This is a genomic window from Paenibacillus sp. J5C2022 (assembly GCF_025567625.1).
Lineage (GTDB): Bacteria > Bacillota > Bacilli > Paenibacillales > Paenibacillaceae > Pristimantibacillus.
The window spans coordinates 1-57,671 of record NZ_JAOQJC010000022.1 but is presented as its reverse complement, the minus strand read 5'-3'; the positions used below and the strand labels follow the sequence as shown (position 1 = coordinate 57,671).

Annotated in this window: 46 protein-coding genes (1 of these 46 running past the window's edge); 34 read left to right on the top strand and 12 right to left on the bottom strand. The window is 54.6% G+C overall.

Features of this window, described 5'->3' with window-relative positions; all coding sequences use genetic code 11:
- From M6D81_RS18100 to M6D81_RS18085, 4 genes are all read left to right on the top strand, one after another.
- On the top strand, window positions 1–363 hold the 3' portion of the coding sequence (locus M6D81_RS18100; RefSeq protein ID WP_262678319.1) for a chemotaxis protein CheW. 2,211 nt of this gene lie to the left of the window's left edge; only the last 363 of its 2,574 coding nucleotides appear in the window; its start codon lies off the left edge, out of view; its stop codon occupies window positions 361–363.
- 36 nt (window positions 364–399) lie between these two features.
- The gene (locus M6D81_RS18095; protein WP_262678318.1) at window positions 400–813 is read left to right on the top strand and encodes an STAS domain-containing protein; all 414 of its coding nucleotides are present in this window, start codon (window positions 400–402) and stop codon (window positions 811–813) included.
- Window positions 758–1,822 (top strand): hypothetical protein, encoded by a 1,065-nt coding sequence (locus tag M6D81_RS18090; protein ID WP_262678374.1) that lies wholly within the window; start codon window positions 758–760, stop codon window positions 1,820–1,822. Before M6D81_RS18095 ends, M6D81_RS18090 begins: the two co-directional genes overlap by 56 nt.
- A gap of 1,302 nt (window positions 1,823–3,124) precedes the next feature.
- On the top strand, window positions 3,125–3,721 hold the full coding sequence (locus M6D81_RS18085; protein ID WP_262678317.1) for an AAA family ATPase: 597 nt from the start codon (window positions 3,125–3,127) through the stop codon (window positions 3,719–3,721).
- Window positions 3,722–4,016: 295 nt separating this feature from the next.
- Here M6D81_RS18085 and M6D81_RS18080 read toward each other — a convergent pair whose 3' ends face one another.
- Both M6D81_RS18080 and M6D81_RS18075 read right to left on the bottom strand, forming a co-directional pair.
- A complete protein-coding gene (locus M6D81_RS18080; RefSeq protein WP_262678372.1) occupies window positions 4,017–5,012 on the bottom strand; it encodes an electron transfer flavoprotein subunit alpha/FixB family protein in 996 nt (331 codons plus the stop codon).
- Window positions 5,013–5,076: 64 nt separating this feature from the next.
- Window positions 5,077–5,883 (bottom strand): electron transfer flavoprotein subunit beta/FixA family protein, encoded by an 807-nt coding sequence (locus tag M6D81_RS18075; RefSeq protein ID WP_262678371.1) that lies wholly within the window; start codon window positions 5,881–5,883, stop codon window positions 5,077–5,079.
- A 580-nt stretch (window positions 5,884–6,463) separates the two neighbouring features.
- Between M6D81_RS18075 and M6D81_RS18070 the strand changes: the two genes are divergently transcribed.
- The 8 genes from M6D81_RS18070 (at window position 6,464) to M6D81_RS18035 (ending at window position 17,590) form a co-directional block, all read left to right on the top strand.
- Complete coding sequence (locus M6D81_RS18070; RefSeq protein WP_410795755.1) at window positions 6,464–8,737, top strand: (Fe-S)-binding protein; 2,274 nt, start codon at window positions 6,464–6,466, stop codon at window positions 8,735–8,737.
- Window positions 8,734–11,190 (top strand): 3-hydroxyacyl-CoA dehydrogenase/enoyl-CoA hydratase family protein, encoded by a 2,457-nt coding sequence (locus M6D81_RS18065; protein WP_262678316.1) that lies wholly within the window; start codon window positions 8,734–8,736, stop codon window positions 11,188–11,190. The genes M6D81_RS18070 and M6D81_RS18065 overlap by 4 nt, the downstream gene beginning before the upstream one ends.
- 74 nt (window positions 11,191–11,264) lie before the next feature.
- Window positions 11,265–12,482: an acetyl-CoA C-acyltransferase gene (locus tag M6D81_RS18060; protein WP_262678315.1), complete on the top strand. Its 1,218-nt coding sequence runs from the start codon at window positions 11,265–11,267 to the stop codon at window positions 12,480–12,482.
- A 41-nt stretch (window positions 12,483–12,523) separates the two neighbouring features.
- The gene (locus M6D81_RS18055; RefSeq protein ID WP_262678314.1) at window positions 12,524–14,326 is read left to right on the top strand and encodes an acyl-CoA dehydrogenase family protein; all 1,803 of its coding nucleotides are present in this window, start codon (window positions 12,524–12,526) and stop codon (window positions 14,324–14,326) included.
- Window positions 14,327–14,341: 15 nt separating this feature from the next.
- Window positions 14,342–16,342, top strand: coding sequence for a long-chain-fatty-acid--CoA ligase (locus tag M6D81_RS18050; RefSeq protein ID WP_262678313.1), 2,001 nt, complete (start codon window positions 14,342–14,344; stop codon window positions 16,340–16,342).
- 5 nt (window positions 16,343–16,347) lie between these two features.
- Entirely contained in the window at window positions 16,348–16,779 is a 432-nt protein-coding gene (locus tag M6D81_RS18045; protein ID WP_262678312.1) for a PaaI family thioesterase, read from the top strand.
- A 228-nt stretch (window positions 16,780–17,007) separates the two neighbouring features.
- Window positions 17,008–17,220: a hypothetical protein gene (locus M6D81_RS18040; protein WP_262678311.1), complete on the top strand. Its 213-nt coding sequence runs from the start codon at window positions 17,008–17,010 to the stop codon at window positions 17,218–17,220.
- Window positions 17,221–17,401: 181 nt separating this feature from the next.
- Window positions 17,402–17,590 carry a hypothetical protein gene (locus M6D81_RS18035; RefSeq protein WP_068687297.1) on the top strand — a complete coding sequence of 63 codons (189 nt, stop codon included), beginning with the start codon at window positions 17,402–17,404 and terminating at the stop codon, window positions 17,588–17,590.
- An 86-nt stretch (window positions 17,591–17,676) separates the two neighbouring features.
- On the opposite strand, the gene M6D81_RS18030 is transcribed toward M6D81_RS18035, so the two are convergent.
- From M6D81_RS18030 to M6D81_RS18020, 3 genes are all read right to left on the bottom strand, one after another.
- Window positions 17,677–18,507, bottom strand: coding sequence for a phosphoenolpyruvate hydrolase family protein (locus tag M6D81_RS18030; RefSeq protein WP_262678310.1), 831 nt, complete (start codon window positions 18,505–18,507; stop codon window positions 17,677–17,679).
- On the bottom strand, window positions 18,504–19,745 hold the full coding sequence (locus tag M6D81_RS18025) for a Tm-1-like ATP-binding domain-containing protein (protein WP_262678309.1): 1,242 nt from the start codon (window positions 19,743–19,745) through the stop codon (window positions 18,504–18,506). The genes M6D81_RS18030 and M6D81_RS18025 overlap by 4 nt, the downstream gene beginning before the upstream one ends.
- A gap of 112 nt (window positions 19,746–19,857) precedes the next feature.
- Entirely contained in the window at window positions 19,858–21,063 is a 1,206-nt protein-coding gene (locus M6D81_RS18020; protein ID WP_262678308.1) for a phosphoenolpyruvate hydrolase family protein, read from the bottom strand.
- A 253-nt stretch (window positions 21,064–21,316) separates the two neighbouring features.
- On the opposite strand from M6D81_RS18020, the gene map reads away from it, so the two are divergent.
- The 6 genes from map to M6D81_RS17990 all read left to right on the top strand — a co-directional run bounded on the left by map (window position 21,317) and on the right by M6D81_RS17990 (window position 26,073).
- Window positions 21,317–22,072, top strand: a complete 756-nt coding sequence (gene map / locus M6D81_RS18015; RefSeq protein WP_262678307.1) for a type I methionyl aminopeptidase — start codon at window positions 21,317–21,319, stop codon at window positions 22,070–22,072.
- Window positions 22,073–22,833: 761 nt separating this feature from the next.
- Window positions 22,834–23,052: a hypothetical protein gene (locus M6D81_RS18010; protein ID WP_262678306.1), complete on the top strand. Its 219-nt coding sequence runs from the start codon at window positions 22,834–22,836 to the stop codon at window positions 23,050–23,052.
- 26 nt (window positions 23,053–23,078) lie between these two features.
- On the top strand, window positions 23,079–23,813 hold the full coding sequence (locus tag M6D81_RS18005) for a hypothetical protein (protein ID WP_262678305.1): 735 nt from the start codon (window positions 23,079–23,081) through the stop codon (window positions 23,811–23,813).
- Entirely contained in the window at window positions 23,810–25,006 is a 1,197-nt protein-coding gene (locus M6D81_RS18000) for a glutathionylspermidine synthase family protein (RefSeq protein WP_262678304.1), read from the top strand. Before M6D81_RS18005 ends, M6D81_RS18000 begins: the two co-directional genes overlap by 4 nt.
- Before the next feature lie 6 nt (window positions 25,007–25,012).
- A complete protein-coding gene (locus M6D81_RS17995; protein WP_262678303.1) occupies window positions 25,013–25,684 on the top strand; it encodes a hypothetical protein in 672 nt (223 codons plus the stop codon).
- On the top strand, window positions 25,681–26,073 hold the full coding sequence (locus M6D81_RS17990; protein WP_262678302.1) for a DUF350 domain-containing protein: 393 nt from the start codon (window positions 25,681–25,683) through the stop codon (window positions 26,071–26,073). Before M6D81_RS17995 ends, M6D81_RS17990 begins: the two co-directional genes overlap by 4 nt.
- Before the next feature lie 57 nt (window positions 26,074–26,130).
- Here the strand turns inward: M6D81_RS17990 and M6D81_RS17985 are convergent, their stop codons facing one another.
- Together M6D81_RS17985 and M6D81_RS17980 are read right to left on the bottom strand one after the other, a co-directional pair.
- The gene (locus tag M6D81_RS17985) at window positions 26,131–26,643 is read right to left on the bottom strand and encodes a DUF4178 domain-containing protein (protein ID WP_262678301.1); all 513 of its coding nucleotides are present in this window, start codon (window positions 26,641–26,643) and stop codon (window positions 26,131–26,133) included.
- A gap of 8 nt (window positions 26,644–26,651) precedes the next feature.
- Entirely contained in the window at window positions 26,652–27,320 is a 669-nt protein-coding gene (locus tag M6D81_RS17980; protein ID WP_262678300.1) for a PspA/IM30 family protein, read from the bottom strand.
- Window positions 27,321–27,410: 90 nt separating this feature from the next.
- Between M6D81_RS17980 and M6D81_RS17975 the strand changes: the two genes are divergently transcribed.
- Together M6D81_RS17975 and M6D81_RS17970 are read left to right on the top strand one after the other, a co-directional pair.
- Complete coding sequence (locus tag M6D81_RS17975; protein ID WP_262678299.1) at window positions 27,411–28,424, top strand: potassium channel family protein; 1,014 nt, start codon at window positions 27,411–27,413, stop codon at window positions 28,422–28,424.
- A 761-nt stretch (window positions 28,425–29,185) separates the two neighbouring features.
- On the top strand, window positions 29,186–30,058 hold the full coding sequence (locus M6D81_RS17970; protein WP_262678298.1) for an SDR family oxidoreductase: 873 nt from the start codon (window positions 29,186–29,188) through the stop codon (window positions 30,056–30,058).
- A 33-nt stretch (window positions 30,059–30,091) separates the two neighbouring features.
- On the opposite strand, the gene M6D81_RS17965 is transcribed toward M6D81_RS17970, so the two are convergent.
- Window positions 30,092–30,982: an SDR family oxidoreductase gene (locus tag M6D81_RS17965; RefSeq protein ID WP_262678297.1), complete on the bottom strand. Its 891-nt coding sequence runs from the start codon at window positions 30,980–30,982 to the stop codon at window positions 30,092–30,094.
- A gap of 161 nt (window positions 30,983–31,143) precedes the next feature.
- On the opposite strand from M6D81_RS17965, the gene M6D81_RS17960 reads away from it, so the two are divergent.
- Entirely contained in the window at window positions 31,144–32,148 is a 1,005-nt protein-coding gene (locus tag M6D81_RS17960; RefSeq protein WP_262678296.1) for a helix-turn-helix transcriptional regulator, read from the top strand.
- Here M6D81_RS17960 and M6D81_RS17955 read toward each other — a convergent pair.
- Window positions 32,145–32,678, bottom strand: coding sequence for an MgtC/SapB family protein (locus M6D81_RS17955; RefSeq protein WP_262678295.1), 534 nt, complete (start codon window positions 32,676–32,678; stop codon window positions 32,145–32,147). The genes M6D81_RS17960 and M6D81_RS17955 overlap by 4 nt on opposite strands.
- Window positions 32,679–32,871: 193 nt before the next feature.
- On the opposite strand from M6D81_RS17955, the gene M6D81_RS17950 reads away from it, so the two are divergent.
- The 13 genes from M6D81_RS17950 to M6D81_RS17885 all read left to right on the top strand — a co-directional run bounded on the left by M6D81_RS17950 (window position 32,872) and on the right by M6D81_RS17885 (window position 54,094).
- A complete protein-coding gene (locus M6D81_RS17950) occupies window positions 32,872–34,107 on the top strand; it encodes an aminopeptidase (RefSeq protein ID WP_262678294.1) in 1,236 nt (411 codons plus the stop codon).
- Window positions 34,108–34,521: 414 nt separating this feature from the next.
- The gene (locus M6D81_RS17945) at window positions 34,522–36,591 is read left to right on the top strand and encodes a dihydroorotate dehydrogenase (protein ID WP_262678293.1); all 2,070 of its coding nucleotides are present in this window, start codon (window positions 34,522–34,524) and stop codon (window positions 36,589–36,591) included.
- A gap of 189 nt (window positions 36,592–36,780) precedes the next feature.
- On the top strand, window positions 36,781–37,827 hold the full coding sequence (desA, locus tag M6D81_RS17940; RefSeq protein WP_317259143.1) for a Delta(5) desaturase DesA: 1,047 nt from the start codon (window positions 36,781–36,783) through the stop codon (window positions 37,825–37,827).
- A gap of 191 nt (window positions 37,828–38,018) precedes the next feature.
- On the top strand, window positions 38,019–39,155 hold the full coding sequence (locus M6D81_RS17935) for a sensor histidine kinase (RefSeq protein WP_262678368.1): 1,137 nt from the start codon (window positions 38,019–38,021) through the stop codon (window positions 39,153–39,155).
- Window positions 39,152–39,757, top strand: coding sequence for a response regulator transcription factor (locus tag M6D81_RS17930; protein WP_262678292.1), 606 nt, complete (start codon window positions 39,152–39,154; stop codon window positions 39,755–39,757). Before M6D81_RS17935 ends, M6D81_RS17930 begins: the two co-directional genes overlap by 4 nt.
- Window positions 39,758–39,885: 128 nt before the next feature.
- A complete protein-coding gene (locus M6D81_RS17925) occupies window positions 39,886–42,123 on the top strand; it encodes a helix-turn-helix domain-containing protein (RefSeq protein WP_262678291.1) in 2,238 nt (745 codons plus the stop codon).
- 214 nt (window positions 42,124–42,337) lie between these two features.
- A complete protein-coding gene (locus M6D81_RS17920; protein WP_262678367.1) occupies window positions 42,338–43,795 on the top strand; it encodes an extracellular solute-binding protein in 1,458 nt (485 codons plus the stop codon).
- A gap of 60 nt (window positions 43,796–43,855) precedes the next feature.
- Window positions 43,856–44,800 carry a carbohydrate ABC transporter permease gene (locus M6D81_RS17915; protein WP_262678290.1) on the top strand — a complete coding sequence of 315 codons (945 nt, stop codon included), beginning with the start codon at window positions 43,856–43,858 and terminating at the stop codon, window positions 44,798–44,800.
- Window positions 44,801–44,831: 31 nt separating this feature from the next.
- Window positions 44,832–45,668, top strand: coding sequence for a carbohydrate ABC transporter permease (locus tag M6D81_RS17910; RefSeq protein WP_262678289.1), 837 nt, complete (start codon window positions 44,832–44,834; stop codon window positions 45,666–45,668).
- Between the two features lie 40 nt (window positions 45,669–45,708).
- Window positions 45,709–49,059, top strand: a complete 3,351-nt coding sequence (locus tag M6D81_RS17905) for a DUF4838 domain-containing protein (protein WP_262678288.1) — start codon at window positions 45,709–45,711, stop codon at window positions 49,057–49,059.
- 75 nt (window positions 49,060–49,134) lie between these two features.
- On the top strand, window positions 49,135–50,088 hold the full coding sequence (locus M6D81_RS17900) for a carbon-nitrogen hydrolase family protein (protein WP_262678287.1): 954 nt from the start codon (window positions 49,135–49,137) through the stop codon (window positions 50,086–50,088).
- An 806-nt stretch (window positions 50,089–50,894) separates the two neighbouring features.
- Entirely contained in the window at window positions 50,895–53,180 is a 2,286-nt protein-coding gene (gene rocD / locus M6D81_RS31850; protein ID WP_410795754.1) for an ornithine--oxo-acid transaminase, read from the top strand.
- A complete protein-coding gene (locus M6D81_RS17885) occupies window positions 53,177–54,094 on the top strand; it encodes a proline dehydrogenase family protein (protein ID WP_317259142.1) in 918 nt (305 codons plus the stop codon). The genes rocD and M6D81_RS17885 overlap by 4 nt, the downstream gene beginning before the upstream one ends.
- 46 nt (window positions 54,095–54,140) lie before the next feature.
- Here M6D81_RS17885 and M6D81_RS17880 read toward each other — a convergent pair whose 3' ends face one another.
- The 3 genes from M6D81_RS17880 to M6D81_RS17870 all read right to left on the bottom strand — a co-directional run bounded on the left by M6D81_RS17880 (window position 54,141) and on the right by M6D81_RS17870 (window position 57,340).
- A complete protein-coding gene (locus tag M6D81_RS17880; RefSeq protein WP_262678286.1) occupies window positions 54,141–54,992 on the bottom strand; it encodes a carbohydrate ABC transporter permease in 852 nt (283 codons plus the stop codon).
- 12 nt (window positions 54,993–55,004) lie between these two features.
- A complete protein-coding gene (locus M6D81_RS17875) occupies window positions 55,005–55,907 on the bottom strand; it encodes a carbohydrate ABC transporter permease (protein WP_262678285.1) in 903 nt (300 codons plus the stop codon).
- Between the two features lie 77 nt (window positions 55,908–55,984).
- Entirely contained in the window at window positions 55,985–57,340 is a 1,356-nt protein-coding gene (locus tag M6D81_RS17870; RefSeq protein ID WP_262678284.1) for an extracellular solute-binding protein, read from the bottom strand.
- Window positions 57,341–57,671 lie beyond the last annotated feature (331 nt).

Sequence of the window (57,671 nt, the reverse complement as noted above, 5' to 3'; positions counted from 1 at the left end):
CCTGTACCGCCGGTAACGCAGGCCGTCCATGCCCCTCCGCATATGCTGGGTCTCGTTCATTTGCGGGAGGCTGTACTGCCCGTCTTCGATCTTCGCAGCTACTTTGGCTTGCCGGATCATGCTCACGCGCAGGATAGAGCGCGAATTATCGTCGTCGAGACGAACCGGCGGGATGTAGGCATTCGTATCGATGAAGTGACGGAAGTGCTGAAGGTGCCGGAGGCGGACATGGAGGACTTGCCGCATACAGCGGACGGCCGGGGAAGAAGCGGAGGTGCTGTGAAGAGCCTTTATCGACATGGGGAGAAGCTTGTTATGCTAATCGATATCGATTGTTTCTTGCGGGAGTGCGAGCGTCCCTGACTCCTTCTGTCTGCACATGAGGGGAGGGGCTATGTGTTGATCATATGTGAAAAAAATATCGCGATCCTCTGCTGGAGCTGCAATGTGACGCTGCATAATATGGATGATTTCCGTCATGCCTTATGGAAGCTGATGCATCGCCGGGAGCAGAGGCTGATGCTTGACCTGCAAGGCGTTATGTATATGAACAGCGCTGCGATAACCTGGCTGATGGAGGCTTGCCGTCAGGGTGTCGGTCACCAGCGCAGAATTGTGGCCGCCGGCATCCAATCGTCGCTGGAGGTTATCTTGAACCTCGCTGGAGCAGGAGCGGCCATACAGTTGTTCCGTTATCGATCGGCAGCCATCGATGATTTAAGGTCCTGGAGCGTGCGGGAGGAATGGAGGGCATGGGATGATGGCGGGCAGCGCTTCAGTCGTGCAAGGCTTGGAAGTCCGCAGCAATCATGATGTGATGGCGGCAGTGCATATGACCAAGTCGCTGGCGGAGCGGCTCGGCTTCAATGCGGCGGAGAGCGCTTATGTGCAGCTTGCTACGGAAGAGGCGTGTATGGTGATGCGGCGGTGCAGTCATGGGCGGGCTGCGGAGGTTAGGGGGCGTACGACTAGTGGACGTACGACTAGGGATGCACACCGCGCTCTTCCTTCAGGGTATGTGGACATATTGTGGTCAATAGACCAATTTAATTTGCAGCTTGGGGTCAGCTTGACGGCGGGCGGCAATTGGGGCAGGCTTGGCGAGCTTGCAGCTGATGTCGACACGGATGAAGATGAAGGCGAGGCCGCAGGTCATCGCTGTAAGGAGCGGCACTCCGTGCTTGATGAATTGCAAGGCGGAGTCATGCTTCTCGCACAACGTTGGAAGCGGCTTGCTGAATCGGTGTCTTCGGGAGACGAAGCGGCAACAAGGGAAAGAGAAGCCGTGCAGTCGGCACACCGTCGGAAGCGGCTTGCTGAATCGGTGTCTTCGGGAGACGAAGCGGCAACAGGGGAAGGAGAACCCGTGCAGTCGGCACACCGTCGGAAGCGGCTTGCTGAATCGGTGTCTTCGGGAGACGAAGCGGCAACAAGGGAAAGAGAACCCGTGCAGTCGGCACACCGTCGGAAGCGCCAAGTCGAATCGGCAACAGCGAAGGACGAGGCCTCCCTTCATCGATACGGAGGGTGCTGGCAGGATGGTTTGCAAGCAATCGGATTTACGCTCATTGGGGGCTTGATGAAGGATCTATTTGTCTCTTATGATGGAGCATATATCTCTTTTCATTTCCAATTAGCGGGAGGGAACAATATGCTGGAGCAGGTGGGCCAATGTTACAAGTGTCGGACTACAATCGTATGCAGGGACGGCTTTCTGGACGGAATTGTGCTTGAGGATCAGAGGTTGATATGCTTTCCTTGCTCTGAGGCGGGCGGGGTTGATGCAGATGAGAATGAGGGGCTTGGGGGAGCGGAACGCTAGAGTACCAATAAAATGCTCTGTAAGTAATCGAACGTGTTTATGCTTAATGCGTGCAGTACGCAAGCAATTCGCTGACGCCGGGTGATCGCGATCACTCGGCGTTAATGCGTTATTGCGTTATTATACATCAGCTACTAGTCCGGGAAATTACATGAGGAAGCGTACAAAAAGGTGGGCTGGAGTGCTGGGCAGTGGCACATGTATGAAAAAGCGTACAAAGTGGTGCAAATAAGGCCCGAGACGCCGAAGTTTGTATGAAAAATCGTACAAGTTGCTGGGTTAGCTGAGTAAATGCGCGGTATTTGTGTGAAAAATCGTACAAAAGGGTGAGCCGGAGTGCTGGGCAGTGGCACATTGTACGAAATATCGTACAAAGTGGTGTAAATAAGGCCCGAGACGCCGAAGTTTGTATGAAAAAGCGTACAAGTTGCTGGGTTAGCTGAGTAAATGCGCGGTATTTGTGTGAAAAATCGTACAAAAGGGTGAGCCGGAGTGTTGGGCAGTGGCACATTGTATGAAAAATCGTACAAAGTGGTGTAAATAATGCCCGAGACGCCGAAGTTTGTATGAAAAAGCGTACAAGTTGCTGGGTTAGCTGAGTAAATGCGCGGTATTTGTGTGAAAAATCGTACAAAAGGGTGAGCCGGAGTGCTGGGCAGTGGCACATTGTACGAAATATCGTACAAAGTGGTGCAAATATGGCCCGAGACGCCGAAGTTTGTATGAAAAAGCGTACAAGTTGCTGGGTTAGCTGAGTAAATGCGCGGTATTTGTGTGAAAAATCGTTACTACTTAGGTCCATTCGGTACGAGGCAAGCTTGGCGGGGCTATGTGAGCAAAATGAGCGATAGCGCACAATTCCCACTACTTTTCCGCTTCTATGTGACCATTTTGAGCGATAGCTCCTACTTTTCGGCGGTACGAGGCACGCTTAATGGAGCTATGTGAGCAAAATGAGCGATAGCGCACAATTCCCACTACTTTTCCGCTTCTATGTGACCATTTTGAGCGATAGCTCCTACTTTTCGGCGGTACGAGGCACGCTTGATGGAGCTATGTGAGCAAAATGAGCGATAGCGCACACTTTCCTCTATTTTTCCGCTTCTATGTGACCATTTTGAGCGATAAGCTCCTACTTGCTTAGTAGCTAAGTAGTAACGAAAAATCGTACAAAAAGGTGAGCCGGAGTGTTGGGCAGTGGCACATTGTACGAAATATCGTGACTCGTTATATGTAATTGATGCGTACGGAAACAAATGAGCAGCAAGTTTCGTCTATAACCAATTAGAGGGAGGATTTGGCATGATCATTTGGATTAACGGCGCGTTTGGCGCGGGAAAAACGACTTCGGCCTATGAGTTGCATAGGCGAACACCAGGCACATTTCTCTATGACCCCGAAAATGTAGGCTATTTCATACGAAAAAATGCCCCGAAGCCAATATTGCTCGATGATTTCCAAGACCATCCCGAGTGGCGAGAGATGAATTACTCCATGCTCAGAATGATGGCGAATGACTATGCAGGCCCTATTATTGTGCCTATGACAATCGTTAACGTCGTCTATTTCGACGAGATTATTGGGAAGTTGCGCAATGAGGGCATTAAGGTGCACCATTATGCATTGCTCGCAACGCGCGAAACTTTGCTGAAACGGCTGAAAAGCAGGGGAGAAGGAAGCCATTCTTGGGCGGCCGCGCAGATTGATCGATGTCTCGACAGCTTATCCCGCGAGAAGTTCGGGCAGCATATTGTGACGGACCGTTTGACAACGGATGAAATCATCGGGCAAATTGCAGCTGACACTGGGTTGGAGCTCGAACCGGATAAGCGGGGGAAGTTGAAAAAGAAGATGGACCGACTAAAGGTGAAAGTGAAGCACATTCGCTTCTTCTCCTGACGGAATGGGAACACAGCCCAATAAGTTGTATGCCTGTCGATGAAAGATGGACTCGTTGAGCTGTGAAATACCCCTGTTCTTACTAAATGGATTTTGTACAGTTTAACTCGTTAAAATATTGATCACTCGAGACGCTAACTGGAAAATATACATTTGTATTAAGAGAAACGGTGCGATATGGCACTTTAAGTTCAAATTAGTTACACGAAATCCATTTATCATGCGTAAATAGGTAGAATGTGGAAATTTAATGGCGGTGAGTCCAGTTAGTGAATGTAAATGAAAAGCAAAGCAATCAGCCAGACTGGCGACTCCTAAGCACTTCCTCCGTGAGCAAGGGAAGCACCTCGAACAAGTCCCCGACGATGCCATAGTCGGCAACGCCGAAGATGGGCGCGTCGGGGTCTTTGTTGATCGCAATAATCGTCCGGGATTGGCTCATGCCAGCCAGATGCTGGATGGCGCCGCTTATGCCGCAGGCAATGTAGAGCTGCGGCGTGACGACTTTGCCCGTCTGCCCGATCTGAAGGGCATAGTCGCAGTAGCCTGCGTCGCAAGCCGCGCGCGAGGCGCCGACCGCACCGCCGAGCGCAGCGGCGAGCTGGCGCAGCGGCTCGAAGCCCGCCGCGCTGCGCACGCCTCTGCCGCCCGAGACGACGATGTCGGCCTCGGACAGGTCAAGCTGTCCGCCGGCGCGGATGACAATGCCGCGGACGGCGGTGTAGAGGGGCGGCACTGTGAAGGGAAGCTCCTTCACGATGCCGCCCCTGTCCGCGGCGTCCAGCGGTTCCGCCGCGGGCAGATTGTTCGGGCGTACCGTGGCGATCCACGGTACGCCCGTGAGGAACTGACGCCGTTCGAACGCCTTGCCGGCGTAGAGCGGGCGGATGAAGCCGACGTCGCCGCCATCGCCGATCTCGATGGCGGTGACGTCGGCAATGTGGCCGGCGCCATGGGCAGCGGCCACTCGGGGCGCGAGCTCGCGCCCCGCAGCGGTATGGCCGAGCAGCAGCGCGTCCGGCCCCACCGCAGCCATGGCTGCGCCCAGGACGGCGATGTACGCCTCGGGCGCAAAGTCGCGCAGCGCGGGATCGTCGGCGACGTGCACGACGTCCGCGCCCCGCGCGATGAGTGCGGCGGCGTCCTCCGCCGCACCACCGGCGCAGGCGATGACGGCGTGGACATGGCCGTCATCGCCTGCAAGGCGCCTTGCCGCGCCTAGCGCTTCCAGCGCGACGCGGCGCAGTGCGCCGTTCCTGCGCTCTGCGAACAGTAGAATCGTTCTGGTCATCATGCAGCAGCTCCTTTTCCTTCGTATTTCTCCGGCAGACGCTTGCCATTCTTCCCTGATCCCGCTACAGCAGCTTGGCTTCCGTCTGCAGCAGGAGGACAAGCTCGCGCGTCTGTTCCTCCGCGGTGCCGCCCAGCCGCTTGCCGGCAGCCCGTTGAGGAGGCGGAGTCAGCTCCGTCCTGGCCGTGCGGGCCTCTGCCCCATCGGCCGATATCGTCAGGTCGGCAAGCGTGACTACCCTCAGCGGCTTGCGCTTGGCCTTCATAATGCCCGGCAGGGAAGGGTACCGTGGCTCGTTCAGCCCTTGCTGGGCGGTAATGAGCGCGGGAAGCGGTATGCATACCGTCTCCATATCCCCCTCGACATCCCGATCGACAAGCGCGTAGCGTGCCGCACCAGGCACATGTGCCGCGCCCAGTTGCTCGCCGGAGTCGATCGTCAGCTTCAACGCTGCCGATGCATGGGGCAAGTCGAGATGCTGGGCGACCTGCAGCGCCACGCTGCCGGAGCCCGTATCGACAGCGAACAAGCCGGCCAGTACAAGCTCCGGCGACAGTGGGGCTATGACGGCGGCAAGTGCGGCGGCGAGCTGGCTGCTGTCGTCCGTCAACGATTCATCGTCCAGCAGTATCGCTTCATCGGCGCCTATCGCCAGCGCGGTTCGCAGCGCTTCCTTTGCCCTGTCAGGGCCACAGCCTGCGACGATCACCTCTCCGCCATGCTTCTCCTTCAGCCGAATGGCTTCTTCCAAGGCGTACTCATCATAAGGATTAATCACATATTTGGCGTCACGTTCATCCACCGCGCCATCGATGATTTTAATTTTCTCCTCCGTATCGAAGGTCTGCTTCAGCAATACGACTATTTTCAGCACGGCAATCATCACCTCCAACCGCGAATTGACGTTCTTCCAACTCCGGCAGCAATCGCTCTTCCATCAGTGCTACCTTATGTCGGGATACCGGGGAATAGACCGCCGACCGGCACGTATTGCTCAGCATGTTCGTTGCGGGCAATTCATATATATGTAAGACCGTCAGCCTAAAATGAAAGCGCTTTAAAGCTTGTCCGGCGAAGCTGGCACGAGAAAGATGAGAACCGTGAAGCGCGGCAGCGGACATGAAAGGAGCTTCGAACGAAACGGAGCATCAAGTGGAATGGAGCATCAAGTGGAATGGAGCATCAAGTGGAATGGAACGTCAAGCGAATGGGTCTACAGACGAAAAAGAATCTTAAGCGAATAAGCGTGCACATATCCTCATGCGGAGGAGGGATCGAAGATGGCGTTGATAGGGATGCTTGACACAGCCATGTCCGCAGCCCTGAAGCTGGCGGATCAGATGTCAGGCGCCTGGTGGAGCATCCGGCATCGGCCAGACGGAATTGCCGGCGCTACTGCGTGGACGGGACAGGAACAGGCATTGACAGCGCAGCTCCAGCTGATGGGAGGGATGCAAGGCATTGGCGCATGGATACGGTGGGGCTTGTTTGCCGTTGTGGTCGCAGGCATGGTATGGATGTTCGCGGCAGTCGTATGGCGGAGGGTAGGCCATATCCGGCTTGGCGTGCCCGTTACATTCAAGCGCTACAAGTCGCAGGGCAAAGGGAACGGAACGGCGGGCGAGGTGCTCGGCCATCGCCGGCTGCTGAAGGATGCGCGCAGCGGAGCGATGCATCTTGTCTACTTCTACGGCTTTATTGTGTTGCAATTCGGGGCGCTTGATCTGCTCTGGAAAGGGCTGAGCGGGGGCGACGCTCTGCCGCTGCCCTACTATCCGGAGTTCGCCTGGATGCAGGAGACCACCGTTGCCCTGGTGCTGGCGGCGGTCTGCTACGGCGGCTACAGGCGCTACATAGAGAGGCTTCCCCGCTTGAAGAGGGGATGGAAGCCTTCCATTGTCTTGTGGTTTATCGGCACTCTTATGATGACCGTACTCTTGTCGCTTGCCTTCGAGCGGTTGGCAGCGGCAGGCGGGAATCATCTCCCGTCCACAGCCCATGCCCCTGTTAGCGGTCCGATATCCGAAGCGCTGGCGGCGACTGGCATTGGCGAAGGCAGCGCCGCTGCTCATGTGGGCTTCGAGCTGTTCTGGTGGCTTCACCTGCTGGTATTGCTCGGGTTTCTCGTGTACGTGCCGCAATCCAAGCACTTTCATCTGCTGACCGCTCCTGTCAATTTATGGTTCCGGCGCAGCGATCCCCCCGGCAGGCTGGCTCCGTTGGATCTGGAGGACGAGGAAGCGGAGAGCTTCGGGGCGGGAGACATTCAGCATTTTACGCAGAAGCAGCTGCTGGATCTGTATGCATGCGTGGAATGCGGCCGCTGTACGAATGTGTGTCCGGCTTCCAATACCGGGAAGCTGCTGTCGCCGATGCATCTGATCGTGAAGCTGAGAGATCACCTGACCGAGAGGGGGGCGGCGATCACATCCCGCTCGCCTTGGATGCCCGCAGGCCTGTGGCAGCGAGGCGGGACAGAGGCCGCGCATGCAATGGGAGCGGTTATTCCGGCAACGGATGACTCTCGCGTCCATGAGTCGACGCGGGGCGAAGAGGGAGTGCGGAAGCTTGCGATCGGCATCGGTTCCACGATGGCGGCCCAGAAGGCTGCCTGGAGCGTGCAGGAGGGCAGGCGGGCGGAGGAGGTTGCTCTGATCGGCGGCGTGATGACGGAGGAGGAGTTGTGGTCGTGCACGACTTGCCGCAATTGCGAGGAGCAGTGCCCGGTCGGCAACGAGCATGTAGACAAAATTATCGACATGCGGCGGCATCTGGTCCTCATGGAGGGCAAGCTTCCCGCCGACGGACAGCGCGCGCTGCAACATATCGAACGGCAGAGCAATCCATGGGGCTTGCCGCGCGCTGAACGGGCGGAATGGATTGACGATTGCGAGCGAAAAACGGGAATACGCGTGGACACGATGGGGGAGAGGCTGAGAAGCGGCGGCAAGCCGCCGGAAATTCTGCTGTGGGCGGGATCTATGGGAGCCTATGACACCAGGAGCAGGCGTGTTCTATACGATTTGGTGAAGCTGATGACATGCGCGGGATTGCGCTTTGCCACACTTGGAGGAGAAGAACGGAGCTCAGGCGATACTGCAAGGCGCATAGGCAATGAGCTGTTGTTCCAGCAATTGTGCCGGGACAACATCGACACGTTGCGGAAGTATGAGATTCGTCATATTGTCACGGCATGCCCGCATACCTTTAACACATTCAAGAATGAATACCCCGACTTCGGCATGCCCCGGGACATTGCAGTAGAGCATCATACGGAGCTGCTGAGGCGGCTTGTGGAGGAAGGGAGGCTGAAGCCGGAATATCCGGTAGAGGAAGAAGTGACCATCCATGATTCCTGCTATCTGGGACGCTATAACGATCAATATGAGGCTCCCCGAAGCTTGCTGAGAGCCATTCCCGGCGTCGTCGTCAGGGAGATGGAGCGGTCCCGGAGCAACGGGATGTGCTGCGGCGCAGGCGGAGGATTAATGTGGATGGAGGAGCATGCGGGAACGCGGGTCAATTATGCCAGAACGGCGCAAGCGTTGGAAGTACAGCCGACCGTCATCAGCTCGGCGTGTCCTTATTGCCTCACGATGATGGAGGATGGGCTGAAGGCGCTGGCCAAGAACGAGCAAGTGGCAGCCAGAGATGTGGCGGAGCTGTTGGCAGAGAGCATATTCGGCACGCCGGGAGACAAATTGGGGCGAGGTGAACAGGGATGATGCCATCGCATGGGCGAATGAGGCAGGCGGACAGAGTAAGCAGGGGCGTCGTGATCGGTTCGGGTGTAATGGGGGCGGGAATTGCCGCTCACTTGGCCAATGCCGGCATGCAAGTGAAGCTATTGGACATCGTGCCGGGTTCGCTGACGCCGGAGGAACGCAGCAAGGGATTGTCACAGGAGGATGCCGTAGTACGGAACCGGCTGGCGGACGAGGCCGTCAAGCGAATACAAGCCGCCAAGCCGCCCGTGCTCTATGATCCATCATGGATTGGCCGAATTCAGAGCGGCAATCTGAGCGACCATCTCTCCGCTGTGGGAGAAGCGGATTGGGTTATCGAAGCTGTCGTGGAGCGTCTTGATATCAAGCGCAAGGTATTGGAAAGCATTGATGCGGCCAGACGGCCTGGGTCGCTTGTGACGACGAATACGTCCGGTCTGTCCGTTGGAGAGATGGCCGAAGGAAGAAGCGATGATTTCAGGCGGCACTTCGCCGCCACGCACTTCTTCAATCCGCCAAGGTACATGAAGCTGGTAGAGATCGTTCCAGCCGCAGAGACATCTCCCGAGACGGTTGCGCTCTTAACGGAGCTTTGCGAGGAAAGACTGGGCAAGGGGGTGGTGCTCGCACGGGATACGCCGAATTTCATTGCCAATCGGATTGGCGCCTACGGCATGCTGGTGACACTGGAGGAGGCGGTCCGATACGGATTGACGGTAGAGGAGACGGATGCGCTGACGGGAACTGCGATGGGCAGGCCGAAGACGGCGACGTTCCGGATGATGGATATGGTCGGGCTGGATACGCTGCTTCATGTCGTGGACAATGTCCGGGAGAGAAGCGCCGATGCCGAGGAGAAGGCGATATTCGCCAGACCCGAACTGCTGGTGAAGCTTGTGGAGTCAGGCAGGCTGGGGGGCAAGTCGGGGGCCGGGTTCTATCGCAAAACATCCGGAGGTGGGGGACGCAGCGTCATCCAGTCGCTGCAGCTTGCTACGCTGGATTACGGACCGAAACTGCGCGTTTCTTCTCCCGTTCTCGAGGCGGTGAAGTCCGCAGGAGGGGCCGCCGCCAAGGTGAGGACTCTGCTGTCGGCCGCGCCGAAGCATGCTCACGCCCGATTCGCCTGGGCTTGCCTGAAGCGCACGCTCCTCTATGCCGCCGGCCTGAACGGGATTATCGCGGACCATCTGTCGGATATCGACAAAGCGATGCGTTGGGGATTCAATTGGGACCTTGGCCCGTTCCAGCTGTGGGATGCGATCGGTCTGGAGCAGTCTGTCCGGCGTATGGAGCAGGAAGGAGATGCCGTTCCGGCATGGGTGAAGGAGTGGATTGCCGGAGGCCGCACCAGCTTCTACCGGAGCGAAGGGGCGAGACGCTTCTATGCCCATGCCGGGGGAGAACGGGAAGAGAGCATCGAACGCGATTGCATCTCTCTGGCGGCCTTGAAGGAAGCGGGCAGAACTGTTCTCTCTACGCCGGGAGCCAGCCTGATCGATATCGGAGACGATGTGGTCTGCCTGGAGTTCCACTCTCAGAACAATGCTATCGGCGGCGATATACTGTCGGCGATCACATTGTCAGCCGAGGAAGTATCGCGCAATTGGCGGGGACTCGTAATCGCGAACGAAGGGCGCAATTTCTGTGTAGGGGCCAATCTGGCCTTGCTGCTTATGGAGGCCCAGAGCGGCGAATGGGATGAGGTGGAGGACATTATCCGGTACTTCCAGCGGAGTATGGGGCTGCTCGCTGCGCTGGACAGACCGGTCGTCGCCGCGCCGCATCGGATGACGCTGGGCGGCGGCGTGGAAGCTTGTCTTCCGGCGGACCGAATCGTCTACTCGCCTGAGACGTACTTCGGGCTGGTCGAGACAGGTGTCGGGCTTATTCCAGCGGGCGGGGGCTGCATGGCGGCGGCCATGCTGGCGGCCGACCGGGCGCAGGCGGCGTCCGGCGGCCGGTCGGAAGCAAGCGCCATGCTGCTCCAGCCGCAGCTGAACCAGCTATTCGAGACGATCGCGATGGCGAAGCATTCCTCGAGCGGCTTCGGTGTGCGTGCTCTCGGCTTCCATCGTCCCGGCGACCGCGTCATTATGAGGCAGGATGCACGCATTGGGGAAGCGAAGCGCGAATGTCTGGAGCTTGACAGGCAAGGCTACGTGCCGCCGCCGCAGCGCCGCAGCGCCGTAGCGGGAAGAGAGGGCAAGGCTGTGCTCGCGATGGCCATTCAGTCCATGAAGCTTAGCGGCTATATCAGCCCGCATGACGAACGGATTGCAGGGAAGCTGGCGCATGTGCTGACTGGAGGGCATGTTGCGTCCGGCACGGAAGTAAGCGGGCAGTATTTGCTGGATTTGGAATGCGAAGCGTTCCTGAGCCTATGCGGCGAGCCGAAGACGCAGCAGCGGATGAGCCATATGCTGGAGACGGGCAAGCCGCTTCGCAACTGAACGCGCAGCAGTCAATGAGCATCACACGCTCGCATGTATCAGGCTCGCACCAGCGAGCCGAAGGGAGGAAGTGCATGACACCGAAATCACTGTTCGACAACCATGATCGCGACGCCGTTATCGTTGCCGCTGCACGAACGGCGGTTGGCAAGGCGAAGAAGGGGAGTCTGGCGGAGACGAGGGCGGAGGATATGGGCAAGGCTGTCATCCAGGGACTGCTGAGCAGAGTGCCGGATCTATCCGCCGGGAAGATCGAGGATGTCCTTCTCGGTTGCGCTATGCCGGAAGGCGAGCAAGGACTCAATGTCGCCCGGATCATCTCCCTGTACGCAGGGCTTCCCGATTCGACGCCGGCCGTCACGATCAATCGCTTCTGCGCATCCGGGCTGCAGGCCATTGCGTATGCGGCGGAACGGATTCGTCTCGGGGAGGCGGAGTGCATACTGGCCGGAGGCGTAGAGAGCATGAGCCATGTGCCGATGACAGGCTTTCACCTGTCTCCGCATCCCGATATCGCGGAGAGCATGCCGGAAGTGTACATGGGGATGGGCCACACGGCCGAGGAGGTGGCCCGCCGCTACGGCGTTACCCGTCAGGATCAGGACGAGTTCGCCGCCTCCAGCCATCAGAAGGCTGCTTCGGCGATTGCCGCGAACAGCTTCCGGGCGGAGATCGTGCCCATGACCGTAAGGAGGTCGGGTAGCGATGATGCGGGCAGGCCTTGGGAGCGAGTCTTCACGTTCGATACGGATGAAGGGGTCAGGCCGGAGACGACCGTGCAGAGACTGGCTCCGTTGAAGCCTTCATTCGCAAGGGAAGGCACCGTTACCGCGGGCAATTCCTCTCAGATGAGCGATGGAGCGGCTGCCGTTATCGTCACGAGCCGCGCAGCCGCGAAGCGGCATGGCCTGCGGCCGCTGGCCGCATTCCGAAGCTTCGGCCTGGCCGGCGTCGCTCCGGAGATTATGGGCATCGGCCCGATCGAAGCCGTACCGAGGGCGCTGCATCGCGCTGGCATTACGAAGGAGCAAGTGGATCTGTTCGAGCTGAATGAAGCGTTCGCGGCGCAGTGCGTGCCCATTATCCGGGAGCTCGGGCTGAATGCGGAGCGGGTCAATGTGAACGGCGGAGCGATTGCGCTTGGCCATCCGCTGGGCTGTACGGGCGCCAAGCTGTCGGTATCGCTCATTCATGAGCTGGGCCGCCGCGGTGGCGGCATCGGCGTGGTGACGATGTGCGTAGGCGGCGGAATGGGCGCAGCCGGCGTGCTTGAAGTATATGCGGGCTATTAAGCGCGAAGTGACGTGTTATTCGGAAAGGGGGATGGCCGCATATGGCGGACAAAGTGCGATTCGGCGGGCGGTTTATGATCGAGGACAGCTTGCCGGGGGCGGTGGTGACGCCTGAGGACTTTACCGAGGAGCAGCGAATGATGTCGCAGGCGGCAGAGCAATTTCTGGCCGCGGAAGTAACGCCGCGCGATGCGGAGATCGAAGCGCTCAATTACGAGCTGACGGTGGAGCTGATGCGCAAGGCGGGAGAGCTTGGCTTATTGGGGGCGGATGTGCCGGAGCCTTACGGGGGGCTGGGACTGGATAAGGTAAGCACGACATTGCTGGCCGAGACGATGGCCAGATCTTCTTCCTTCGCCTTGTCGGTAGGCGCCCATACCGGAATCGGCACACTGCCCATCGTCTTCTTCGGAACGGCGAAGCAGAAGGAGACGTATTTGCCGGATCTCGCCGCCGGCACGAGAATTGCCGCTTACTGCCTGACAGAGCCGGCTTCCGGCTCCGATGCGCTTGGAGCGCGCACGACAGCGAAGCTTTCAGCAGACGGACAGCATTATATATTGAACGGATCGAAGCTGTACATTACGAATGCCGGATTCGCGGATATTTTCATTGTGTATGCCAAGGTAGATGGAGAGCATTTTACGGCTTTTATTGTGGAGAGGAGCTATCCAGGGTTCAGCGTCGGACCCGAGGAGCATAAGATGGGGATAAAAGGATCGTCGACTTGCCCTCTCTTCCTGGAGGATGTGCCGGTGCCGGTTGACAATGTGCTCGGTCAAGTGGGCAAGGGACATCAGATTGCCTTCAACATATTGAATATCGGGCGCTTCAAGCTTGGTGCAGCCTGCCTCGGATCGTCCAAGGAGACGATCGCGCTCTCCAGCGGTTACGCCAACACCCGCAAGCAGTTCGGCCGCGCCATCTCCTCCTATCCGCTCATCGGAGCGAAGCTGGCGGATATGAATATCCGCACGTTCGCGCTGGAGAGCATGGTATACCGGACGGCGGGCTGGATCGACAGCATGCTGGGAAGTTCCGAAGAAGCCGCTGGAGACGGCCTCGGCAATGGAGGAATGATGGCTGCGGAGGCGATTGGCGAATATGCGCTGGAATGCTCCATTGTGAAGGTATTTGCATCAGAAGCGCTGGACCACATTATCGACGAGGGGGTGCAAATACACGGCGGATACGGTTATATCCGCGAATACAAAGTAGAGCGCATCTATCGCGATTCCAGAATCAACCGCATATTCGAAGGAACGAACGAAATCAACCGGATGCTCATTCCCGGCACGCTGCTGAAGCGAGCGATGAAAGGGGAAATCCCGCTGCTGCAAAAGGTGCAGGCGCTGCAGGCGGAGCTGATGCAGCCTATGCCGCTGCCGGTATTCCAGGAGCCGCTAAGTCAGGAGACATACCGGGTCGCGCAAGCGAAACGGATCTGTCTGGCGGCACTCGGTCTCGCGGTGCAGACTCATGGAACATCACTAGAGCAGGAGCAGGAGGTGCTATGCGTATTAGCCGATCTCATGATTGGAATATTTGCGATGGAGAGCGTCCTGTTGCGTACACAGAAGCTGCTGATGCAAGGAACGGCTTCAGCGGCAGCGAAGGAAAGCGGCGAGACGGCCGTCATGATGGCGGAGGTGTTCGTTCAGGAGACGATGGAGGAGGTGGATTCTCTTGCCAAGCGTGCCCTCTCTGCCCTTCAGCAGGGAGATGCGCTTCAAGTGCAGCTGTCCGTCTTGAAGAAGCTCATGCGCGCTCCGCTCAAGGATACGATCGGGCGGAAGAGGACGATCGCGGCCAAAGTGATTCGAAGTGAGCATTATGTGGTATAAAGGGGGAGATCAGTCATGTCGAGGATTGGACCGGAGGACTCGCCTATACCCAATTATTCTGATCCGGAGGAGAGTGGAGAGGAGACTGCACAAGCGAAAAAGGAAGTATCGGGGCAGGGAGAAGAGTGTGGTACAGCGGAAGAGGCAACTGCTGATGCAGCCGCAATAGAAGGAACTGCAAGAGAAGAAGTCGCCATGGAAGAAGCTCTCCGTGCACCGTCAGAGGCAGAAGCAGCAGAACCGGAACAGGCTGAAGCGGCAGAGACTGCCTCTGAAGCAGCCCCGTACGAAGAGCCGCCGCTTACCCGTCCCTGGCTTAAGCATTACCCCGGCGAAGTGGAGCCGACGCTTGCTTATCCGAACGGGAGCATTGCCCAATTTTTGCTGGACGCCGTTAATCGCTATCCGAATCATCCCGCCGTACACTTTATGGGCAAGACGCTGACTTATCGGGACATTCATACGGATGCCGTGCGGCTTGCCTCCAATCTGGCCGCGTTAGGCTTGCAGAAGGGGGACCGCGTGGCCATCATGCTTCCCAATTGTCCGCAAGCGGTTATCTCCTATTATGGGGTCCTGCTGGCCGGAGCGGTGGTCGTGCAGACGAATCCGCTATACGTGGAGCGGGAGCTGCTCCATCAATTGAAGGACTGCGGAGCATCGGCGATCATTGCGCTGGATTTGCTGTATGATCGGCTTTCCCGCGTGAGGGGCGATGATCCGGACAACGGGCCCGTGCCGGACTTGAAGCATGTTATTATTACGTCGATCAAGGACGGCCTGCCCTTTCCCAAGAGCATGCTCTACCCCATTAAGCAACGGAAGGAAGGATTCCGTTCCCGTATCCCGTACGGCCGGCTAGGCGTCCGATCTTACCGCAAGCTGATGAGCGGGCGCATTCCTTCCATTGAGCTTCCGCCGCTTGCGCAAGGCGATGAGCTGGCGGCGCTGCAGTATACGGGAGGTACGACGGGGACGCCGAAGGGCGTCATGCTGAGCCATCGCAATTTTGTCGCGAACACCTGTCAGATTGCGGCCTGGTGCTACAAGGCGGAGGAGGCCAAGGAGAAGTTTCTCGCTGCGCTCCCCTTGTTCCATGTGTTCGGCTTGACGGTTCTGATGAATTTATCCGTCATGCGAGCAGGCATGTTGATCCTGCTTCCGCGCTTCGAGACGGATACGGTGCTTCGGACGATTCGGGAGCAGAGGCCGACCGTCTTCCCTGGCGCTCCGACGATGTATGTCGCGCTAATCAATCATGCCCGCTCCGCCGAGATGGACCTGACCTCCATCAATATTTGCATTAGCGGCTCCGCCGCTCTGCCGCTGGAGGTGCAGGAGCAGTTCGAAGCGATGACCGGCGGACGGTTGATCGAAGGCTACGGTCTGTCGGAGGCGGCGCCGGTTACGCATGCCAATCCAATCTGGGGACATCGCAAGATCGGTACAATCGGCGTGCCGCTTCCCGATACGGACGCTTCCGTTATCGATCCGGCCACGGGGAAGAGACTGCCGCAAGGCGAGCTCGGCGAACTGGTCGTACGCGGTCCGCAGGTCATGCAGGGCTATTGGAATCGACCCGAAGAGACTGCGCAGACGCTGCAAGGCGGATGGCTGAGAACAGGCGATCTGGCGACGATGGATGAAGACGGGTATTTTATCATTATGGATCGCATCAAGGACGTCATTATCGCCGGCGGGTTCAATGTGTATCCTAGGGAAGTGGAGGAAGTACTGTATGAGCATCCCGCTGTGCGGGAGGCTGCCGTTATCGGCGTGAAGGATGATTATCGGGGGGAGACGGTGAAGGCATGTATCGTGCTGAAGGAGGGCTGGCAGGTGTCAAGAAGTCAACTGGACAAATGGTGCAGGACCAGACTTGCAGCATATAAGGTGCCCCATCACTATACATTCAGGGAAACGCTTCCAAAGACGATGGTCGGAAAGGTGCTGCGACGCAAGCTAGTCGAAGAGGAAACCTCCGCAGAAGCTGGCGCAGTCCGGCAGAAGGAGTGACAGGCATGGGAGACGAGAAGTGGATTCAGCAGCAAGCGGATGACGCCGGGCAAATAACCCGCCTTGCGGAGCGGGCGAAATCCACCTTCTGGGGGCTGCTTGGCTGCGAGGTGGTGCATGCCGATGAGAAGAGAGCGACAATATGCCTTGAAGTTGCTCCTTCTCATCTGAACCTGCTAGGCATCGTGCACGGCGGGGTGATGATGTCCATGATGGACAGCGCGATGGGCATTGTCGTCATGCTGGCGGAGACGAACGATAGCGCATTGACGGCGAATATGAACACCCATTTCCTGGCCAACATCGGCAGCGGACAGCTGCTGTGCGAATCCGAGCTGCTCCATCGCTCGGGACGTACGCTCACCTTGCTGGCGGAAGTGAAGGATGAAGCGGGCAAGCTGTTGGCCTGGGGCAGCGGAACTTATCGCATCTTGTAACGTATGAACCTGTTAAGCATATGATGTGCATCATGTGGGTCATGACATACGGTATTGAAGGTAACGGAATAAACTGGCACGGAAGCTCAAAGCCGCAAGGTTGTATGCGCTTCTTCAATTTGTTATAATTACAGCAAATATATGGAAGATGAAGCGTATCTCGGAAGCGCTATACACAACCGGTGCCGGAAATCCGATGTATATTAGTAGAAGAAAGGAGGCGAGGACTTGGTTCAAGGCTGGGTAACGACGCTTGTGCTTGCGTTCGGAATAGCGGTTGCCATCATTGGAGTAGTCGCCTACTTAAGGCTGTTCCGCAAGGAGAAGGCGTCGGCTCATACAAGCACTGAGCCCTTGTCTTCCGCTCCGGCTTCAGAAGCTGCGGCATCCAAGGATTCCGGCATGGATGATATTTCCTGTGACGATAACAGGCGGGATTAGGAATAGTTCACTTTTCTATTGCTGAGCGAACTGTTATAATAGTAAGAAAAATGAAAACATTGTGACTCGAATGGCCATGGAGTTGCCTGCACCGAAGGGGGGTTCTTGCGGTGTAAGAGCCGCATACGTTCTCGATTATTACTGTTTAGGACGACCATCCAGTGTATAAGGAGGAGATTTCATGGCGAAGCATAGCCAGAATGAAGTCAAGGAAAGCCTGAAGGAACTAACGAGAATTTTTCAACCCAAGGACCCAAGGAAGTTTGTGAAGGACTATATTCGCAAGTATCGCATTACGGGCGGATATGAGGACGAACTGACCTCACTGGTAGAGGACGAACTAGGCAGGCTGAACTCCTCGGTAGGATAACAATTCGTAGCGATGATCATTCCATAAGCCCTGTTGCCGGCGAAGCCGGACAACAAGGCTTTTTTCTTGTCCATGAAGGAGGTGCGCTAGACCAGCTTGACGTTCTTGAATGCCTCCGCCTGCTGACGGATACCTGTCTCGGCGGCGAACCGTTCGATGCTTGATGCGCCGAAGAAGCCGTCAATTCCTGTTGTATGGCGGAATATATATTCGGCATCCTGCGGCTCGGCAATCGGCCCGCCGTGACAGAGGACCAGAATGTCCGGATTGACGGATCTGCCCGCCTCGGCGATCGCCTGAACCCGCTGGGCGCATTGCTCCAGCGTTAGGGAGGTTTTGGCCCCGATCGTTCCTTTCGTCGTCAAGCCCATGTGCGCTACTAATATATCGGCGCCGGCCCCTGCCATCTTGGCCGCTTGGGCTTCATCGAATACGTATGGCGTCGTCAGCAGATCCAGTTCGTGGGCAATGCGAATCATCTCCACTTCCAGATCGTAGCCCATGCCGGTCTCTTCCAGATTGGCGCGGAAGACGCCGTCGATCAGGCCCACTGTCGGGAAGTTCTGCACGCCGGCGAAGCCTTGTTCCTTCAGTTGCTTCAGGAATACGTCCATTAACCGGAACGGGTCAGTGCCGCATACGCCCGCCAGTACTGGCGCCTCCTTCACGACCGGCAGTACTTCTCTGCCCATATCGACGACGATGCCGTTGGCGTCGCCATACGGCAGCAGCCCAGCCAGCGAGCCGCGTCCGGCCATACGGTATCGTCCGGAATTGTAGATAATGATCAGATCGACTCCGCCCGCTTCGCCGCTCTTGGCGGAGATGCCCGTACCCGCTCCTGCTCCTAGAATCATCTCGCCGCGCTTGACCTGCGCTTTCAATCGATTGACGATCGCTTGTCGTGTTGCTCTCATGATGCTTCCTCCTCTTTGTTGTCATTCTTCTCGATCAGTTCGATCAGCTTGCAGGCTGCTGCATGTGCGAATTGCTCGTCGTTAATGTCAGTATTCATGACGATCAGCTCGACTGCTTGGCGGTTGATACGCTGCCTTAAGGTATCGAATAGGGCCAGATCTTCCTGCTCGCCATAGAAAGGCTGTCCTTCCACATCCAGTGCGGACACGCCCCGGAGCGGCAGCATTAAGGCGGTGGGAGATGCGGCCTTGTTCAGCTTATTCGCGATTATCTCGCCCAGCTTGATATTCTCCTCAACGGTTGTCCTCATCAGCGTAACCGTCGGATTGTGCTTATAGAAGATCCGATCGCGGAACTGCTCAGGTATCGTATCGGCCGGACCGAAGTTGACCATATCCAATGCGCCTGTGGAGACGACCTGGGGCACTCCGGCACGAACCGCGGCTTCCAGCCGATTCGGTCCGGCGCTGAGCACTCCTCCGACGAGTTCGTCGCACCATTCTGTTGTCGTCATGTCGAGCACCCCAGCGAAATATCCGGATTCAATCAGTTGTTCCATCGTCCTGCCCCCGGTTCCCGTTGCATGGAAGACGAGGACTTCATACCCTTTCGCTTCCAAGTGCGCTCTGGCTGCATTCACGCAAGGTGTCGTTACGCCGAACATCGTCGCGGCGATGAGCGGCTTTCGCTCCAGTTGATGCTCTGTCTGGAATGTCAGCATGCCGGCAATGGCTTTGACCGCATTGGTGAATATACGAATCGAGATGGAATTCAGTCCCGATACGTCAACGATCGAAGGGAGCATCATCACATCGCTCGTTCCGACATACTGCGAGACGTTGCCAGATGCTACGGTCGACACCATCAATTTCGGCACGCCGATCGGCAGCGCTCTCATGCCTGGGGTGGCGATCGAGGTGCCGCCTGTGCCGCCGAACGACAGAATGCCGTCGAACTTGCACTGCGCATACAGCTTGGGAATCAACTGCTCCATGCCGCGAGCCAATACGTCTGTGGCCAGGGAGCGGTCTTGCTTGGCGGCGATATCCTCGATATCCTCTCCTGCGGCTCCCGCGATTTCCGCATTGGATACGTCCGGTTCGAACTTCGGAGCGAAGACCCCGCAATGGATCATGCAGGTGTTCAAGCCAAGCTCATGAAGCAAATCTCTTACGAAGGCGAACTCGTCCCCTTTGGAATCGAATGTGCCCACTACCGCTACAGTTTTCTGATTCATGCAACTAACCTCCTCCTGTTGGTTGAAGTCTGACAGAGGCTGCAATAGCTTACGGCTTACGATTTCAGTATAGGCGTTCATAAGAGTCAATTCATGTGCATATGTATGTTATTTATGTGTTTTTGTACGAATGTTGCGTTTTATATTGCCGGGGCGACATGCCTGTTAGCGCTTTGAACGTTTTGCTGAAGTGCGCATAATCATTGAACCCGCTTAAGGTGCTTATTTCCGACAGCTTGATATGCTTCTGCTTCATCATCTCCTTCGCTTTATTGATTCTGAATTTGGCCAGATACTCGGGGAAGGTGCAGCCGACCTCCTTCTTGAAGAGATAGCTGAGATGTGTTCTGGACAGATGGGCGACCATCGCAAGCTCCGAGAAGGAGACGGATTCCATGTAGTTGGCGGCGACATACTCTTTCACGAACTGAACGTAGTCGTAATGCTTGCTGATTCCCTCCAGCATGCGATTCACAAGCTTGTCCTGCTCCGTCATTCCTGCTTCCTTGAACAGCAACGCGGTCTGCGTAATCGCCTCTTCCGACGGTATCCGCTCGAAAGACGAGCCGCCCAAGTAGCCGTGGGCGCCTGTATTGCTATACATATAGGAGACGTCGGAAGGCGATACGACAGGACCTCCGTAGATCATTTTGACGGCATCGGGATTAACCCGGTCGCTCGCGTGGAAGATATCACTTGCCAATTGGGCTGCCGCTTTCAGAGACAGCACTTTCTTGGCCCCCATAATACCTCCCTTCGTAAAACCCAGATGTGCGCAGATGACGTCCGCTCCTGCCGAAGCCATTCGCATCGCCTGTACCTCATCGAAGACGAATGCGATCGTGAACATTCCCTTTCGGCTCGCGATCGCGATGGCCTCAATTTCCTGATCATAGCTGATCCCCTGCTCCTGGAGCGCTTCACCGAATTGTCCGCCCATTAGCCCGACGGAAGGGTAATTGTTAATGCCCGAGAAGCCATGTTTTTGAATGCTGTCGATGTAGGCTTCCAGTTGAATGGTGGGATCTGTAGCGCATAGTCCGAAGATTACGGGCACATCTCTTACGATGGGAAGAATCTCTCTGGCGCCGAACTCCATGACGAGCGCATTGCTGTTGGAGAAGGGAAGCAGGCCTCCGAATGAGCTTAATCCCATCTGTCGGAAGCGGCCGGAATTAAGCGCAAGGATGAAGTCGGCGCCTCCTTTGACCGCATATTTGGCCGTAATGCCTGCTCCTGCGGCTACGCCGATAATATGGGTGCCGGCTTTCATTTGGGCGTGAAGCTTGTCCATAATCTTTTCCCGAGCAATGCTCATCGTTATCCTTGCCCCCAGTAATCGATTCTTGATTCTTGATAAAAATTAGCCGTGCGATTAGTACTTGCCGATCATGATACCATTTACTTCCTAAAGGGTCTACGCGAGGCCTGCGTTCCCGGGTATTCCGGATGGATTCCGTGACAATTCGATGAAATTCCATCGCAATAGTTATGATCCCCCGGATATCGGAATAGGGTAAGCGTATACGCCCAATTTCCGTTATTCCCAACTCTATGAGGAGGTATCGTACATGGCATTGGAATTGAAGACAAGGGAGAACATTCGCGGCATCCGCAAGGCGGGCCGAATCGTGGCTGCATGTCACAGAGCGCTGTCAAGACGTCTGGCGCCGGGGGTGACGACGCAGGAGATCGACCGGTTCGTGGAGCGCTTCATGCTGGACCGCGGAGCGATTCCCGCCCAGAAAGGCTACAAGGGTTATCCTTATGCCACGTGCGCATCCGTTAACGACGTTGTCTGTCACGGATTTCCAGATACGGAGCCGTTGGAATCGGGAGATATCGTCACGATAGACATGGTGGCGGATCTGGACGGCTGGAAGGCGGACTCCGCCTGGACTTATGCGATCGGCAAGACGACAAGCGCGACCGACAAGCTGATACGGGCGGCCAAGGCCTCCATGCTGGCGGGCATCAAGCAAGCTGTCCCCGGCAATTGCATCGGTGATATCGGGCATGCGGTGCAGTCCCGTGCGGAACGAGAAGGCTATAGCGTCGTGAAGATGTTCGTCGGCCACGGCATCGGACGGGGACTGCATGAATATCCGCAGGTCGACCATTTCGGAGTGAAGGGCGATGGGGTGAGGCTGGAGGAGGGCATGGTCATTACGATCGAGCCTATTATAACGAAAGGGAGCGCAGACATCTTCATCATGCCGGACGGCTGGACGGCCAAGACGGTGGACGGAGCATGGGCGGCCCAATTCGAGCATACGGTGGCGATTACGAAGAACGGACCGGTCATATTGACGCGTTGGGAGGAGTAGGGCAGACAAGCGGATGGTTATGATTGAAGCGGAGCAGCGATGCTCCGCTTTTTCTTATGCTACAGCATGAGGTCCAGTTGAATACCAGAAGCCAGAGGAACGACTCGTGAGAGGCGTCCCAGTGTATGAATCCTACACTGGAGCTCCGAAAGAGGCATGCGAGCCGGTCTAGTGTATGAATCCTACACTGGAGCACCAAAAAGGGGCGTGCGAGCTGGACTAGTGTATGAATCCTACACTGGAGCGCCGAAAAGGGGCGTGCGAGCTGGACTAGTGTATGAATCCTACACTGGAGCACCAAAAAGCGGCGTGCGAGCCGGACTAGTGTATGAATCCTACACTGGAGCACCAAAAAGGGGCGTGCGAGCCGGTCTAGTGTATGAATCCTACACTGGAGCGCCGAAAAGGGGCGTGCGAGCCGGGCTAGTGTATGAATCCTACACTGGAGCACCAAAAAGGGGCGTGCGAGCTGGACTAGTGTATGAATCCTACACTGGAGCACCAAAAAGGGGCGTGCGAGTCGGGCTAGTGTGTGACCTCGGTTGGAGGTAGGAAAGTGGGCGAATGGCGGTCTGCAGGCGATGTGACCTCGGTTGGAGCGGTGCCCCCGCAAAGCCCCAGTAAGCTTCGTAGCAAAGTCTCACATTGTGGGATTATTTGTTTCCCCTTCTTTTTCCAATTACATGGAACATATGCCGCATCGGACCGTATTAAGGTATAATCTAAAAATATGAATGTGCTCGGAGAGGAGGTAGACTGCAATGGATCAAGGCTTGAATGTTGTACTGATTGAGAAGCTCCCCGGGGGCGAGCTGAAGGAGATAGAAACGCGCCGTTGGAGCATGAATATGGTGTCTTCTCTGGAGCATGTCAATTATCTGGTTGTGGGCAATCAAGAATATGAGACAATTGAAGGCAGGCTGAATGTCGACCTGGAGAGGCTCGAGCTTCTGCTTGTGAAGATGAAGCATGATGGCTAGTTGTACAAGAGAGGGAGGAATGCAGCTTGACTCAAGAGCAGAGAAAGAATAAACCGGCTTCGCCCAAGCTGTTCGCTGAAGACGGCAAGCCGCTGAAAGTGTTGTCTACATCGCTCGGCATCGCCTTGCTGGCCAATGCGGTGTTCAGCACTGGCGCCATGGCGACAAGCGGTACCGCCGGCAGCTCCGATGAGCAGCCGAAGCTGGTGTCCTGGTCGACGGAAGATGTGAAGAAGTACTACGATGCCAAAGTGGATTGGAGCCTGCCGATCACGCCCGAAAGCCTTGCAGTAAAGCAAGAAGAGGGAGAAGGGGCCGGTTCCGGGTCCGGAGATACAACAGTAATCCATCATTACGAATCCGGCTTCGGCTGGGATGATCTGCTTCTGTATCACCTGTTGTTCAACGCCGGGTCCAGCTACTCGTCCAAGGGCTGGTACAGCAAGCGTCCGGCTTACTATACGAAGTCGTATTATTCGAAGTCGAAGCAGTCGTATCAACCGAAGACCTATACGAGCGATATGTTCCAGAACAAGCAAGTCGCCGGTACCTCCGTGCGGCCGAAGACGTCCACGACGACAGGCTCGGTGACGAGAAGATCGACTTCGTCTCAGCCGGGCGGCATTGGCGGCAAATCGAGCGGGATAAGCTCCTCCGGCACATCCGGCACATCCGGCAGCAAGAGCAGCAGCGTTAGCTCATCCGGTTCCAGCAAAAGCAGCTCGACCAGCTCCGGCAGAAGCAGCGGGTTCGGAGGATGAGCGGAGATGTATTCCGTATCCTGACCGAACCGCAGCCGGACCGGGAGGAGCGGGTTGAAGCGCTGGCCGGAATGGGCTTCACATGGGCCAATCTGGAGGAAGAAGAATACTGGATTGATGCCGTCGTGGGAATGGACAGAGCGTGCTACGAAGAGCTTCGGCTGGCTTCCGCAATGCTGTGGAAGGTATTTCACCGTGCAGCCCGGTATGTTCATCGCAATCACGGGCTATATGATCTGATTGGCATACCGGAGATTCTATGGCCGATGGTCGACGATATGGAGCTGCCGGAAGAGGACTGCATTAGCCGTTACGCCCGGTTCGACTTCGCGGTATCCGGCGATGGCGTCATCAAGCTGCTTGAGCTGAATGCGGACACGCCGACAGGCTATGTGGAGTCTGCGATCGCTACGCCTTGGCTGTGCGAGGAAGCGGGAATTGACTCGCCTAATGTGGCCATGAAGGAGCATATAGCCGCGGCATGGGGCGAAGAGCGGCCGCAGGTCGCTGCCTGCGTCGCCTACGGCGAGCATATGGAGGACTCCGGAACGATTGAAGCGCTGGTGCGGCATAGCGGCCTGGATATTCTGTGCAGGGACTGCCTGGAGCTGTACGTCGATGAAGGGATATTGCGGGATGGGCAAGGCGAAGCGATTCACAGCATGTTCGCGCTCTACCCGAAGGAGTGGATGGCGGTTGACGACGGCGGCGATGCGCTGGCCTACGCTGTGGAGTCGGGCAATCTGAAGCTGTTCAATCCGCCAGCCAGCATATTGCTGCAGTCCAAGGGGCTGATGGCAGTCATATGGGGGCTGTACGAGCTTGGCCAGCTGTATACGGAAGAAGAGCGCGAAGCGATTGTCAAGTATATGCTTCCCGCTTACAACAAGCCGGTATTCCAGGGCAGCTTCGTGTCGAAGTCGATGTTCGGACGCGAGGGCGGTTCGGTCCGCCTGTACGACGCCTCCGGAGAGCTGGAGCTGGAAGACCGCGACGGATTCGATACGAGCACGCTGTTCCCGACCGTCTATCAGAAGCGTGCAGAGCTCGCGAGGATTGTTACGCCAGTGGGAGAGCTTCGTCTGCTCACCGGCATGTTCGTCATTAACGGGCAGCCGTGCGGCCTGCTGGGCCGTGCAGGAGGCTTGATTACCGGGAACACAAGCCACTTTATAGCGATAGGAGTGAATTAATTGCGAATGACGAGACGATGGGGATTAAGCCGGAAGCGGAGCAGAGCCGTGTGGCTGGCTGGCGCGATCAGCTTGATGCTGGTGCTTGCGGGCTGCGGCAGCAATTATCCTTCCGTATTTGAAGGCTCCAGTGCGTATACCACCGACACTGTATCTTCCAAGCCGGTCAATGAGGCGGTACGGGTGCCTTGGGATTACCGTATCATGGAGGGGACGGTGGGCGACCTGATCGGAAGCGATATGACACTGCTGCCGAACAACGAGCTAATGCCCAATGACGGGAATTATGCGACGGGAGATAAAGTGTGGATATTGCAATTTATGGATGCGGAGCTGGTAACCGGTGCCGATAATCGCAATGAGATCAGACTGTCGGCATGGCGCTCCCTCAAATCCTTCAAGGACGAGACGGCCGCCAAGGGAGATTTGGAGCAATTGAAGGTAGCGGTAACGACGCAAGTCGATCTGGTTGGCGTATACAAGACGGAGTACAAGGGCGAGACGCGCAACTTCGCGGTTGTGGAGCTTCCTTCCGGCAACCAGATCAAGCAGCCGATCGACGATGCCAGATATACGGATTTTGAGAAGAAAAAAACGGTAGATGTGCATTTGGAGGAAGTACACGATTTTGCCGATTATGACTTGGCGTATGCGAAATTTCGGGGGTGGGCGAATTGACGGTAGTCGTTAATATTATAGTCAGTGTGGCAGTCATTATTTTGCTTCAATTGCTCGGCATGATCATATTCAATCTCATTACGCCGTTCAAGGACATGGAAGAGCTGAAGAAGGGCAATGTCGCTGTGGGGCTGGCGCTTGGCGGCAAGTTTATGTCTACCGCCATTATATTGGGCGTGGCGGCTTATACGAATTCATCCATCTGGTTTATGATGCTCTGGTTCGCCATCGGCTACGTATGCTTGCTGGCGGCCTACTTCATCTTTGATCTGGTGACGCCGGGCTTCAAAATATCGGATCAGCTCATTAAAGGCAACACTGCTGTAGGAATGATGCTGTTCGCTGTCTATGTCGGCTTCGCATTTGCGATCAGCAGCCTCATTATTTAACCAAATGAAAAAGGCTGAAGCTTGATTGCTCAAGCTCAGCCTTTTTGCGCGGGCGAATTAACTTGTTCCGCCCCGGAGCACATGAACGTCGGCCGGAATGATGCTGTCGCCTTCATAGAGCATGAAGCGGCCATCCAGCCATTCGATGCGCAGCAGCTTCCGATCGTCGGATTGATACTGCCAGACGGACTGCTCGCCGCCTTGCATGAACGGCGTATTGCCCGTCGTGGCGATATGTCCGGCATATTGCTCTTCCATATGGTACATGCGCCCGTCCAGCTCCAGCTGAACAGGCACCTCATGGATAGAATCGAGCCGTCCGTCTATTGCGGCATACAGAGCATATTGCGTGCTCGCCCGGTTCTCAATGAGCAGATAGCGGGTTGCGGCGCCGTCCTGCAACGTAAGCATGATGGTGCCGCGACGCGTGTTAACAGTCCGGCCGGATACGGTATAGAGCGTTAAGGACACTTCGCATATGTCTCCGGGTCCGATGGTGAAGATGCTCTTCTCTTCCGGTGGAGGCTCAGGCTTCTTCATGATATTGCGAATGCGTTTAAACAGACTCATCGCTGTCCCTACTTCTCATATTGTTTCATCAGTGCGGCAAGCTCGTCTTCAACGGCCTTATTGCCGCTTCTGGATGCGAACTCCTCGTCGATGGATTTGCCTTTGGAAGCGGCAAGATCGTTGCTGGCTTCCGCCATCGCTTCGGCCTGGCGCATTTTATCCTCCATCCGCTTCATGCCGGCGGCCGCTGTGCCGGAGCCGAAGCCGGACATCGTTTTATTGATCTGCGTCTGCGTCTTGGCGGCTTGATAGCGTGCGACGAGCGTGTCGCGCTTGTTCTTCATCTCTTCCAGCTGCTTGCGCATCTCGTCCAGTTTGGCCCGAAGATTATTCGCCAGCAATTGATTCTCGGAATAGGCTTCCTTGTATTCAATCATCTTCTTCTCTACTGCCTGCTTGTCTTCCAGGACGCGGCGGGCAAGATCGATATTCTGTTCCTGGGCAGCGATTTGCGCTTGCTCCGCACGCTTCTGGAATAACGCTTCCTGCTCTTCATAGAGCGCCTTGAATTTCTTCTCCAGCGCGATTTGCTGCGCTACAGCTTTCTCGGCATCCTCCAGGTCTTCGGTCATATCCCGGATATACTGGTCCGTGAGCTTAATGGGATCTTCCGCTTTCTCGATCAAGGCGTATACATTGGACAGGGTCAGATCTCTCAAACGTTTAAATAGTGACATTCAGAAATTACCTCCTGTAACATAGGGATGTTATACTTTACGTAGTTATCGTGATTTGGTTTCGGTGAGCGATAGAAAGGAGAAGCGATCATGCATTTTATTCGATTGATCTCGACCAGGCTGATGAGGATGAGCAGGCTGTCTATCGCCGTCATCATCGTGCTGGTCGTGCTTTCGAGCGCCACAATCTCTTACGCGCTGGAGCCGGATACGTTCGGCAGCTGGTTCAACGCGCTATACTGGGTGCTTACGACGATGGCGACAGTGGGCTACGGCGACTTCTATCCCGCTACAGTGGCGGGCAAAGTATGGACGATGCTGCTCTATATATTCGGTATCGGCATGCTTAGTTTGGTAATCGGCAAAATTATTGATTCCATAGCGTTAATTCAGAAGAAGAGAGGTGCGGGCAAGTTGAGCTATTCCGGCAGCGACCATATTGTCATTATTAACTGGAGCAAAAAAGCGCAGACCGCAGTGGAGGAAATTTTGTCCTGCCAGCCGAAACGTGAAATTGTCATCGTGGATGAAGGCAACCGCCACCCGCAGGAGCATCTGCCTACGGTACATTTCGTAAGCGGCGATCCCGCCGAGGACGATGTGCTGGCCAAGGCTGGGATTGAGCGGGCCAAGTCGGCTATTATTTTCTCGGACATCCGTATTGACGAATCGGCGCTTATCGACGGCAAGTCGCTGCTGATCGCTTCAAGCGTGGAACGGATTGCACCGCAGGTGCACACGACGGTTGAAATTATGCAGGAGAAGCATATCCGCAACTTCCATCATGTGCAGGTGAACGAATTCGTGCTCTCACATGATGCGATATCGCGGCTTGCCGTCCGCTCGGCGCTGCATGAGGGCAATTCGGAGGTGCTTAGGCAGCTTCTGAGCAGACAGTACGGCGACGACATCTACGAAGTTCCGGTCAATCGCGCTTGGAAAACGTACGGCGATGCGTTCCGTGGGCTGTTGGAGCAAGGGGCGACGCTTATCTCCGACCGAGGCGATCTGAGCATTAACCGGAAGCTTGGCGAGAGTATTCCGTCCGGAGCGCGGCTGTTTATTATATGCGATTCGGATACGTATCAGCGATTGGCGAAGTAAGCGGTTTGACGCTTTCGCATTTGCCGCGGACTGGCATTTTAGAGGTTGGAGATTGAGCCGTCCGGGCTATTGAACTGCACCCAAAATGTTAGACATCATCTAACATTTTGGGTGCAGTTTCAGGCTTTTATGGGTTTTTTGATGATATGAAATTATAAAGCCGATGCTAGAGTTTAGCCATATGCGAGCCGTATTAGTGTATGAATGAATCATACACTGGAGCGTCGAAAAGGGGCGTGTGCAGCAGGAGAGTAGGACGGCGATAGCCGTTTACGCTTAAATAGGATGAAGCAATGAAGCTGGGGGAGGTTAATCTAACTGTATTTCATGCCATTAATTTATCGAACTACTCCTGCTTATGACAAATGAACTGGATTTTATGCTATTAATCTGGCTGAGTGACGAGCTTTCGTGTGATAATGTCTGATTTAACTGTACATTTTCCACTTGCAGGGTTTAGAATGGGACTTTTTACTATAATAACTACTCAAAATCCAGCTAAGCAGCCCCCAACTTCAGCTAATAAGCCTCCAACTCCGTATGAAGCGCGAGAGTTGAAGGCTTATTTCTTTCACGCCGCTTGGCCTTGTTATTGCTCGTGCTCCGGACGCTTGGCCATTCAGTCCTTCAGCGCAGCCACCCGTTGAGGGTGATGACGGGATGATTGGAGTTGTCTCAATCAGGAATGGAATGGCCATTTTTGGGCAAAGTAGATTGAGATTTTGTTCCATATCAGCAAGTCTTGAAGGAGGGCAATGAGGATGACAAGCCAATCGGGTCAGAAGAGGGAAGTATTCCCGCAGCAAAATCAGAGCCGTCAACCCGGAATCGAAGCGGAGATGACGCCTCTGCCGATATTCGAGTCCGACAGCTACAAAGCCGCAGGAAAGCTGGCGGGCAAGGTGGCGATTATAACGGGAGGCGACAGCGGCATCGGCAGAGCGGTAGCGATCGCTTACGCCAAGGAGGGAGCTGCAGTCGCGATTGTATATGTCGACGAGGATGTCGATGCAAGCGCGACGGAAGCGCACATAAGAAGCGTGGGAGGCGAGTGCTTGCTGCTGACAGGGGATATCGGTGACGAAGCCTTCTGCAAGGATGTCGTCCAGAAGGTGATCCGGCAATTCGGCAGACTGGATATTGTCGTCAACAATGCGGCGGAGCAGCATGTCCGCCAGAAGCTGGAGGATATTCCGGCGGAGCAGCTGCAGAAGACGTTCCGGACCAATGTGTTCGGCATGTTCTATCTGACCGCTGCGGCGATGCCGCATCTGAAGGCATCCAGTGCAATCATCAATACGGCCTCCATTACGGCTTATAGAGGCAATCCCACGCTTATCGATTATTCCGCGACGAAGGGGGCGATCGTGTCATTCACTCGCGCACTGGCCGCCAATCTGGCGGGACAGGGCATACGGGTGAACGGCGTAGCGCCCGGACCGATCTGGACGCCGCTTATCCCGTCCTCGTTCGATCCGCAGGAAGTATCAACCTTCGGCTCGGATACGCCGATGGGACGGGCAGGCCAGCCGCACGAACTGGCGGCGGCTTATGTGTATCTGGCCTGCGACGACTCCAGCTATATGTCGGGTCAATTCCTGCATATTAACGGGGGCGAGATCGTGAATGGATGAAGGTTGCATCGGTCGAATCGACAGCCAGAGAGACTATAAGAATCCTTGCTGCTTGGCGTAATTGCCCCAATGAGGCCGGCGGTCGTCGATGTCCGAGATGCCGTAGCGGTCGGACAGCTCCCAACTGGGCAGCACGCGTCCGCTCAGGTTGAGGAGGTCCGGATCGGAGGCCAGCGCCGCAATGCCTCTGCCTACGAAGCGGGGCGTCTCGGATTGGCCGAAATGCTCGGCTTGCGGCTTCCCGCTATGAACGGCCTCCCGCCAGTTCGCTTCCGTCACGCCAAAGTGATCCAGCATTTCCTCCGATCGGAGGAAGCCCGGCGATACGGCGAGTGCGCTGACCCCGGACGGCTTCAGCTCTTCCGCCATCGCTTCCGCCATGTGAATGGCGGAGATCTTCGCCAGGCTGTAGTAGAGATTGCCCCTGTAACGGTAGTCGATGCCGTCCGTTACTTCGACAATCAGTCCACTCCCGCGTTCGATCATAAGCGGAGCAGCGTATCGAGCGGTGATCAGATGCGCCTTCACGGCCCGCTCCTGCACCAGCAGTCCGTCTCGCAAGGCATGCTGCCAGAACGGCGTTCCCCATGCTATAAGCGATTCACCGCCCCATATATTGTTCACCAGTATGTCCAGCCGCCCGTCCTGCTCCTCGCGGATACGGGTGAGCAATAGCTCTACGTCACGCTCCACGGTATGGTCGGCATAGGCTGCGATGCCCTGTCCTCCCACGGAGGTCACAAGCTCTGCGGTCTCCTCGATCGTCTCGGTCCGTTTCAGATCGGACGGCTTGCCGCGCATGCTTCTGCCCGAACAATATACCGTCGCTCCCGCTTCGCCCAAGCTGGTGGCGATTCCTCTGCCGGCACCGCGCGTTGCACCTGCCACCCATGCGATTTTTCCTTCTAACGGCTTGGTATTCATGAACGAATCTCTCCTTCTTGGCATTGAGTTGAGTCGGAATTGGCCGAAGCCGCTTCCTGTGTATTCAGTGTAAAGGACGATAGGTGACAACGGCTGTCATATATGATGAGATATAATAATAGCGTGAAGACGGAGCAAATTACGGGACAGGCGGGGATGACATGCGAGCCGGTAGACTTCTATCGATCTTATTATGGCTGCAAAATGAAGGAAAGCTGACGACGGAGCAATTGGCCGAGCGTCTTGAAGTATCGAAGCGCACCGTATTGCGCGATATGGATGAATTGAGCGGCTCCGGCATTCCGGTCTATGCCGAACGCGGCTCTCAAGGGGGGTGGCAGCTGTCGGAAGGTTACCGTACAACCTTGACCGGCATGCGGGGGGATGAGGTTGTCGCGCTGTTGTTGGCCGGCAATTCGCAGCTGCTGAACGACCTGGGAAGGGAGAAGCAGTTGGAGGATGCACTGCAGAAGCTTCTTGCTGCCGTGTCTGTCGCAGCCAGAAGCGATGCGGCTGCCGCAAGGGACAAGATCCATATTGACGGTGCAGGATGGCATCAATCGGGGCATTCCCGGGAAGCGGTACCTTGTCTGTCTCTCGTACAGGAGGCTGTATGGGAGGAGCGGCGGTTGCAGCTGACCTACAAGCGGGACGGTGAAGAGTCCCAGCGGGCAGTGTGCCCTCTGGGACTTGTGGCCAAGGGGAGCATTTGGTACCTTGTAGCAGCTGTAGATTCCGATACGGACAGAGAGATCGGCCTGGACAGCAGCAAGCTGCGCACCTACCGTATATCCCGGCTGGTCGGGGCGGAGAAGCTGGCGGAGGCGTTCTCGCCGTGGCGTGGCTTCAGGCTGTCGGAATATTGGGAGCAATCTGTAGCGCGCTTCAAGGAAAGATTGCCCAGGTACCCGGCAACAGTGAAGATCAGGCTGGAAGCTATCGAGCGGCTTGGCGCGGCGCGATTCGTCTCCGTGCAGAAGCGGAAGCCTCTTGACGGAGGTTGGGTGGAGGCCGAGGTGTTGTTCGAGACGCTGGATTCGGCCTGCGAGATTGCGCTCGGCTTCGGAGCGGGCATAGCCATTCTGTCTCCGCAGGAGCTGAGAAGGGCCGTCGAAGATGAGCTGGCAGCGGCCTTGCGATGGTATGGGGATGAGCAGCATAGCTAAATTGAACTGGAGTGCGAAGTGTCGTCGTCGACTTCCTCGAATATGTCTTCTTGACTGCTGCGCCTGTATTTACGCTTCTCCATCAGATTGCCTAAGCGTGCCAGCAACGATGACAGCAATACCGCGAAGATAACGAAAGCGTAGAAGCCTGCCCCGATGCCGATGCCGACACCTCCGGCGAATAGAATCATGGCGGCGGAAGTGAGTCCTTTTACTTGAAGCCCGTTCTTCAGGATGACTCCAGCGCCAAGGAAGCCTAGCCCGGATACAATCTGAGCCGTCAGGCGCATCGGGTCCATCATAATTCTTTCGGTAATTTGACTGAATTTCTCGACGCTGTATATGGAGATAAGCGTTATAAGCGCGCTGGCAACGCATACATACATATACGTTTTTAACCCGGCTGGCTTGTGCTTGGCCTCCCTGTCCCAACCGATCAGGAAGCCGAGTACGGCGCTGAGGGTAATGCGGATATAGATTTCATAATGCTCGGATAAGTGCTGCTTGACGGATAATATAAGTTGTTCCAATTGGGCAGTCCCCCTTGTATCGATTAATATGGTGTCATGCTGCGGAAGGTTAAATCTTCCTTATTGTATCAAATACATATTCATCTTCGGAATAGCCCATGCAGGTGAAATTATTTGGCGCGGAATGATATACTATAATAGTGCAAACAACAGAAATCAGGTTTGAACGATATTAAGGCAAGGAGATGTACATATGACACAAGCATGGAAAGCGCAATTGGAAAAATATGCAGAGCTCATCGTTCGTACGGGAGTGAATGTGCAGAAGGGGCAGCACGTCTTCGTTACGGGAGCTGTCGAGATGGCAGATCTGGTAAGACTGGTTGCGGCCAAGGCGTATAATGCCGGAGCCGACAACGTTCATGTGGATTGGACAGACGATAAATTGTCCCGCTTGAAATATGAGAACGCGGCGGAGGAAATATTCGCCAAGTATCCAGAGTGGGAAGCGGCTAAGCGTACCGCATTCCTGGAGCGCCGTGCGGTGTTCATCAGTCTCGTATCGTCCAGTCCGGACTCCTTGAAGGGAATCCCGTCCCAGCGCATCTCCGCGTTCCAGAAGGCATCCGGCGGAGCGTTGAAGGAGTTCCGCAGAGCGATGCAGGCCGACAAGGTCAGCTGGACAGTTGTAGCCGGAGCTGGTCAGGAATGGGCGGAGAAGGTATTCCCTGACGCTTCCCCTGAGGAAGCCGTTAATAAGCTGTGGGAAGCGATCTTCCGCTCGGTCCGCCTGGATGCGGCCGATCCGGTGCAAGCATGGAGCGATCATAACGATACGCTGCATAAGCAGGCCGAGAAGCTTAACGAACGCCGCTTCCGCAAGCTGCATTACCGCGCTCCCGGCACTGACTTGATCGTGGAGCTGCCGGAGAAGCATATATGGGTGTCGGCAAGCAGCGAGAACGAAGCCGGACACATGTTCATGGCCAATATGCCGACGGAGGAAGTATTCACCGTACCGTACAAGTCCGGGACGAACGGTTATGTGTCCAGCACGAAGCCGCTCAGCTACGGCGGGAACATCATCGACCGCTTCAAGCTTACGTTCGAGAACGGCCGAATCGTGAAAGCGGAGGCTGAGGAAGGCGAGGAGTTCCTGAAGCAGTTGGTGGAGACGGATGAAGGCGCGCATTATTTGGGTGAAGTGGCGCTAGTGCCTCACAAGTCCCCCATCTCGCAGTCCGGCGTGCTGTTCTACAATACGTTGTTCGACGAGAATGCATCCAACCATCTGGCCATCGGCAGCGGCTATGCCTTTAACCTGGAGGGCGGCAAGACGATGTCGCCGGAGGAACTGGAGCAGCATGGCGTGAATGCGAGCATTACGCATAATGACTTTATGATTGGTTCCGCCGACATGGACATCGATGGCATACAGGACGATGGTACGGTCGTTCCTGTATTCCGCCAAGGCGAATGGGCGATCTGAGTGGAAGTGGGATGAAGCGAGCGGGCTTGACGATATGTCGGCCCGCTTTTCCTGTCTGGGAAGGTATTAGTTTGTGCTGTCGTGGGTAGCTTGGTCTTGAAGCAGAATGACCTCACTCTCCCCTTGGTTCAGGAGCATGCGAAAAAGCATAGTATTGAAACGGAATGGTTCCACTCTCCCCTTGACACAGGAGTATACAAAGTTAGATTCCTGAGTAGACGGGATAGTGATGAGGTTGGCGAATGGGCGCAAAGATGCTCCTGAATAGAAGGATAGTGAAGAGGTTGAGCGAAGCGTGATAAGATGGTCTTGTGTGAAAAAGTTCACATCGAACGTCCGGAAAAATAATGCACGGCAAGATATTGGCCGATATAAGTGAAAAGCAACGAGTGTACAAGCAAGGAGGGAATCGGGTTGCCGGACTGGTCTTATCAAACTTTGTTTCGCCCGCTCTTGTTCCGACTGCCGGCGAGAGCTAGCCGGGCTTTCACGCTGGGGGCGATTGGCGCGATCAGCCGTATCCCCGGCGGATCATTCGTCATCCGTACATTGGGCCATATGGAGCTGTCGCCACTGCTCGAGAGGAATATTGGCGGTGTTGATGTTGTCGCGCCGGTAGGGGTGTCCGGCGGGGTCGATCCCGGCGGCATCGCGCATCGAGCGCTGGCGCAATTCGGCATTGGCTGGATCGAGCATGGGCCGATCACAACAGTGCCTATCAAGAGCGACGAACCAATTGGGAACGATTCCCTTTCGGAGCGAATTCGGTATCCGTCATACTTCGAGAACGATGGCGTCGAGGCGATAGCGAATCGGATACAGCAGCCGGGCCATAGGCTCCCCCAATTCGTACGTATTGCGCCTATGCCGAATGCTCCGCCCGAGGATGCGCTGGAGCAGTTGGGAAAGCTGCTGGCCAAGTTCGAAGCAAGCGGTGCGGCGGCGGGATGTTATATCGATATTGCCTCCTCAGACCGTTCGTGGCATGACGTCCTGGCGATCTATCAGCAGCTGCAGGGATTGGTGGAGCAACTGGCGATAACGATGCCGTTATATTTATATCTTCCGCTGGATTTGCCTAATGGGCGTATGCTGGAGCTATTGGGAAGGTCTGGGGGCAAGTTATGGGATGGCATAGTCATCGGCGAGTATAGTCGGACTGGAGAAGAACGGTGCAGCGACGAGGATGGTTCTGGCAAATCATTAGAGGGGCAGGCGGAATCCAGCGACCTTTACGGGCAGGAGACCGCTTGGACGCCATCGGTGAAGCGGACACAGGCAACTGCCGATTATGCCGTGGAGGTTGGCCGGAACGGCTTAACGCTGGCTGTGGACAAGGTGAAGCTGATTCGTGAGACTTTCGGACCGGACATAGCCGTAAAAGCGGGAGCGGGCGTACATCAGCCCAGCGATGCGCTCCGGCTGCTGAAGGCGGGCGCGAACGGCATTATGCTTCACAGCGGCTTGGTGTATGCAGGTCCCGGACTGCCCAAGCGAATCAATGAAGCCGTCATCTATGAGAAGGTGAGCCGCTCGGATGAGCCGAAGCCGCCCTCCTTCTGGCGCAATTGGGGCTGGATGTGCCTGCTTGGCATCGGAATGATTATCGGGGGTCTGATCGCATGGCAGATTGGCGCAACCAACGTTCTCCTTCCATACGATACGGCCTTTCTGGGCATGACGGCGGCGGACGTCGTCGGCGCCAATCGCTATTTGCTCTATTTCATGTCCCATGATCGCATCACGCTGGCCGGCACCATGCTGTCGATCGGCATTCTTTACTACGGCTTGGCGCGATACGGACTTAGAGCCGGACAGCATTGGGCGCGAACGGCGCTTATCACATCGGCGTCAGTCGGGTTCGCCAGCTTTTTTCTTTATTTGGGCTACGGTTATTTCGATCCGCTCCATGCGCTTGCTGCGGCGGTGCTGCTTCCACTGTTCCTGCTCTCCTTGCGGGGCCATAAGGATCTGCCAAGCTGGAAGCCTGTCAATCTTCACAATGACCGAACGTGGCGTATGGCGATGTGGGGACAGCTGTGCTTCGTCATATTGGGATTCGCACTGGCGGCGGGAGGAGCCATCATTGCAGGCGTAGGCATTACGCATGTATTCGTGAAGACGGACTTGGCTTACTTGTGCACCACACCGGAGGCGCTGAACGCGATCAATCCGAAGCTGATGTCATTGATCGCCCATGATCGCGCCGGGTTCGGCGGAGCGTTGTTGTGCGATGCGCTCGCGATTCTGATCATCGCGCTGTGGGGCATCACGCAAGGGGCCAGATGGCTGTGGTGGACGCTGCTGCTTGGCGGAGCGCCCGGCTTCTATGCCGGCTTCAGCGTACATATTCGAATCGGCTATACTGACTTTATTCATCTGCTGCCCGCCTACTTCGCATTGATTCTTTTCATCGCGGGACTCATTCTCCTGTATCCCTATATGATGGGCAATACTGACAGCAAGTCGCGGGACTTGAGCTGACCGATCCTGGTCCAATAGTCGGAAGGAATGCCGATTCTCTCTTCTTAATTTGGGCTTAATTCCTATATTTTGCATCATACCCAGTGGCCTATATGACATTTGTCATATAGGCCACTTGACGTTTATGACTACTCGGAGGAGGGGGATATTTTCTACAATAAGGATAGAGACTAAAGGAGGAAGACTGACATGGTAGATCCGAAGCAGGTGCAATTGAAAAAAAGTGTCATGCCTTACGAAAAAAATGAACTTGGCCTCAGCGTAAGACAGCTGTTCAATACATTGTTGCCGCTTGCAGTGCTATGGTATGCGGCTTATTATTGCTTGTCCATCTCATACTGGCTTACACTTGCCATCGGCGTTGTTGCCGCGGGCTTTGTGATCCGGACGTTCATTATTTTTCACGATTGCTGTCACGGCTCGTTCTTCCGGAGCAAGCGCGCCAATGACGTCATGGGCATTATAACGGGTGTCATCACATTTGTTCCCTATCAGCAATGGAAGAATGCTCATGCCATCCATCACGCGACGAGCAGCAATCTGGACAAGCGCGGCGTGGGCGATTTATGGATTTTGACCGTGGAGGAGTACGCGTCGGCATCTTGGCTGACGAAGCTTACTTATCGGATCTACCGCAATCCTCTTGTCATGTTCGGACTGGGCCCAATCTACGTATTCCTGCTGCAATACCGCTTTAACCGCAAGGGAGCGCGCAAGAAGGAGCGCATGAACACCTATCTCATGAATGTACTGATTGTAGCTGTCTATGGCTTGCTTGGGTGGGCAATCGGCTGGAAGGATATGCTGCTAGTGCAGGGGCCTATCTTCTATCTGTCCGGCGTACTGGGTATCTGGCTGTTCTATGTGCAGCATCAGTTCGAGGACAGCTACTTCGAGCATGAAGAGGAATGGAGCTACGTGAAGGCCGCTGTGGACGGCAGCTCGTTCTACAGGCTTCCCAAGGTGCTGCAATGGCTGACGGGCAATATCGGCTTCCATCATGTGCACCATCTCAGCCCGAAGGTGCCGAATTACAAGCTGGAAGAAGCGCATGAAGCTACGCCGCCGCTTCATAAGGCGACTACCATTAATATCCTCCAGAGTTTGGAGTCGCTGAAATTCCGGCTGTGGGATGAAGAAGACAAACGGTTCGTCAGCTTCAGACAGGCGAGGCATCGCCTGAAGCAAGCTTCAAGGATCGGCAAGGGCAAGCTGGGCGAGCCGAAGGCCAGCTAATAATGTGGTACAATAGCGATAGCTATTGACGTTGAAAATCCTGCCGATAGCCGGCAGGATTTTGCCGACTGCAAGTAGAGTAGTGCATGAGCAATATTGCTGGCATGATGGATATAGGGAATGCGGTTTGGCGGATTGTATCATGTTTTAAGGATGCGAGGTGGAGCGGAATGAGTACGGACAGACGGCCCATGAACAAGTGGTATCAAATTTTTCATCGCAATACGGGTCTGAGTCCGTATGTGTGGATCGTATTTTGCATCCTGCCGTTCTATTTCATATTCCGCTCCTCCTCAACGCCTGAGGTCGTTGCGGGCATCGTCATGATCGGCCTGTTTTTTATATGCTATAGACTGTCCTTTGTGTCGAAGGGATGGCTTGTTTACTTTTGGACGAGCGTGCAGATTATTATTTCCGTGGCAATGACGCTGCTTTACAGCTACGTATACTTCTCGATATTTCTAGCTTTTTTTATCGGCAATATTCAGAATAAAGCAGGCTTCTACACACTGTATATTATTCATCTGATCAGTACCTTCATTACGATCAACTATGGCTTTGCGACACAGACGCAAATGTTCTTCACGCAGTTCCCCTTTATTCTGATCAGCCTGATCGTCGTCATTCTGCTTCCGTTCAATACGTACAACCAGAAGAAGCAAGGGCAGCTGGAAGGGCAGCTGGAGGATGCGAACAAGCGGATCTCGGAGCTGGTGAAGCTGGAGGAGAGACAGCGCATCGCCAGAGACCTGCACGATACGCTTGGCCAGAAGCTGTCTCTGATCGGCTTGAAGAGCGATCTGGCCGCGAAGCTTGTTCACAGGGAGCCGGATCGGGCGCAAGCGGAGATTGGCGATGTGCAGCAGACGGCGAGAACGGCGCTTAAGGAAGTGCGCGAGATGGTGACCAAGATGCGGGGCGCACGGCTGGACGAGGAGCTGTATCCCATCCGTCAGATTCTTCGGGCTGCTGGCATCGAGCTGGAGCTGGAAGGCGATCCCAAGCTGAAGAACACGACGGTGCTGAACGAGAGCGTACTCAGCATGTGCTTGAAGGAAGCGGTCACGAATGTAGTCAAGCACAGCGGGGCGACGAAGTGTCTGATCACGATTCAATCGACGGATACGGAGTTGATCTTGAAGCTGCAGGATAATGGGACGGGAATGGATATGAAGAGTGACTTCTATCGCGGCAACGGGCTGCGGGGAATGAAAGAGCGGCTGGAGTTCGTCAACGGCAGTCTGGCCATAGAATCGGGAGATGGGACGGCCGTGACGATGCGAGTGCCCCATGTCGCGAAACAACCCGTGAAGGAGCTGGACTTATGATATCGATCGTCATAGCGGAAGATCAGCGGATGCTGCTGGGGGCGCTTGCTTCCTTGCTTGACCTGGAGGACGATATGCAGGTCGTCGGCAGGGCGGGCAATGGCGAGGAAGCGATTAGACTTGTGCATCAGCTGAAGCCGGATGTATGCATCATGGATATTGAGATGCCGGCGAAGAGCGGCCTGGAGGCGGCGGAAGAGCTGAAGGGGCAAGGCTGCAAGATCATTATATTGACGACCTTCGCCAGAGCGGGTTATTTCGAGCGCGCCTTGAAGGCGGGCGTGAGCGGTTATCTGCTGAAGGACAGCCCAAGCGAGGAACTGGCCGATTCCATTCGCAGCGTCATGGCGGGGCGGCGCACATACGCTTCCGAACTGATGGACGAAGCCTATAGCGGCAGCGGCGACAACCCGCTCACCGAACGGGAGAAGGAAGTGCTCGGTCTTGTTGCCGACGGCAAGAACACGAAGGAGATTGCCGACGAGCTGTTCCTCACAACGGGAACGGTACGCAACTACATCTCCGTCATTCTGGATAAATTAGGCGTCAGCAATCGAATAGAAGCGATCACGCGATTCAAGGAGAAGGGCTGGTTCAAGTGAACCGGCCCTTTCGCATGCAATAGAAGAAATGATCCGTTCTCTTGCCGCTGCCGGATTGCCTAATCATGTCAATGTTGTGCATAATAGAGGAAGTCTATCCCGTTCGGGGCTTGCAAGAGGAGGGCATCATGCGAAAAAACTGGTTTTATAAGCTGTTGTTATCCTATTTGCCCGTTTTTTTCGTCATCAGCTTAAGTCTGTTATTCATTACGTACCTGACAATTAATGAGCTGTCCAAAAAATCCGCGGTCAAATCGAACGAGGCGCTTACTGGAAACATTACGAAAATGATCGATCATACGCTCGGGGGAATCGACGCTGCTCTGCTGAATGAGCTGCAGAATAACGCCAGAATCATCGCTTTCTTCGATGTTGCTTCACCGTCCGATCGTCAATATGCAAACATTCAGGCGGTATCCGCGATTAAAGAGCTGATGTCGACTAATTCGCTGATCGATTCAGTCTACTTGTATAATACGCCTGACAGAACGGTGGTGACGGCATCGACAGCGACCACTTTGGAAGCGTTTCCGGACCGAGAGCTGTTGGGCAGCCTGGTCAATAGCAAAGAGCCGTTCCGCTGGATGGCGCGGCGGCTTCCTCAAGGCATGGGAGTGGCGGGAGAAGAGAAAAGTGTCGTTAGCCTGGTCAAATACACGAATCTATTCGATTTCAGCCTGATTGTCGTTAACGTCGATACGAACCGGCTTCAAGAGCTGATCGAAAGCATGTCGGACAAGGAAACGACGTTCGTAGAGCTGAGGGATCGAAATAGCGGATTGATCTCTTCCAACAGCGCAGGCTCCGAATCGGCCGCGTCTTCCTCGAAAAGGCATGGCAAGGTTATAGCGGAATCCGTGTCCCCGTATACCGGCTGGACAGTTCACAGCGGGAGCAGAAACGGGGCCGTTGCCGAGCTTATTTCTTCGTTGTTCTATGTATGGATTGCTCTTGGCTTTGCGCTTATTGTCTCCGGGATCGTCTGGATTCTGTATGTGACCAAACGAAATTACAGGCCGATTCAGCTTATCGCGGAACGAATCGCAGGCTCGGTTCCGAAGCCTGAAGCCACTATGCCACAGACGATGACGGACGAGATTCAATTCATCAGCGCTACAATCGAGAATTTGCTGGATGAATCCAGTCTCCTTCAGGAGCGTGATCGTAAAAACCTGGTTTACCGTAAAAGGCATCTGTTTCTAACGCTCATGGATGAGGCGGCTTCTCAGCGAAGAATGGATTGGAAGCAGGAACTGCTTCACGCCGGCATAACGATTCCAGTTGCTTCAGCGCGGGTCGCAATCATTGAAATTGACAGGTATAGCGATTTTGTGAAGCAATATAATCGCGATTATCATCTGCTTAAGGATGTTCTTAGCTCCGTTACGCTTGAAATTTTTGAAGACCGGCCTTATACGATATGGACGGAATGGACAAGCAAAAATCAGTTGGCCCTGCTGTTCCTGTACGATGACCCGGAGCGGGGCGCGGAGGAAACGGAATACTACTGCGAGAAGCTGCGTGCCTGGGTGAGCGACAATCTTGATTTTACGGTCACCATAGGCATTGGCAAGTCGGTGGAGGGGATTGCCTGGACATATGAGTCGTTCCGCAGTGCGATGCATACTGTGGCATTCAAATCCTCTCTGGGCGATAATCGCATCTTGATGCCGGAGGATACGAGCTCGAAGCCGAAGGGAGAGGTATTTCGTCAGCTGCAGAGTATACGCTCCTTCTGTCAGGCCTTCCGGGCCGGAGACTCGGCATGGGAGATGTACATCGATGATCTTCATGGCAGCTTGAAGGAGCAATTGTATGCGCGCGAAGACTTGTTTAATTTGATGAATGTGCTGGTCGATCATCTTCAGAAGGAAATGAACGAGCTTCCGGACGAATTAAGGGCCGTATGGGAAGAAGACGTCTACATCGAATTGAAGGAGGTTCTCCGCTGTCAGGAAACGCTTGGCCCGATGTTCGGCCAGATTCGAAGCATTTTGCGCCGAACGCATGCGCGGATGGCGGAGCAACGCGATAATAAATCCTCCCATCAGCTTGTGCAAAATATGAAAGCGTACATCGACGCCCATTACGATAACGAAGATTTGTCGCTTACTCATCTGGGCGATGTGTTCGGACTAAGCGCCAAGTATCTGGGGCGGCTGTTCCGGGAAGACTCCGGGGTCAAATTCGTCGAGTACGTCACAGAGGTGCGAATCGAAGAGGCGAAGCGATTGCTGCTGGAATCGGATGAGCCGGTACAGCATATTGCCGCTCGCGTCGGTTATTCGCAGGCGTTGACATTTATCCGTGTATTCAAAAAACAGACGGGTCTGACGCCCGGACAATTTCGCAAAACGCAAGAATAGCTCGAACCTCGCCGGTTCGGGCTATATTCGTTGTTTTGGCGCGGCAATGGGGAGTTTTGTCTATAGGAGAAAAAATGTCGATTGTCCAGTATGCCTGGCTTTTCTCCTTATTGTCTATAGACGAGCGAATGAGCTATTTACGCTATTGATCCTCCCATGATACTTTGGCCATGTTCCGATCAATCATTTACAGGAGGGGTTTGTGTTGAAAAGCATGAGGAAGAAAGCATCGATCATGGCAAGCTGCATGCTACTATTATTTACTGTCGCGGCTTGCAGCAGCGAGGGCGGGAACAATCCGAAGGCGACGGAGGGAGCCGGCAATACGCCAGAAGCCGTAAACGAAACGGCGAGTGTGTATCCAGAGAACGGCTTGCCCAAGGACGAGAAGGTCACTTTGAAATTTGCCTATTGGGAAAACGGGATGGCCAGAGAGTGGATCGATTACGCAATCGACACCTTTACGCAGAAGTTCCCGAATGTAAGCTTCGTCACGACCTACTCGCCGACTATCAAAACGATAACCGGCACGAAAATCGCGGCGGGCAACGACGACGACATGTTCGATATTTTCTCCTACGTTTTGCCAAGCCCGGGTGACGCCGTCAATTTGGCCAATGGGGGAAAGCTGGAGCCGCAGGATGACTTGTGGGAGCGCAAGGCGTATGACGGCAACGGCAAGACGCTAAGAGAGTTAGCCCAATCAGGAGCGGCCGATACCAATGACAAAATCAATGGGAAAACCTATGCGATGCCAATCGTGCTTAGCGGGACGGGGCTTTATTTCAACAAGTCGCTGTTCGAAGAAAACGGCTGGAATCAGAATCCGAAAACGTGGGATGAATTTTTGAAGCTGGTCGACGACATAAAGGCTAAAGATATGATTCCAATTACGTACCCCGGCAAGTATCCCGACTATTTGTACTACAGCTTCGGATTTCACAAGTTTTTTGAGAGAGCGGAATCGCGCGGCAATTTGAAAGCGTTTGATAGCGATTACCGCGAATATAAAACGCCGTATTACGCATCCCCGGAAAGCATCGATATGCACAACCGCATATATGAACTGGGCAAGAAAGGCACGTTCCCGCAAGGGGTTGCGGCGTTGTCGCATACGCAATCGCAGATGCAACTGCTCCAGGGCCATGCGGCAATGGTATCCACAGGCATATGGGTCGAAAATGAGATGAAGGATTCTACTCCGGAAGGTTTCCGATGGGGATATATGAGCGTGCCGACAGGCGATTCTCCGGATGACACGAACTGGATTCGCCAAGCGGCAAGAGGTCAGTATTATATATGGGCGGCCAAGCCGGAACTGAACAAGAAATGGGCGAAAGAATTCATCGTCTGGATGTGGAACCTGGATGTTCAACAGCAATTGGGCGAAAAGGCGGGATCGGTTCCGATCCGCAGCGACTACATGAGCGATCAGACCAGAGCGGAGCAGCTGCCGGGAGTCATTAAAGAGACGATGGCCTTCATGAGTGCCAATAATACGAGGAGCGAGTCCGGCTCTCGCAACGTCACACTGTCTGACCCTGGCGCAGAGCAAGCGAAGAAGCTTGTCCTGGAGGCTCTGAACAATATAGCTTCCGGCAAGCAAGAACCTGAATCCGTCTTGAGGGAAGCAGAGGATTTGCTGAAAAAGGCCGTTGCAGCACAAAAGTAAATGAGCGGGCGGCCGGAGAAAGCGCTCTTGCGGCCGCGCTCTTCCATTGGGGGGACATCGTTGAGGGAATCTGCTGTACTTGAAAAAAAATCTTTATCGCGAAGCGGCTGGTCGAAGAAGGCGAATGCTCAGAAATGGACGTTTATCCTGCTTGCGCTTGTGCCGGCATTCGGCGGATACTTGCTGTTCACGTTGTATCCGAATGTGCTGTCCGTCTATTATGCGTTGCTGGAATGGGATGGCATTACAGATCCGAAGTTTGTCGGCCTTGCCAACTTTATACGTTTGTTCGAAGACCCGTACGTATGGAGGGCGCTTGTTCACAATCTGTTTTTCATGGCCGTTATTCCGCCATTGGTCATTCTGATCGCCCTGTTCCTGGCCTACTTGATCGTCAACAAGCAATACAAGGGAAGCGGCGCATTCAAAGTGTTGTTCTTCTTCCCGAATGTGCTTTCGACCGTAGTTGTCGCTTTAATGTGGGCTTTCATCTACGACGGCAGCTTTGGACTGCTTAATGAAGGCCTTCGGGTAATCGGGATCGATGTCGGTCAATTTTATTGGCTTGGCGAGTCCGGAACGGCCATTTGGGCAGTTGTGCCGCCATATGTATGGGCGGGGGTAGGCTTTTATTTAATTATTTTTATCAACGCTATGGTTACGATTCCGAAGTCGCTGTACGAGGCTGCCATTCTTGAAGGAGCGGGTCATATGAGCAGGCTGTTCACGATTACGATTCCGCTCATTATGCCCATAGTCAGGGTGAGCCTGCTATTCCTTGTCATCGGCCAGTTGAAAGGCTTCGAGAAAATATTAATTTTAACGAATGGAGGCCCTTCGGGCTCGACCGACGTTATCGGCTTGTACATGTTCAATATCGCTTTCGGTTCCGAATATCGAAATTATGGGTACGCCTCTGCGATCGGCATGCTTCTGTTCGTGATCTTGATTACGGCCAAGTGGGCGATTGACAAGTGGACCGGCAATAAATCGGTAGAATTCTGATCGCGCTATCGACAGATTGGAGAGAGACAAATTGACAGAAAAGAGAACGATGGTGGATGTATTTTGGTATGTGCTGTTGATCTTGTGGTCGGCTACCATTCTGTTTCCTTTAATCTGGATGCTCTACGAGTCGCTGAAGACGAACCGGGAGTTCTTCCAGGATGTATGGAGCTGGCCGGAGAAGCTGGAATGGGTGAACTATCAAAAAGCCTGGGATAAATACGGTCTCGCTTCTTCGATGCTGAACACGTTATATTACGTCGGGGTTACGCTGCTGATCAGCACATTTTTAACGACGTTGAACGCTTATGTGTTGACACGGATGACGTTCAAGGGACGCAAGCTCGTATGGGGTATCATTATGATCTCCTTGTTTCTTCCCGGTATCAATGCGTTGGTTCCCCAATACGTGCTGATGCGGGATCTTGGCCTGACCAACAGCCTGACCGGATTGGTTTTGCTGGATAGCCTGGGGGAAAACGTATTTTTCCTGATGCTTCTGGGAGGCTTTATGCAATCGCTTCCAAAAGAGTTGGAGGAGAGCGCCTTTATGGATGGCGCGACGCTGATGCAAGTGTTTATGCGCATCATTGTCCCTCTGTCCGCTCCGGGCATTGTGACCGTGGCGATATTCAAGTTTCTGGCCTTGTACAATAATTTCCTGGCTCCGTATATTTATTTGAGCGACCAGAAGAAGCATACGATCGGGGTCAACATGTATCATGCCAATCAGATGATGCAGTATACGGCGGATTGGGTGACGTTGTTCGCCGGCGTGGTGATTGCAATGGTGCCTTCCGTCTTGGCATTCTTATTTTTCCAGCGATGGATAATGGAAGGCGCTACGCTCGGTGCGGTCAAAGGGTAGACGATGTTATCGGAATGTACCAACCTTTACAGGAGGGGATATGGTGAGAATCGGCAGATCGAAATCATTTTTATCCATTTTGCTTGTCATGTGTATGCTAGTTGTCTTTCCCGGCATTTCGCTCGGCTCTGCGCAGGCGGAGAACGAGCATGGGAATGGTCAGGGCAACAATCAAAGGGTCATTATTGCAGCCACTGCAGACAACGGTACGATTAACGTCAAGTTCAACAAGCAGCCGCGTGGGGGAAAGCCGGAAATAAGCGATTTTACGATTCAACGCCAGGTGAACGGAGGGGAAGCGGAAGTCGTTGCTCCGACTTCGTATGCCTGGGGGTCGCCAACCAAGATCGCGACATTTGCCGTACCGCCGCTTGCTTCCGGGAGTTCGGAGCTTGAGGTCGTCTACAGTGTTTCTTACAAAGGGGCGGAATTTGTTTCGGCGTCAACGTTCGTGATACCCGCATCAATAGAACCACCGCTTGTATTGGTTGAGGAAGGGCAAGCCCGGGCGGTGGTAGTCGTTGCCGAAGAGGAGCGAAATCTGGAAGAGGGTCTGCCGGGGTGGAACAATTATGCAGGGCGCACCCACAAGCAATTTTCTATTGAATCGTCCAACACGAATTCGGGAACTTACAGTTTGATGATCAACGACGCTGAAGCGAATAAAGATTATGGAGCGATCAGTGATCTTATTGAAGTCATCCCCGGTGAAAGTTACACAGCAAGCGTCCAGTACTTTATGGAGACAGATAATCCTGCAAGTAACCCTGTGTATCTTCTGTTATATTATTACGATGCCAACAAAGTCCGGATTGACACTTTAGCAGGTTCGGGCAAGATTGCGGAGCAATGGTCAACTCTCTCGGTAACACGGTTGGCCCCTGCGAGCGCCACTTACGCTTCCGTGCTTCTCTATACCAATATTTCCGGCACACGAAATGCATACTTTGATGACGCTGCGCTTACGCAAGTGAACGGCGACGGATCTAACCTGCTGATCAACCCCGGGTTTGAAGAAGTTGTATACGCGCATGATGAAGCAGATACATTGGTCGAGTATGTGGAAAAATCGACGGGCGCTCGCTTGCCGGTCATGACGGCAGAGGAACTGTCGGCATATGGGAATGCTTACGACGAATATGCCCGAATCTATATCGGCAAGGGAATTCCGAGCGGGAATGCCGATCTATATAATCAGGCGAACGAGTTGGATGACGAAGGATTTGTCATTCGAACGAATGCGGATGGCGTATTCATCATTGGACCGACGAGGCGAGGGACAGGGAATGGCGTGTATGAATTTCTGGAACGGTATCTCGGTATACGATGGTTGTTCCCGGGACCGGACGGAGAGGATGTGCCGCTATTCGCCGAGTTGACGATCCCGCGTGAAGAAGTTGTACAGGTACCGGCCATTCAATCGCGTACCATGTCGCCGATTCACTATATTTCATTCGGTGAAGAGCAATACGAATGGGGTCTTCGCAATCGCTTGTATCCGCGTACAGCCGGGTTCAGACATAATGTGTATAAAATGTTCCTGCCGTCCCAATACGGAACAACCAATCCTGAATATTATCCGTTAAGAGACGGGGGGCGCTATATCCCTTCAAGTGACGGCATCACCTATGGCTGGCAGCCGTGTTTCTCCGAACCGGCCACGGTACAGGTTGCAGTGGATTGGGTATTGAACTACTTCAACAACAATCCGGATCAAGACAGTGTATCCCTGGCGGTAAATGATAATGGCGGTTATTGCGAGCAGGAGGCGGATCATCCCCATTTTCCCGGCACAACGAATTCGCTTGGACTTATTGATATGTCCGATATTTATTACGAATGGGTAAATCAGGTGGCAACAGCGGTATTGAACGTATATCCCGACAAATGGTTTGGCGTGCTTGCTTATCAAGAAGTGAACGATCCGCCTTCGTTCGAACTCCATCCGCGCGTCGTTCCTTATTTGACCAAAGATCGGATGGCGTGGGTGGATAGTACTGTTCTATCCAATGGCGAGGCCATGATGGATGCCTGGCATGCCAAAGCGGACAATATTGCTTATTACGATTACACCTACGGAACGCCTTATCTGGTACCGCGGATATACAATCATCATTTTGCCGATTACATTCGATTGGGAATCGATAACGGATTGAATGCCTACGTAACGGAAGCATACCCGAATTGGGGAGAAGGACCGAAGGCATGGTTGATGAGCAAACTGTTATGGGACCCGGAACAGAATGTTGCTTCGCTTCTTGACGAATGGTACGTCAGGGCCGTGGGGCCGGAAGCTGCCGCCGATCTTAAAGCCTATTATGATCATTGGGAACAGTTTTGGACAGAACGGATTGTCGACAGCGCTTGGTTTAACAGCCGCAAGAATACGACCTATCTGGCTTTTAATTTGCCTGCCTACGTCAATCTGATCAATGCCGAAGATATTGCGACAAGCCGAGGGCTATTGGAAGCTGTCGTAGCGAAAGCGGGGACCGTACAACAACAGAAACGTGCCGAGCTGATTCTACGCGCTTTCGAATACTATGAGGCATCGGTATTAAGCTTTCCATCTATCGGCCAAGTGCCTGCCAATGAAACGGAAGCGTTGCAATTGTTGGACGACTCATTAGCTTTTCAAGAAAAACTGCATTTTGCCGAGAAGCGTCTCCAACTTGTAGGTGAATTTGCCGAAGACCCGTTTCTTAAACATCCGTGGAGTCCAACGAAAGAAAAGAATTTGATGTGGTCGGGATGGAATCCGAATTTCTTCTGGCACATCATCGAATATATGAGACAACAAGAACCAAGCGGCGGGCCCGTTTCGAATCAAGTATCCTATTTGGAAGTGAACGGGGAAACGCCGGAGGTTAAAAATTACGCATCAATGCTGCTGAACGTCATGAATGGTCAATTTCTTAATGCCAATTCGTCATTTGAGGCAGGAACGGATGCTGCTTCCGGCTGGGACGAGACGATTTTGAATTTCGGCACATTTGAACGTATCGAGAATCCTCAGCATGTATCTTCGGGTAACGCGAGTGTCTATGTCCATAATTTCTATTATGGCAGCTTGCACCAAACCTTGCCTGTACAGCCCGGTTTGATTACGTCCAAGTTTGATTATTTTGTCACACAGGACACAAACTCGGTGGGTACGATCTTCATTACGCTGAATTATTTGGATGCGGAGGGGAATGTGCTGTCTTCCGTCAAAAGCGAAAGCAGAGCTTTTGCTGCGGTGAAGGGAGTATGGGATCAGGTTCGGATTATCGATATGGTACCGGATGATATTGACGGGAAAACGGTCGCGCAAGTGAAGCTGGCTGTAACGGTCAATGGCTTCTTCGAAGGCGGAACGCTGTATCTCGATGATTTTGAGCTTTATCAATAACAGTGGAAAAATAAGCAGTGTATATTTGTCACGTACGTATTGTACAAGGCAGAAGGTTCGGAGGAATGAAATATTATGGCTAACTATGTGAAAATCAGCTGCCTGTCGGCGGCTCCCTATGCGATCGATCCTGCCCTCGATTTGCAAGCAGCGGTAGAACTGATGATCGCGCATTGGCGGAGACAACTGGAATGGGTGCTGCCGGAGAAGCCGGACTTGATCGTGCTGCCGGAATATTGCGATCGTCCCTCCAAGAGCAGTTACCCGACCGAGCGGCGCGTTGCCTTCTACCGGCAGCGGCAAAGTCAAATTCGCGATTTTTTCGCCGAAACAGCCAGGGAGCATCAATGCTACATCACTTATTCCGCTCATATGGAGATGGAGGACGGCTCCTGGCGCAACGCAACACAGCTACTCGACCGTAACGGTCAGGTGGCGGGCATCTATTGCAAAAACCACCTCGTCATAGAAGAGCGTACGCTGCACAATACGTATTACGGCAAGGCTGCGCCCGTTATTCAAACCGACTTCGGGCGCGTCGCCTTCGCCATCTGCTTCGACCTGAACTTTGATGAGTTAAGGCTGAAGTACGTGAAGGAACAGCCGGATCTGATCGTATTCAATTCGGCTTATCACGGAGGACTCATGCAAAACTATTGGGCATATTCCTGCCGCACCCATTTCGCAGGAGCTGTCTATCCGCCCGCCCCCAATTCGATTATTTCTCCGGTAGGCGAGTTGATCGGAGCCAGCACGAATTACTACTCATTCGTCACAAGAACGGTTAATCTCGATTGCGCCGTCATTCATATCGATTATAATGAAGAACATTTTAATCGCATGAAGCAACAGTATGGAACGAAGATCGGTATTCATGATCCAGGCTTACTCGGCTCCGTATTGCTGACGAGCGAAACGGACGAATTTACGGTTGACGATATCATTGAAGAATTCGGACTGGAGCGTCTGGACGACTATTTCCAGAGAGCTCTGACGCATCGCTGCGCTCCTGGTAATATGGAAGCATAACGCAGGATGCTGTGCCTAAGAATCGCCATTGAGGCTATTTCCATTCTTATGGAGATAGCCTTATTTATTAACCCACCGTATCCTTTCGAAGCGAGTTTGCTTTGCAATCTTTAGGTCGCTCATCTTCGAAAGGCCTCGCTAGAGGTTTGTCGCTTGTTAGGTAATGTTGCACTTAGTCTGAACTGTGGATAACGGAGGTGGAATGGAAGGTCAGTGATGCACGAGTGGACGTAGCGGTTGCCACAGAGCTTAATCGGCCCAGAATGGGCGTGCGTTATTACTTAGGTACTAACTAAAACAAGTAAGGACTTATCGCTCAAAATGCTCACATAGACTCGGAAAAGTTGAGAAAAGTGTGCGCTATCGCTCATTTTAGTCACATAGCCCCGCCAAGCGAGCCTCATACCGCTGAAAAGCAGGAGCTATCGCTCAAAATGGTTACATAGACTCGGAAAAGTTGAGAAAAGTGTGCGCTATCGCTCATTTTAGTCACATAGCCCTGCCAAGTGAGCCTCGTACCGCCGAACAGTAGGAGCTATCGCTCAAAATGGTCACATAGACTCGGAAAAGAAGTGGAAATAGTGCGCTATCGCTCATTTTAGTCACATAGCCCCGCCAAGTGAGCCTCGTACCGCCGAAAAGTAGGCGCTATCGCTCATTTTAGTCACATAGCCCCGTAAAAATATAAATTGCGCGAACGAGCGTCGAAGCCGCCTGTCCACCGTCAGGTTGATTTATTCCTGTCTCGTATCGGGCTCCTGCTGAATAGGATGGAGTAACTATTCCTGATTGAGGAGGTTACGACGATGCCGAATCCGTCCACGTTAGAAGTCATCGCGATGACTGAACGGTATGCTGCGCACAATTACCATTCTCTTCCGATTGTAATCGCTGAAGCGGAAGGGGTATGGGTGACGGACCCCGAAGGCCGCAAGTATATGGATATGCTTAGCGCTTATTCCGCCCTGAATCACGGACATCGTCATCCCCGCATGATAGCAGCGCTTAAGCGGCAAGCGGACAAGGTGACTCTTACCTCACGCGCCTTCCACAACGATGTGTCAGGCCGCTTCTATCGGAAACTGGCCGAATATACGGGCAAGTCCCGCATTCTTGCCATGAATACGGGTGCCGAAGCGGTGGAGACGGCACTGAAGGCAGCCCGCCGCTGGACTTACAGACATAAGGGAATTCCGGAGAACGAAGCGGAGATCATCGTCTGCTCCGGCAACTTCCACGGCAGGACGATTACGATCACGTCATTCTCCTCCACAGCCTCCTGCAAGGAACAGTTCGGCCCCTTCACCCCCGGCTTCAAGGAAGTCGAGTACGGCCATATTGACGAATTGAAGAGAGCTATCACGCCTAACACGGCAGCACTGCTCATTGAACCGATTCAAGGCGAAGCGGGCGTCGTCGTTCCGCCGGCCGGCTATTTGGCCCAAGTCGCCAAGCTATGCGCGGAGAATGGGGTACTGCTCATAGCCGACGAAATCCAGACGGGCTTCGGTCGCACCGGCAGACGGTTCGCATCCGATTGGGAAGGGGTAACGCCGGATATCTATGTGATGGGGAAAGCGCTGGGAGGCGGCGTGATGCCGATCTCCGCCATTGCGGCGGACGATGAGGTGATGGAGGTATTCGGGCCGGGCTCGCACGGCTCCACCTTCGGCGGCAATCCGCTTGCTTGCGCTGTGGCGGAAGCTGCGCTGGATGTGATGGAGGACGAGCGGCTCGCAGAGCGGGCGGAACTGCTTGGCCGGTACTTCAGGGACAGGCTGGGGCAAGTGGACAGTTCGCTTATCGCCGATATTCGAGGGCGTGGTCTGCTGATCGGCCTGCAGCTGCATGAGTCTGCGAGGTCCTACTGCGAGCAATTGATGCGAGAAGGTCTGCTGTGCAAGGAGACGCATGAGACAACAATCAGGCTGGCTCCGCCGCTTACGATTACGGAGGAAGAGATCGATTGGGCGATCGCAAGGCTCGCGAAGGTTCTGCAGTCACCGATGAGCGGAAAACGTGTGGCATGCATCCAGGTACCCTTCGGACGGGGCGGGAGCATGGGGGGAGCGGAGCTTGGACCTGACGCGCTGCTGCAAGCGGGACTGCTGAATAAGTTGGAACGACTGGGGTACCGGCTTGAATCGCATGTTGTCGATGTGGAAGATGGTGACAGTGCTGACGGCGATGATAGTGACAGTAGTGAACGTGGGGGCAGCGGCGATGATGGTGACAGTGGTGAAGGTGAGGACGGTGGGGACGGCATAGACTACAGGGTCGATGAGGACGGTATTGACGGTATTGAAGACATTGACGATAGGGTCGATGGAGACGGCGTGGTGCAGATGGAAAGCGCTGCCGGGATGAAGCACTTCGGCGAAGTGCGCGACATGGCTGGGCAAGTGGCTGCGGCGGTCGCCAGCGCGGTGCGAGACGGAGCGTTCCCGCTTGTGCTCGGCGGGGATCACAGCGTCTCGATCGGCTCGCTGGCCGGACTGCTTCGGCAGCGCCGCAAGCTGGGCGTCATCTGGATCGACGCCCACGGCGATTGCAATACGGAGATGACATCCCCGTCGGGCAATGCGCACGGCATGGTGCTCGCGGTCGCTGCCGGCTTGTCGAAGTATAAGCTGACCGATATGCCGGGCGTGAGCTGCGGCATCCAACCTTCGCGCATCGTGCTGCTGGGCGCACGCGAGCTGGACGAAGGAGAGAAAGCGATGATTGCCGCGCACGGCATTCACTGCCTGACGGTCGACGACATCGACCGGATGGGAATTCATACGGCAGCGGAACAAGCGCTTGCTCTGGCGGGGGACGGGACGGACGCCATTCATCTCAGCCTCGACATGGACGCGCTGGACCCGCTGGAGGCGCCGGCTGTGGGCACTCCCGTGCCTGGTGGTCTTACCTTCCGCGAAGTGCGCGGCGCGCTGGAGCGGCTGGGGGAATCGGGACGCATTCAGTCGATGGATATCGTCGAGGTCAATCCGCTGGCCGCCAGTCAAGAGCGGACGGCGCTGCTCGCCACGGAGCTTGCGGCGACGCTGCTGGGCAAGCGGCTGGGAATCGGCGGCGGTGGTCGCCTATGATGGAGGCGCTGCTCAGGAAGCTGCTGCTGGCCGCAGGAAGGAATGCGGCCTTGTCCAGGCTGATGCGCAAGCACGGCATGCGTCTCGGAGCGCGGCGCTACGTGGCGGGAACGGGGCTGACAGAGGCGATAGCGACGGTGCGGCGGCTGAACAAGGAAGGGAAGCTCGCCACGCTCGACCATTTGGGAGAATACGCCGGGTCGGCCAGAGATGCGGCCAGAGCGGCGGAGATGTGTCTGAAGACATTGGATGCGCTGCACCATTCCGGCGTAGACGGCAATCTGTCGCTGAAGCTGACCAGTCTTGGCCTCGATCTCGATACGACAGCATGCGAGAATTACATGCGTGCGATATTGCAGCGAGCGGCGGAATACGGCATTTTCGTCAGAATCGATATGGAGGATTCCAAGCGGTGTGAGAGGACGCTTCGCTTGTATGACAAGCTCAGCGGGGAATTTCCCGGCGTCGGCGTCGTTATACAAGCTTACTTGCGCCGATCTCCGGAAGACTTGAAGGCTCTCGGCCGCAGCGGTGCCAATGTCAGACTGGTGAAAGGCGCGTACAAGGAGCGGCCGGACGTCGCTTATCCAGACAAGCGGGATGTAGATAGCGCTTATCTTCGTCTGGCCATGGCGCACCTGTCTTCGGAAGGATATACGGCGATTGCGACACATGATGAGATACTGATCGGGCAAGCAAGGGATTGGATGGCTCAGCAGGGCATACCGGACAGCCGCTATGAGTATCAGATGCTGTATGGTATCGGGGAAGAACTGCAGAACCGGCTTGTGAAGGATGGCTGCAAGGTGAGGGTATATGTGCCCTTCGGCGAAGACTGGTTCGGCTATTTCATACGCAGACTGGCGGAGAGGCCCGCGAATTTGTGGTTTGTGCTGAAGCATTGGCGGAAGTAATGGAACAGGCCGCAATTGTCCAATGGGCACAATTGAAGCCTGTTCTTTATTTCACTGCGCCTGCCGTAATGCCGCTGGAAATCTGCCGTTGGAACAGCGAGTAGAGGATGATGACGGGAATCATCGAGATCATCAGACCCGCGAACAGTGGTCCCCACTCCGTACGATACTGCATCTCCCCTTGCATAACGGCTATGCCTACAGGCAACGTATAGATTCGCTCCGTCGGATCGTTCATGATGACAGTCGCAAGTATATACTCATTCCAGATGACCAGAATGTTCATGATCGTGACGGTAATGAGCCCCGGCTTGGACAGCGGCAGCATTATGCGGAAGAACGTGCCCGCATGCGAGCTTCCGTCGATGGACGCCGCTTCTTCCATCTCCTTCGGCAAGGACTTGTAGAATGCCGTTAAGACGAAGATGCCGAACGGAAGGGAAGTGGCAGCGTAGACGAGGATAAGTCCGAGCAGGTTGTTCGTCAGCCCCATGCTGTCGAGCAGGAAGAACAACGGGATCAAGCTAAGGATGAGCGGAATCATCATCGCGGATATATAGACGAAGTAGAGCACGTTGCTGCCCTTGAACGGGAAGCGCGCGATAACGTACGCCGTCATCGCCGACAGCACTAATGCCAGAACCGTGCTTGCGGCGGTCACAATGATGGAGTTGAGGAAATAGCCTCCGAAGTGATATTCCGTCCATACATAAGAGAAGTTCGACCATTGCAGCGGAATTTCCGGCAGTGCCCATGGCTTGTTCTGATAAAACTGCTTGTTGTCCTTAAGCGAAGAGAACAGGGTCCAGACAAGCGGATAGACGACAGCGACCGACCACAGCAGGACAAGCAGGCGGACGATCCAGGTAGCCGTTGCTTCTTTTCTTGTTAATCGCACAGGAATCGCCTCCTACATTTGAATGATATCCCGCTTCATGACGCGGTTCAGAATAAGGGATGTGACGAGCGTAAGCACGAGAATGAGCGCGCCGATCGCCGAGGCATAGCCCATATGGTATTGCTTGAAGCCCATCTGGTACAGATACGTGCCCATCACTTGCGTGGAATTGTCGGGACCGCCTTCCGTCATAAGCCAGACGATGATGAAGGAGCCGTTCAGCGTCGTAATGACGATGTGAATGAGCGATACTTTGAGTTGCTCCCAAATCAGCGGAATCGTAATATGCTTGAACTGATGCCATCGTGTCGCACCGTCGATATTCGACGCTTCATAGAGCGACTCCGGGATGTTCATAATGGCGGCCATAAGCAGGATCATATAGAAGCCGATACCCGCCCATACAGCCGGCGCCAATATCGCCCACATCGCTGTATCCGTCTGCCCCAGCCAGACCGTCTTGACCGGCTCGCTCGTGAAGATGGACAAGAAGGCGTTCAGGAAGCCGATATCCGTCGGATTGTAAATATAGCGCCACAATACCCCAATTACGACGACGGAGATCAGATTGGGGAAGAAGAGGATGACGCGGAACACGCCGGTTCGCTTGATGTTCATCCGCGTAAGCGCAACGGCCAGGAAGGTGGCGATCAGCAGGATGAGAATGACTTTCCAGAACACGAGGAAGTAGTCGTTGTAGATCGCTGTCCCCACGATGTCATCCTGGAACATGCGCTTGTAATTGTCGATGCCGATGAACTCCATATTGCCGGAGTAACCGGACCACTTGAAGAAGCTGATATACAGTCCTCGCAGCAGCGGATAGGCTGTAAATATGCCGAACAGCACCAAGGTGGGAACGGTGAAAGCCAAAATGAACAAGGTTCGTTTCAGCTGTTGAGTATGACCAGTCATGATATGCTCACGCCCCTTGCGTAATATCGGGGCCGGAAGAGCAAAATCGCTCCTCCCAGCCCCAAGTCGGTTTACACTTATCTGGCTGCGGCTGCAGCCTTCTCCAGTCTGTCCGCCCATTCCTCAGGCGTAATCCGCTTGTCCAGCAATGCCACGATGCCGTCTTGCAGAGCTTTCTCCACGTCCGCGTTGACGACGAGTACCGGAGCTACGACGATATCCTCGCTGTTGAAGTAGCCCATCGCATTTTTCACGATTTGACTTGCGGAGGAGCTTTCCAGATCGGCCTTCACGTTCATGATGGCGCCGGTCATCTCCGCCCAGTCTACTGCGAACTGCTCCGTGAAGATGAACTCCAGGAATGCCTTTGCCGCTTCCGGATTTTTTGCTTTCTTCGCGATTGCGACTGTATTCGTATAAGGGATGGCGATATACTTCTCCCCTTTGTTCTGCATGATGGACGGAATGTAATCGAACGCGAAGCCTTCCGGAATGTCGTTGCTCATCTCGTTCTCCAGCCAGAGACCGTTCGGGATGAAAGCGGCCTTGTGCTGCAGGAACGCCATCTGGGAATCGGTATGGTTCAGAGCGATGGCGCCCGGATCAATGAAGCCTTTGTCGCGCATTTGCACGATTTTGTCCAGCGCCTTCATGACCGGCTCGCTCTTGAATACGCCTTCCTCCAGATTGGCGATGCGGGTAATGATCGACGGGTCGCCGCCGTTCTCCGCCACGATGGCGGAGTTGAGCAAGCCGCCATTGATGTAGTAAGGATAGACGCCAGTATGAATGTAAGGTGATACGCCTGCATCTTTGATCTTCTGGCTTACTGCCATGAAGCTCTCGAAGTCTGTCGGCTTCTCCCAACCGTTCTCCTTGAACCACGCGCTATCGTAGAATGTGCCCCAAGCGCCGAAGACGAGCGGAAGCGTGTAATTTTTGCCATCATAAGCAGTCGGTTGACCGATGACGAGATCCAGAATGCGCTTGCCGTCTTTATTTTTCACATCCTTCAAGTAATCGGTCAGATCCATCAGTTGTCCGTCCGTAATCATCTGAGCTTCGTTCGCTCCGGCACCGTCAATGTACACGAAATCCGGCGGATCGCCTTGAATCCAGCGCGGTCTCATCTGCTCGTTGATTTGCGAGCCTGCGGATTGCTTGATTTTCAGATTGGGATGCACCTTCTGGAATTCTCCGATGACATGCTTCCACCACTTATCGCCGTAACCGCCGACGAAGTATTGAATTTCGAACTCGCCGCTTAGACCTTGATCGCCGCCGGTATTGCCATTGCCCGTTTCCGTCTGTCCCCCGCCAGTATTTGGTTCGTTCGTATTGTTTTTGTTGGCGCCGGAACAGGCGGCCAGCGTGCTCATAATCAGTATGACTGCCAATAGCGCGAATATGGACTTTCTTGCAGAAGTATTCATTTTTGAGAAATCCCCCTCGATCCTTGAAATTAGACCTACTGAGTTACTTGTAAACAGCTAAGTATAATCTTCCCTTGCAACCTTTCCTTATGCACCGGGCCTTGGCTTCGTGCCTTGTAGACACCACCTCCTTAAAGCGCAATAAAAAAAGGCATTAGCTACGAAACGCAACAATACTGTGCGTCTCGATAACTAATGCCCTTTCGGTAACACGTTATCATTGAGAGTATTCGGTTTTCATGAATTTAAGATAACTTAATGAACCATATATGTCAATACTTGTTTTTTTTTTTTTTTTTTTTGTTTTCTTCAAGATTCATATTTTGAAGTG

Coding starts and splice junctions, on each gene's coding strand:
- M6D81_RS17870 (WP_262678284.1), bottom strand. CDS start 57,340: ATGAATACTTCTGCAAGAAAGTCCATATTCGCGCTATTGGCAGTCATA.
- M6D81_RS18035 (WP_068687297.1), top strand. CDS start 17,402: ATGGCGAAGCATAGCCAGAATGAAGTCAAGGAAAGCCTGAAGGAACTA.
- M6D81_RS17995 (WP_262678303.1), top strand. CDS start 25,013: ATGACGAGACGATGGGGATTAAGCCGGAAGCGGAGCAGAGCCGTGTGG.
- M6D81_RS17975 (WP_262678299.1), top strand. CDS start 27,411: ATGCATTTTATTCGATTGATCTCGACCAGGCTGATGAGGATGAGCAGG.
- M6D81_RS17905 (WP_262678288.1), top strand. CDS start 45,709: ATGGTGAGAATCGGCAGATCGAAATCATTTTTATCCATTTTGCTTGTC.
- M6D81_RS18090 (WP_262678374.1), top strand. CDS start 758: ATGATGGCGGGCAGCGCTTCAGTCGTGCAAGGCTTGGAAGTCCGCAGC.
- M6D81_RS18070 (WP_410795755.1), top strand. CDS start 6,464: ATGCAAGGCATTGGCGCATGGATACGGTGGGGCTTGTTTGCCGTTGTG.
- M6D81_RS17970 (WP_262678298.1), top strand. CDS start 29,186: ATGACAAGCCAATCGGGTCAGAAGAGGGAAGTATTCCCGCAGCAAAAT.
- M6D81_RS17935 (WP_262678368.1), top strand. CDS start 38,019: ATGAACAAGTGGTATCAAATTTTTCATCGCAATACGGGTCTGAGTCCG.
- M6D81_RS17960 (WP_262678296.1), top strand. CDS start 31,144: ATGCGAGCCGGTAGACTTCTATCGATCTTATTATGGCTGCAAAATGAA.
- map (WP_262678307.1), top strand. CDS start 21,317: ATGGCATTGGAATTGAAGACAAGGGAGAACATTCGCGGCATCCGCAAG.
- M6D81_RS17965 (WP_262678297.1), bottom strand. CDS start 30,982: ATGAATACCAAGCCGTTAGAAGGAAAAATCGCATGGGTGGCAGGTGCA.
- M6D81_RS17985 (WP_262678301.1), bottom strand. CDS start 26,643: ATGAGTCTGTTTAAACGCATTCGCAATATCATGAAGAAGCCTGAGCCT.
- rocD (WP_410795754.1), top strand. CDS start 50,895: ATGCCGAATCCGTCCACGTTAGAAGTCATCGCGATGACTGAACGGTAT.
- M6D81_RS17930 (WP_262678292.1), top strand. CDS start 39,152: ATGATATCGATCGTCATAGCGGAAGATCAGCGGATGCTGCTGGGGGCG.
- M6D81_RS17950 (WP_262678294.1), top strand. CDS start 32,872: ATGACACAAGCATGGAAAGCGCAATTGGAAAAATATGCAGAGCTCATC.
- M6D81_RS18085 (WP_262678317.1), top strand. CDS start 3,125: ATGATCATTTGGATTAACGGCGCGTTTGGCGCGGGAAAAACGACTTCG.
- M6D81_RS17920 (WP_262678367.1), top strand. CDS start 42,338: ATGAGGAAGAAAGCATCGATCATGGCAAGCTGCATGCTACTATTATTT.
- M6D81_RS18060 (WP_262678315.1), top strand. CDS start 11,265: ATGACACCGAAATCACTGTTCGACAACCATGATCGCGACGCCGTTATC.
- M6D81_RS18025 (WP_262678309.1), bottom strand. CDS start 19,745: ATGAATCAGAAAACTGTAGCGGTAGTGGGCACATTCGATTCCAAAGGG.
- M6D81_RS17980 (WP_262678300.1), bottom strand. CDS start 27,320: ATGTCACTATTTAAACGTTTGAGAGATCTGACCCTGTCCAATGTATAC.
- M6D81_RS18020 (WP_262678308.1), bottom strand. CDS start 21,063: ATGAGCATTGCTCGGGAAAAGATTATGGACAAGCTTCACGCCCAAATG.
- M6D81_RS18050 (WP_262678313.1), top strand. CDS start 14,342: ATGTCGAGGATTGGACCGGAGGACTCGCCTATACCCAATTATTCTGAT.
- M6D81_RS18000 (WP_262678304.1), top strand. CDS start 23,810: ATGAGCGGAGATGTATTCCGTATCCTGACCGAACCGCAGCCGGACCGG.
- M6D81_RS18030 (WP_262678310.1), bottom strand. CDS start 18,507: ATGAGAGCAACACGACAAGCGATCGTCAATCGATTGAAAGCGCAGGTC.
- M6D81_RS17900 (WP_262678287.1), top strand. CDS start 49,135: ATGGCTAACTATGTGAAAATCAGCTGCCTGTCGGCGGCTCCCTATGCG.
- M6D81_RS17885 (WP_317259142.1), top strand. CDS start 53,177: ATGATGGAGGCGCTGCTCAGGAAGCTGCTGCTGGCCGCAGGAAGGAAT.
- M6D81_RS18080 (WP_262678372.1), bottom strand. CDS start 5,012: ATGACCAGAACGATTCTACTGTTCGCAGAGCGCAGGAACGGCGCACTG.
- M6D81_RS18010 (WP_262678306.1), top strand. CDS start 22,834: ATGGATCAAGGCTTGAATGTTGTACTGATTGAGAAGCTCCCCGGGGGC.
- M6D81_RS18055 (WP_262678314.1), top strand. CDS start 12,524: ATGGCGGACAAAGTGCGATTCGGCGGGCGGTTTATGATCGAGGACAGC.
- M6D81_RS18045 (WP_262678312.1), top strand. CDS start 16,348: ATGGGAGACGAGAAGTGGATTCAGCAGCAAGCGGATGACGCCGGGCAA.
- M6D81_RS18065 (WP_262678316.1), top strand. CDS start 8,734: ATGATGCCATCGCATGGGCGAATGAGGCAGGCGGACAGAGTAAGCAGG.
- M6D81_RS17925 (WP_262678291.1), top strand. CDS start 39,886: ATGCGAAAAAACTGGTTTTATAAGCTGTTGTTATCCTATTTGCCCGTT.
- desA (WP_317259143.1), top strand. CDS start 36,781: ATGGTAGATCCGAAGCAGGTGCAATTGAAAAAAAGTGTCATGCCTTAC.
- M6D81_RS17875 (WP_262678285.1), bottom strand. CDS start 55,907: ATGACTGGTCATACTCAACAGCTGAAACGAACCTTGTTCATTTTGGCT.